This is a genomic window from Psychrobacter sp. P2G3 (assembly GCF_001593285.1).
In the GTDB taxonomy this organism is placed as follows: domain Bacteria; phylum Pseudomonadota; class Gammaproteobacteria; order Pseudomonadales; family Moraxellaceae; genus Psychrobacter.
The window spans coordinates 1843659-1901329 of record NZ_CP012529.1; the positions used below are offsets into that span (position 1 = coordinate 1843659).

Genomic DNA, 57671 nt, shown 5'->3' on the forward strand with positions numbered 1-57671 from the left:
ATCGATGAATCCCGGCATAATCAGCTTATTACGATAGTCGTGAATTTTAACCGGCTCTTGACCATTAGTTTGAGCATAATTCGCTAGTATTGTTTCGCTACTACCATAATCTACAATGTGGCCTGTCACATCATCGACAACCAGCGCACCCTTAGCAATATACTCAGGATAGACGTTCACGCCTGCAATGACTGGTAGTAGTGTTATATTTTTATCAATGGTTGCTGTATTTGGATAATTAGAAGCTGTTGAGCTGGATTTTTCAGCATGCGCACGCTCAGCCCTTTGATTCACATCATCTTCGGTAAGATAGTGCAGGAGCTGCGCTTGATAAATATGTAGAGCCATGGGTAAATCTCCCGTCACTTGGTCATACCGAACGTTTTGGTTAGAATTTAATAGTAGAGGTAGAAATCAGTATTGATGGTCTATCACTTATGGATTATTTTTGATGATAATGCTGCAAAATTTGCGCAGTGATAGATACGGCAACGGCCATAGGTTCTTTACCACCGATTGGTAGTCCTATGGGCATAGTTAGTTGATCGACTATCTGCTTATCATAACCACGTTGCAGCAGACGATTTTTAAAACGTTCTGCTTTAGTTGCTGAGGCAATACAACCAATATAAGGCATCGATACTTTTGAGCGACCATTATCTAGATCCTTATCTGAACCAGTATTATCGAGACTAGTTGCTAAACGGTTTGCCTCTGAAGCAGCATCCAGCGCGGTACGTACAAGCTCAAAATCAAGACTATGATCATGGGTCATAACCAAAATAAAACGCTGCCCACTTTGTTTAAAGGGTTCAACAAACGGGCGAATGAAATCAACAGGATCATCATCAATATGCGGACGGATATGTACAGGAAGATTATAAAGCTTAGGCTGATTTAAGCTTGGCTGGGTTTCTAGTGTTTGAGTTAAGCCTTCTGTTTTAATAGATTTATTTGGCAAATTAGAATTTTCTAATAAATAACGCTCAAACATCTCAGGGCGACTATCTACCCAATCGACTTGGCAAGGTAGCTCTGCCAGTATCGTCATCAACGCTGCTGCCACATGCCCTGCTCCAAATACCAATATCGACATCGGTGGCGTCACGTTGAAACATTCAAACATAACGGTGACACTACCACCGCAGCACTGCGCCAACTTTGCGCCTAGCGGATAATGCTTAGTATAAACAGTATCGCGTCTTACCACTTTAGATGGCGTCGAATCACTGTCGTTATCGTTATCATTGTCATTGTCGATACTCTTATTGACACCTTTATCTCTTTTAGAAGTTTTTGGTATGGTTGTATCTATCTCACCATTTAGCAATTGCCGTGCTGTCGCAACAACATCATGCTCAAGACCGCCGCCACCGAGCGTATCGTAGCAGTAATCCTGTGTGACCACCATTTTCGCCTGTAGCGCTCGGGGCGCAGAACCATTGACCGCAACGACAGTCGCCAACACGTGCGCAGATCCTTGCTGCTGATATTGTGCTAGACCATCATACCAACGTACTGGTATTGGCACTGGTGGCAATAATGAATTATTCACTGTGCGTAGGCTCACTATGTGCAGGGCCTCTTGAACCCGCTACGTTAGGATGCTCTATCGCTTCTGGCTGATCGTCGACTGTCTGACCTTCGACCTCTGGCGGATCGATATCTTCGGCATGCGGCACGAGTTGTGGCTTAACTTTATCATCGTCAATACCGCAGTCGTCCTCCTCATCTTTAGTCAAACTATCAAGCGCATCAAAGTTTACATTCGTGTCAATTTCCCACGCCTCGCCTTGCATGCGCATCAACGCTTTTAATACCGCCTCTGGGGTCGCGGGCATCGTAAGCTCTGGGTTTTTCTTATAATCACTCAAGCTTGCAACTGCATTATTGATCGCACACCAAACGCTAGCTGCCAGCATAAAAGGTGGCTCGCCAACTGCTTTAGAGTTATAAATGGTTTGCTCTTCATTTTTACGATCGTACAGTTTAACTTTAAATTGTTTTGGCAAATCATGTGACGTTGGAATCTTATAATTGGCAGGACTATTAGATGCTAGCGTGCCCTTTTTATCCCAAGTAAGCTCCTCCGTTGTGAGCCAACCCATGCCTTGCACAAAGCCGCCTTCAATCTGTCCAATATCAATAGCAGGATTAATCGACTGCCCTGCATCATGCAGGATATCGCAGCGCAACACTTGATACTCACCAGTTAACGTATCTATTTCAACTTCAGAACACGCAGCACCTAAAGCAAAGTAAAAGAAAGGTCGACCCCACGCTTTAGAACGGTCATAAAATATCTTTGGCGTTTTATAGTAGCCCGTAGAAGATAGACTAACGCGGTGCTGATAAGCCAACTGTACCATTTCAGCAAAAGTGAAGTCTTCCTTATCACCAATATAGACATGATTGCGCTCAAAGCGTATGTCTTCTTGCGCCACTTCAAAATACTCAGCGGCAAACTCCACGATACGTGTCTTAATGGTTAAACAAGCGTTCTGTGCGGCTTTACCGTTGATATCGGTGCCTGATGAGGCCGCAGTCGGTGAGGTATTGGGCACTTTATCGGTACGTGTTGCCGATACTTTTACGGTATCCAAATCCACATCAAACTCATTGGCAACGATTTGAGCAATTTTGACAAATAGCCCTTGCCCCATCTCTGTCCCGCCATGATTAAGGTGGATACTGCCATCAGTATAAATATGTACCAAAGCGCCTGCTTGATTGAGCGTCTGCACGGTAAACGAGATGCCAAACTTCACAGGTGTCAGGGCGATGCCCAGACGTTTGTCGCTGCCTTCAACTTCGGCTTGCTCATTGGCTTTTATCATCTGCTGGCGACGCTGCTCATAATCACAATCTTTTGCCAGTGTCTCCATAATCGTTGCCAAATCAAAATGCTCGATTGGCTGACCATAATGAGTACTTTGGCCATTTTGATAGAGGTTCATCAAACGCACTTGCAGAGGGTCTTTGCCTAAAGTATAGGCGATATGATCCATCATATACTCGGCAGTCATCAGACCTTGAGGCCCGCCAAAACCTCGATAAGCAGTGTTCGACACCGTGTGCGTTTTACAGCGATGTCCTGCCACCTGCGCAGCTGGATAATAGTAAGCGTTGTCACAGTGGAACATCGCTCGATCGACGATAGCATCGGACAAATCTGGCGCATAACCACACAAGCCAGCCAGCTGCATATCGACGCCAAGAATTTGTCCTGACTCGTCAACGCCGACCTCATAACGATTGGCAAATTCGTGGCGTTTACCGGTCACTACCATGTCATCTTGACGATCCAAGCGCATACTGACAGGTACATTGTGACGCTTGGCAACGATACCACAAAAGCATGCCCATGCAGCGGCTTGAGTTTCTTTACCGCCAAAACCGCCACCCATTCTGCGTACTACCGTATTGACCGCATGAAAGGGTAAATCCGTCACCTCAGCGACCAACTGCTGCACCTCACTCGGATGCTGCGATGAGGTATAGACTTCAAGCCCGCCATCATCACAAGGCACGACATACGACACTTGACCTTCCAAATAAAAGTGCTCTTGTCCCAGCATATGAATATGGCCTGCGATACGCATAGGCGCATTTGCAAGCGCTGCTTCGGTATCACCGCGCTGCATAAAGTGGCTAGGACGTACAAACTGCTCCTGCTCTAAAGCCTCATCAATACTCAGTATCGCTGATAATGGCTCATATTCTACAACTGCTTTGAGCACCGCCTTTTTTGCGGCACGATGAGTGGTTGCAACGACCAAAAATAGCGTCTGACCCACGTATTCTGTGATCTCATCCACCATCAACGGCTCACCGTCGAATACAGCGCCGATATCCGTCTGAGCGGGTAAGTCTTTAAAACTTAAAACGTCAATCACCTCGTCAGCTGCTTTAACAGCGCTGAGATCCATACTCGTTACACGAGCATGAGCGTGACTGCTTTTACCGACTGCCAGATGTAAAGTGCCTTGCGGCTTTAGGATATCATCTACATAGGTCGCCGTCCCCATGACGTGACTTATCGCACTATCATGTTTGGCAGAAGTGCCGATTTTGTTTTTAGGCGGACGTACGCGGCGAATACTGTAACTGTCAAATAAGGAAGATTGATGGCTCATGATGATTCTCTCTCAGTTTGCGTCTCTTTTATCAGCTGCTTGCCACACTTCATCAACAAACGTTGTACCACATGCAAGCGATATTCACGACTGGCTCGGACATCCGTTAATGGTGAGACATCCATCGGTAGTGCTTTTGCAGCCTTCTTAAAACTTGCAATCTCGAGGGGCTGGCCTAGGAGTGCTTGCTGGCAATTCTTGGCTAATAATGGTATTGCTGCCATACCGCCCAGACCTATTTTTGCATGGTCAATAGTCATACCCTCTGCCGACAGATCGATTCTTACGGCAACCAAACAAGCAGAAATATCATCTTCATAACGCTTACTAATTTTATGAATAAATAGATGCTGATTATCCTGCATCAGTGGCATATGGATGGCAACAATGTAACTGCCTGCTCGTAGTTTGGTCTTTTTATAATCTAGAAAAAATTCTGATAAAGGTATTATCTCGTCGACATAGGATGTTTTGTTATGTTCATTGCTTTCATCCTTAGCACTGGCATCTTCGCCACCAACATCTATATTATTGGGGCTACAATGACGCAAATGAATGCGCGCTTCTAACGCCAGTAAAATTGGCGGTAAATCTCCAATTGGCGAGGCATTAGCAATATTGCCGCCAAGCGTACCCATATTACGTATTTGCGGTGAAGCGGTTCTTGCGAATAGGGCCGCAAAAGCAGGATAGTTCTGCTCAAGTATCGGTAGCATTTGCTGATAGGTCATGCCAGCCCCAAACGTCAATTCCTGCACTGCTTCTTCATTATCAGTGGACTTATCTAACTCGGACAACGACTTTGCATCAGCCTTTGAGCTAGACTTTGAATGAGAGAGCCACCATGTTCTTAACTCATCAATAGCAGACAGCTGAATAATCACTTCATGATCAACCAAGTGCTGCGTAATGCTTAACCCCAAATCCGTACCACCGGCCCAAATTGTTGCACTTGGATATACGGTTAATAGCTGATTAAGCTCATCCACTGTCTTTGGAATGAATAGCTGCCGCGACCCTTCAGCAAGGGCAGGCTCAATAGTTGACGCTTTATTCGAGGTATCCAATGATGCAGTTTTAGGTAACGACTGACTGTTACTCACCATCGCATTCGTAGCTAAGCTTATGGTTAAATCTTTTGCTACCATTTTATCAGCCGCTCTTTGCTGACCAATTTTACCCATCGTCAGTCCTGCTTCGATAATGGGTCGATAACCGGTACATCGGCATAGATTCCCTGAAATTGAGGCGACAATATCATCATAGCTTAGCTCGTCACTAGCTGGTTTGTCGTTTGTGCTACCCTGCTTGGCATTTTTTTGTTGTTGCATACGATGGTTTTCATACAAATTCGCCAGAGACATCACAAAACCAGGGGTACAAAATCCGCATTGCGAGCCATGACAGTCAACCATCGCCTGCTGTGCAGGATGTAATAGCGCCCGCTCTGGGTGATGTGCTGGATTGTCCGCTAAATAAGAAGCGGTCATTAAATGATGACCATCCATCAGCGACAATAGAGCAATACAGGAGTTGAAGGTATAAAAAGGAGTGCTGTCACTAGAATCGCTTGTCGCATGATTAGGCAAGCGTTGCGCCATAATGGTACAGGCGCCGCAATCCCCACTACCGCAGCCTTCTTTAGTATCAGTTTGATGTTCGTGCAAGCGCAGATACTCAAGTACCGTTGTATTCGGATTGAGGTGGCTTATCTCATGACGCTTTCCGTTCAGATAGAAACTAATCATAGCAATACTCGGCTAAAAAATTGGGCTTTGTGAAATTAGACAGCTTAAATAGATTGTTAATATAACCACTTGCTAGATGGCGCAAACCAATCAGTCTATATTTAATAGATATCACACAATAACGGCATTTAACAACGTTTTTATTGTCTACATTTTGGGCGTTATATAATCAATTTACTTTGACAATATTACGGCATGGCTGATAGGAATTTTTGCAGCATCTGTCTGCGTAGGCACAGCAAGCAAGGAAATTTTTATCAGCCTCACGTGTATATAAAACACATAACACCTTTATTTGATATGGGCTATATATCATCCTCTTGGGTGTCCACTGGCAAAAATAAACTTAATGAAATCGCAGTAATAGCGCCTATTGCTACAGGCGATATCAGCACGTTACGTATCAATTCAGGCAATTGTGATAATACCTCAGGTACCATAGATACACCGATGCCCATCCCCACGGAGGTAGCGATAATCAACATATCACGGCGGTCAAGCTTGGCGCTAGCTAATACTTTAATACCAGCCACCGCTACTGTCCCGAACATCACCAACGTTGCGCCGCCAAGTACCGGCTGAGGCATGGTTTGCAATATAGCGCCAAAGATAGGAAATAATCCGATGATAATCATCAGGGCAGCAATGTAGATACCGACATGACGACTGGCGACGCCAGTCAGTGCAATGACGCCATTGTTTTGGCTAAAGGTGGTCGACGGCATGCTATTTAACGTAGCAGCAATCATAGAATTGACCCCATCTGCCAATACACCGCCTTGGATTCGATTAAGGTAAATAGGGCCTTTGACAGGCTCTTTAGAAACCACAGCGTTGGCTGTTAGATCACCAGTAGTCTCAAGGGCGCTAACACAATATAGAATGGCTATAGGAATGAAAGCGGCAATATCAAACTGGAAACCAAACCTAAATGGGATGGGAACAGTAATAAAACCAACATTGTTCAAGGAAGAAAAATCTAGCCTACCCATAAAAAAGGCGGCTAACATTCCCAAAATTAAAGCAATGACAATGGAGGAAAGTCTTAATAATGGGTTTTTTGAGCGGTTGAATACAATCACTGACACCAGTACAACCATACCTAAAAACAGGTTTTGCAAACTGCCAAAGTCTTCGGCACCAAAGCCACCTGCAATATCAGTCATGGCGACTTCAATCAGCGGAACACCAATAAGAATAATAATAGTGCCAGTAACCACAGGGGTAAATATTCTTTTTAATTTGTGAATAAAGCGGCTAAGAACAACCTCAACAAAGGCAGCGCAAAAACTAACCCCAAAGATGGTAGCCAAAATATCTTCTGGCGAACCACCACGGCCTTTTACAATCAGTCCAGCAGCGATAATAGCAGTCAAAAAAGCAAAGCTAGTACCTTGTAAACTGAGCATGCCAGCGCCTATAGGGCCTATTTTTTTACATTGGATATAAGTGCCAATCCCAGAGGAGATTAGAGCGCAGCTGATTAGATAGGGAACGTAATCACCCAAACCTAAGGTTCCGGCGACAATCAAGGTGGGAGTGACAATAGCGACGATACTAGCTAGTAGATGTTGTAAAGCGGCGAAACTTGCCGGCCAGAAGCTGGGCTTGTCATTGAGTTGATACATCAACTCGGAGTTTTTTTTGGATTCTAACGATTTAGACATTGTTAATCATCCTTGATTAATATGGTCTTAAGTCTACTAACAATCCTTGTTAATAGGTTTAGGTTGCCTCGCTAATTGGTCTGGCTTAAGTACTTTGGTATTAGTGATAGCATTAATTTAAAAGATGACTATTTAGTCAGGTTTTATTTATAGTATCATTACTATTGTTTGCCTACAAGCTATAAAACATAGGTTCATAAGACTTTTACAACATAATTTCATAAGATGTTTAAAGTTCATCTCCTGAAACCTAAGGCACTTTGGAGCTGACCATAAAGAAACGGTTAGCACTTATTTTTCAAGAGTTTTAAAGCCCTTGTAAATAAACACTAACCGTCATTTAAATAACGCTAAGCAATTTCTGAATACTTAGCGAGTAACTGTTTGATTTTTATTACGTTACTTTTTATTATATCCTAGGTTATTATGTCCCAAGCTCAAGCAAGCTTGCATTACCACCGATAGCAGTCGTATTGATGGTTAGCACACGTTCAGTGACAAAGCGGTACAAATAATCTGGCGTGAGCATATCGGATAAGCCCTCCATATCTGTCACTGCAATCACTTGCGTCAAGATACCGTCAGTATTAGCCAATGTCTGACTAATCTCTTGTACTTCAGCATGACTGCCTGCAACTGCGACTTGTGCGAGACGATCAATGTGTAGCAAGGTAATCGTTTGTGAGTCATTCGCGACACTTAACACATCATCACTGATACCCGTATCATAGAGAACTTTCGCCGCTTCCGCACACATCTCTTCTTGGCTTGGACAATGCAATATTACCTCATTACCCGTTAGCAATGCTGCGATAAGCTGCCCCAGTACCGCCATCGTTTTGGCTGATTCGCCACCAACAACCATCGTCTTACCGCGAGCCGTCACATACAAGTCGTTGGACTCGCCAGTAGCGCCTGTCATGCGGTGCACTTCGTCAAGACTTGGTGCAGCGCTCAATAGATGATTGAACAAGCGACGCGCTTTATTGGCATCACCGGTGAACAATGCCAGCTTGGAAATAGCAGCTTCAAGATAAGTAGCACGCTGCACTGCGCCAAGTAGTCGCCAAGCTTCACAAACTTGGGCATGATTTTTTTTGAATTCAGTCGCCATGTTGCTACTCCTTATGCGAGTTCTGTTTGAGTGGATGATGTGGATGATATAGTATTGTTTGTTGTATTTGATGTTTTAGAGCCTATTTGTTCAGAACTTAGTTTCATCAAACGTGCGACATAATGTGGGCCACCTGCTTTTGGACCAGTGCCTGATAGGCCACAACCACCGAAAGGTTGGACGTTGACCACAGCACCAATCTGATTACGGTTAATGTAAGTATTACCTACGACAGTACGGCGCTCAATATGCTCGACGATATTTTCAATACGGCTATGAATACCTAAGGTTAAACCAAAGCCTGTCGCATTAATGGCATCGATAAGCTGGTCTAAGTCACGCGCGTTGTAACGTAGTACATGCAATATCGGGCCAAAGTGCTCGCCACCGATAACGTCGATGGTTTGTACCTCAATCGCTGTTGGCAATACAAAGGTAGATTGCTCTTCACTGACCACTGAACTGGCACTCATAGGCGTTTGCGCCAAGATAGTCGCTGTCGGTTCAGACTTCATACGCTCAATATGACTCTCAAGTCCTTGCTTGGCATCTGCGTCAATCACTGGACCGACATCTGTAGCGACGTAAGTTGGATTTCCTACGACCAGCTCTGCCATATGACCTTGGAGCAACTCAATCAAGCCATCTGCCACGTCTTCTTGTACGCATAGAATACGACATGCTGAACAGCGCTGTCCTGCCGAGCCAAATGCTGACAATACTGCATCCCTAACCACTTGTTCAGGCAATGCCGTAGAATCGACGATCATGGCATTTTGACCACCAGTTTCAGCGATCAAAATTGGTAGCTCGCCACTCGTTTGCGCATGATCATTTAGGCTTTGGTTAATACGCTGCGCTGTTTGCGTTGAGCCAGTAAAGATCACGCCAGATATATTATCCGCTGCTGTCAGTGCCCCGCCTACTTCGCCAGCACCAGTGACAAACTGCAACGCTTCTGCTGGTACGCCAGCTTGATACATCAGCTGTGCACCAAAATGAGCGATTAAGCTGGTTTGTTCAGCAGGCTTTGCCACGACAGTATTACCAGCTGCTAATGCAGCAACGATCTGACCTGTGTAAATCGCGAGTGGGAAGTTCCACGGACTGATACAGACAAATGTGCCACGTGCCTTATAAACTTGGCGTGATTGCTTGCCAGCTAAGTCTGTAAACTCGTGAGTGACATCATTTAAGCGCTCAGCCTCATCAGCATAAAAACGGCAAAAATCAACCGCCTCTTTAATCTCATCAATGCTGTCTTGCGTGGTTTTACCCGCTTCAATTTGACATAGCGCCATTAACTCAGCGTAGTTCTCTTCATATAAATCGGCAGTTTTGCGTAAGATAGCTGCACGCTCAGATGCAGATACTGCTTGCCACTTCACTTGCCCAGCCACAGCAACGTCGATTGCTTGACGAGCTAATTCAGCATTGGCATATTGTACTTCACCAGCAACAACTTCATGGTTCCAAGGCGCACGTACTGTATGGCTATCAAGCTGATGCGCTGCACCATCCACTTCATATGCGCTAACTGCTTGACCATTGATGATAGGTGCCGCTGACCATGTTTTGTGCAAATGACTATCGATAGCTGTTTTGAGCGGATACCACTGCGACTCTATAAATATATTAGGCCCAAAGCTAGCACGGCGCGTGCCATAGATATCCAATGGTAACGGAATCTCTGGATTATGCAGATTGTCATTGGCCAGTAGCTTGTCGTACGGGTGCACCGTTAGCTTATCAATCGGATAAGATTTATCTAATAACTGATGTACAAATGAGCTATTCGCACCATTTTCAAGCAAGCGGCGTACTAGATATGGCAGTAAGTCTTCATGCGCGCCAACGGGTGCATAGATACGTACAGGAATATTGTAAGATTGCAAGATATGGTCATAGAGTGCATCCCCCATACCATGTAGACGCTGGAACTCAAAGTCTCTATGCGTACTCATGGTCATCACTGATGCCAAAGTATGGGCGTTATGAGTAGCAAACTGCGGCCAAATTAGACCACGTAGATGATCTGATAGTAAGAAGCGAGCACAAGCAAGATATGCGGTATCCGTGCCTTCTTTACGTGTCCAGACTGGATAGCCTGACAAGCCTTTTTGCTGCGCAAGCTTAATTTCTGTATCCCAATAAGCGCCTTTGACTAGACGTAGTGGGATACGGTCACCAACTTCTGTAGCCAAGCGCGCAAGCCATGCAAATATCGCAATAGCCCGCTTTGAGTAACCTTGAACGACTAGCCCTAGGCCATCCCAGCCAGCGGTTAATGAATCACGATACAGCGATTCAAATAATTTGAGAGAAATCTCTAAACGATCCGCTTCTTCGGCATCAATACTGATATCGACATTGACTTCACGAGCGGCTTCAATGAGTAATAAGCAGCGCTGACGTAATAGCCCTAAAACCTGCGCTTCTTGCGTCGCTTCATAGCGTGGATGCAAGGCAGACAGCTTGATAGATACGGACGGCTTAGGCATACCTTCTTTGACTTTAACATCAGCAGTAGATTTAATCGCATGCAGATAGTCATTGAAGTATTTTTCGGCATCCTTATGGGTAATGGCTGCTTCGCCTAACATATCGAACGAATAGGTATAGCCTTTATTACGGTAAGGTTGGCTGTTTTTATTAGCGTCCTCAATAGTCTCGCCCAATACAAACTGATGCCCCATAATGCGCATGGCTTTTTGCATCGCACCGCGAATCATCGGCTCGCCCATCTTTTTAGTCATGCGATCCAAAAACCCAGATGCTGTGGTACTACTATCAATACTTACCACACGACCGGTCATCATCATGCCCCAAGTCGAAGCATTGACCATAAAACCATTGTCATCTTTGAGATGTTTTTTCCAATCCGCCACGCTCATCTTGTCACGGATTAACGCATCAGCCGTATAGTTATCTGGCACCCGAATCAATGCTTCAGCCAAGCTCATTAGCAAGATACCTTCTTGGGTATCAAGGCTATACTCGAGCAACAATGAATCTACCATCTTGATAGCTTTACCGTCATTACGCACATACTCAACCAGCTTGCGCGTCTGCTCGCTAGCATCATCTCGCTCTTTATCACTAGGCTTAGCTAGTGGTAGCAACTTGGTCAACCAGCGGTCTTCATCGACACTATATAACGGTGAAATACGCGCATACAGGTCATCTGCCGACTGAGTAATATACTCAGGTGCAAGCAAATCGATAGGATCAAATAAAATAGGCTCTTTGGGTGTAAACTGGTCTATTGGGTTCATACCAACTCCATAACTATCGTTAAAAAAACCATAATAAATGGTGCGTGTGGACTCTTAATGACTTAAACATTTAGGATAAAGCGATTAAACATTCAGCCAAATAGCGGCAACAAATACCTATCAATGATAGCTATTTATAAGAGACCAAACAACGCCATCACAAAACGAGCAAATCCAGCATAAGCTGGAGAGGGTTAAGTAGGTCGTTCGATTGTTAAAAAATACTACGTTAACAATTCAAAGGCAACAACGAACAGTTAAGCGGCATTAGTGCCTTCTTCTTGTTTGTAGTGAAAGGAGTGCAATCGACAATTAATGGCTTTAATATGAAATTAATGAACCCAAAATTGCGATCTTATATGACGCTAATTCACTGTAAGAAAAACCTCTACGGCGTTGATTGAGGTGATGCGCTTAACTCCGCCATATTATCATGAAATAATTTTTCAAACTAACATTATCGGTCATTTATATTAATAAATATATCATTTAAAAACAAATAGATAGCAGCACAAAGTTCTTGAAGCTATTTAATTTATGGTTTTTTGTTTGCTATTAACTATTAAGCACTATTTCTAACTGTAATAATTACGAATTTCTCGCCAAAAAATACCCTAGGGCTTGTCCTCATTTTGATAACGGTAATAAAAATGAGATAGGTTTTTGTCAATCAAAGGAAATTTTGCAGAGAATATGAACATATTGTCTAGAAATTTTCAAAGAGTGACGGAAATATAGCCATTTTTAGCCCATTAGAGGTTCACTCGTTCAGATTGAGGACAGGCCCTAGCCTCTAACCAAAAAACCCTCTTTATCAAAGAAAGATAAAGAGGGTTTAGGAGTGGGTAATGCTGTCTAGCTGTCTAGCTGTCTAGCTGTCTAGCTGTCTGTAAATACACTTCTTAGAAGCATAGCACTTATTAATAAGAGCTTATAAATAACCTAAAAAACTATAGCCATATAATCTTGGCAAGTAAGATTATCGTTAGCACCCATACTGCGATAGTCACTTCATTAAGTTTGCCAGCTATTAACTTCACCGCAGTAAAGGTAATAAAACCAAGCGCAATACCATCAGCGATAGAGTATGTTAATGGAGTGAACAAAAGAACGACGACAACGGGCGCTGCATCCGTCAAATCGCCCCAGTTGATATCTTTTAGCGTGCCTAGCATCAGCACAGCTACATAAAAGATAGCACCAGCGGTAGCATAAGCTGGAATCATACCAGCCAGCGGTGCAAAGAAAGTACTTAATAAAAACAACACCCCGACCGTCACTGCCATCAGGCCAGTGCGACCACCTGCTGCAATACCCGCGACACTTTCAACATAGCTCGTAGTCGATGAAGTTCCAAGCATCGCACCGGTAACCGTCGCTGTTGAATCCGCTAGCAGTGCTTTGCCCATATTAGGGATTTTACCGTCTTTATCAATTAAGTTGGCTTGACTCGTAGTAGCCACTAGCGTACCGGCGGTATCGAACAAATCAACAAATAGGAAAGCAAAAATGACACTGATCATGCTCACGTCAAACGCACCAGCAATATCAAGCTGCATAAGTGTGGGTGCAATGGATGGTGGCGTGGACATAACACCAGCGAACTCAGTATGACCTGCCAACAGACTAATCAAAGCGACCAGCAAAATACCAATCGTTACCGCTCCAGGGATTTTTTTGTAAGATAGACCGATAATAACGAAAAAGCCTATAGCAGCCATCATTGGTCCAAATGACGTCATATCACCGAGGGTAACCAAGGTTGCATCTTGCCCAACGATGACACCAGAGCTTTGTAGCGCAATAAATGCTAAAAATGCACCGATACCTGCAATAACACCCTGTTTCAGAGCCATTGGAATAGAATTTATAATCCATTCCCGAATCTTAAATAAGCTTAAAAGTATAAATATACAACCCGATAAGAATACAGCACCGAGAGCAGTTTGCCATGCATGGCCCATACCCAAAACCACGCCATAGGTAAAGAAGGCGTTAAGACCCATGCCCGGTGCTAAGGCGACAGGCAGGCGGGCATAGATGCCCATTATAAAACAGCCTATCGCAGCGGCTAGACAGGTAGCAACGAACACTGCCCCCTTATCCATACCGGCTTCTGCCAATATGTTAGGGTTGACAAAGATAATATAAGCCATCGTCAAAAAGGTCGTTATACCAGCAACAATTTCCGTTTTGATCGTGGTATTGTCACCATTAATTCCAAAATAGCGCTCAAGTGCATTCATAAGGGTCAATTCCGACTGGCCAGTGAAAAGAACAGGTTTGATGGTGTTTAAAATATAGTGCCTAAAATAAATATGACGTCAGCAAAGGAATTGCGACGTCATTATCAAAAGGCAGTGGTAACAAAGCGCAACATTCTAGAGAAATTAGCGCACAAATTCAATCATTACCCATGCCTTACGCGTCCAAAACCAAAACTAAATTCTATTTATAAACAATAGTACACGGTAAGAACGTATTATCAAACAATAAATTAAAAATCTGTCTACTGACCATTTAACACATTAATAATGACCTTTTAAGCATTTAGCAGTAAACTAGGGGGTTGAAATATTGTTACGGCAAATATCACACTTTGATTAAGCGGTTATTTTCATATTAAGTTATTGAAATTAATATGAAAATAACCGATATTTAATTGTGCATAATAAGTATTAAATTATCGTTTTTATTGTAGTTCCTTAAGGTTATCTGGCTTCAGCATCATTATTTTAGTCAGTTATTGTTAATTACCAGTGAGTCTGTTACATGCCTGAATCATTAAACATTATAGATCTTATTACTCAAGCCAGCCTGCTCGTGCAGATTGTGATGGGACTATTGCTACTAGCATCTTTGGTTAGTTGGGTCATTATTTTTCGCTTAAGCGCTCGTCTTGGCACGGCCAAAAACTTCGATGAGCAGTTTGAGACTTGGTTTTGGTCGGGCGAAGATTTGGCCAAGCTGTACCAAGGTGTTCAAGGCTCTCCTGAGCGTCAAGGCCTTGAGCAGATTTTTTATGTTGGTTTTTCTGAATACTTAAGAATGCACAAAAAACGCCAACCTAAAGATGACATTATTGATGGCGTTGAGCGTAAGCTGCGGGTTGGACTTGGTCGTCAGCAACAGTTGCTTGAGTCAGGAATCACTACCCTTGCCAGCATTGGTTCGGTAGCGCCTTATGTTGGTTTATTTGGAACGGTCTGGGGTATCATGAATGCCTTTTTAGGTCTCTCACAAACAGAACAAGCCACTCTTGCCTCCGTAGCTCCCGGTATTGCTGAAGCGCTTATTGCTACTGCAATGGGGCTGTTTGCTGCTATTCCAGCCGTGCTAGCGTATAACCATTTCACTGCAAAATCAGGCCAGCTTTATGAGTCGCGTGCACTATTTTGCGATGAGATGACGGGTATGTTACAGCGTGAGACCAGTAGCCAAAATGCACTGCATAAAGAGAATAAAATTACTGATACTATAATTGGCGCAGGTCAGGTGACAGGGCTATGAAACCAAACCCCTATAGCCGCAAGAAAAAAGCGCTCAACGCTGAAATGAATGTCGTACCTTATATCGACGTTATGCTGGTGTTATTGGTGATATTTATGGTGACAACACCGATGCTGACGACAGGGGTCGATGTTGATTTGCCAAAAGAGCAGACCAATGCAATGAGTCAAAATCAGCTACCTGTTATCGTATCGTTAACAAGTAGCGGTGAGATTTTTATCAGTTATGAGAACAATATAGACATGCCTATCAGTGAGCCAGAACTGATTAATACTTTATCCAATTTACAGTCGCAAAATAGCAACGCTGGCGTGCAACCGCTTCAGGTAATGATTAATGCAGATCAAAATAACCAATATGGTTCAATTATGACCTTAATGGCAAACTTGCAGCAGGCAGGTATTCAAAAAGTAGGACTATTAACAGGTGCTCCCCTGCCCACACCTACGTTATAATAGCCTTAACTAAAAAATCTACTGTACTCTGCACACACTTGCCTCTATATACGCTTAGTTTAACGAAGCAGACAATCTGATGAAACACGTCAATGAGTATCAAAACCATGAATAATGCTCCTGCCGTTTATGTCCCAACTCCGCCAGAAGGTAATGGGCTGACACTGCCCATGATATTGAGCTTGTTGGCACATGGCATTGTGCTTGGAATACTGATCTATACCTACCAATCGCCCGAATTAGAAACCGTGGGTAATATTGAAACTACCATGGTCACACCGGGAGAGTTGGCTGAAATGCAAGGGCAGATATTAGCCAATCGTGCAGCGATGCAAGCAGCTAGTAGTAGTGATGGCAGTGCAGTTGCCATTGAACAAATGAATGCAAATAGCAGTAGCAATGCCAGCCAAACAAACGTACCACCAAACACACAAAGAGAGTCTATATTTACTCGCTCTGATGACCCAGCTGATCGTCCAGTATTAATGAGTCAAGAGCAGCATCAGCGACGTACTGAGCAAATGCAAGAGTATGAGCGTAATATAGCTGAATTGGCAGCGCAGCTAGATGAGTCAGCGTTAGCAGAGCTTAATGAAGTTGAACAACAGAAACAAAATGAGCTTGATGCTGAGCGCGCTCGACTGAAATCATTTCGAAATACAGAGAACAATCCACCCAAAATCAAACGCCCTAATAATACACAGTCCAATTTAGAGATAGATACTGGTAACTCAAGCAGTGCTGGCAAGAATTTTAGCTTATCCGATGGACAGTCAACGGTATCTGGAAGTACCACTACCTCAGGGCAATCAGCTGGTAGTAATAGCAATGCGTCAGGTGGGAGTCGCGGTGCGAGCAATAGTGAGATTATTAACTTAATCAGACGCAATTATAACCCACCCATAGCGGCTAAGGGTTCAACCCAACGTGCGACGTTAACGATAACAGTCAATAGCAATGGTGATGTGGTCAATGTCTCTGTTTCAGGCTCTGATCCAGCTGTAAACGAAGCTGCTAAACAAGCAGTACTGAGTACCCGTAATTTACCGATTGATACTGACGACCCTAAATATCCTACCTTTACGGTACAGTTCAAGGGCAGTAATTGATAACATAGCAAACTCCTAGTTTATTGCCAATTTCATCTTAAAAAACTTGCGTCAGTTGTGATATTGTCTTACCGTGGTACTCAATTAAAGTATATAAAAAACGATTACCACCTTATTCTAGGAGCTAAATTCAGTCATGCGTACTCACAAAAAACTTTTGATTACTTTACTTGCCAGTGCCTCAAGCCTACTTGTTGCTCCTAGCTTATACGCTGCCCCTGTCGTACTAGAATTAGATTATGAGATTCCAGTACAACAAAATCAGGTCGCTTTTGTGCCTTTCGCTGGTGATTCTGTGCTATCGCCCATTATCTTAAACGACTTGAGTAGAACTGAGCTCAACGTTACTAGCAAAAATTTACCGCAGCAACCGCGTAGTAGTAGCGAGCTCGCTGGGACATTACCAGTATGGCAAAGCTTAGGTATTCCTTATCTAGTAGTCGGTAGCACCCGTACCAATCGCGGTAAAATCGAGACTAACTATGAAGTGATTGATGTCAAATCTGGTCGCGTGCTTCAAGGTAAGCAAAGCTTAAGTGCGGATAACAATCAAGAAAGTTTGCGTTATGCAGCGCACGTTATCGCGGATAAAGTTTATGAGCTTGTTACTGGCACGCCGGGTGACTTCTCAGGGCGTATTGCTTATATTGAAGAGACTGGACGCGGCAAAGATAAGATATCTCGCTTAAAAGTCATGGACGCCGATGGTGAAAACTCTAGAACCATCACTGAAGTCACAGGCTCAATATTTTCGCCAGCATGGTCACCTGATGCTTCGCGCATTGCCTATACAGTACAGCGCGACAAATCCTATCCATTAATTTATGTACAAAATGTGAGTGGCGGCGCGGCCACTGTTGTTACTCCATATAAAGGCAGTAACCTAAGCCCATCTTTCTCCCCTGACGGTAGTAAAATACTATTCTCCAGCAGTTTTGAAGGTAGTGCTGATATTTATGAGATGAGCGCAGGTGGTGGCAACCTTAAAAAGCTGACAAACTGGCCAAGCAGTGAAGTGCAACCAAATTATGCGCCGGATGGTAAGTCTTTTGTATTTGTTTCTGATAGAGCAGGCTTTAATAAGCCACAAATTTATCGCTATGAGTTTGGCTCAGGTCGGACAACCAAAGTATCTAATAGTGGTTATGCAACCAGTCCGCAGTTTAGTAGTGACGGCACGCAAATTGCCTTTTTGAGTGGGCGCTCAGCTGCAATTATGAACAGTAACGGTGCAGTGACTGCTAATTTGGGTAATACCGGTATTGATGAGGCTCCAAGCTTCTCACCTAATGGTAAGCGTGTGGTATATGCCTCAACTCAAGGCGGGAAAGGCGTATTAACCATTAAGTCATTAAATGGTGGTGAGTCATTCGGTAAGTCTGGTCAAGGCATTATCCGCTCACCGGTATGGTCAGCCAGCCCGCAATAATTTTATTACTTCGTAACGTTTTAAAAAAAAGCATCTGATAACTTATTTATCAGACGCTTTTTTTGTTTATGATAACAAGCTTACTCACTAGGATCCGCACCCGGTGGAAATTCATGGCGTAATTGGGCAACGTTAGCCGCAGTGACCGTATCCGTAAATTTATTCAGATCGCTATGCACGTATTGAGTCACAGCCGCTATTTGCTCATCATTCATCATACTATGAAAGGATGGCATACCGCGCAAACCATTCATCACAACGCTAATGATATAGTATTTTGATTGCATCTTACTATTATTGGCTAGCGGCGGATAGTAGCCTGCCCCTTGCGCACCTTCGCCTTTTTGCATATGACAACCCGCGCAGGAGTCCTCATAGAGCTTTTTACCATTCATCGTAAAAAAGCCTGTTTTACCTTGTGAGCTACCTTCAAATTTTGCGAGCCATTTTTGTAAGTTGGCATCATTCTGCATCTTTGGTATCGAGCTAACATTGACGATATTCATAGGCGGGCGGGCAAGCGCTTCTTTCGACATATACACCCCACCCCACGCACCATTATTGCGGCTAGCCTGATTATCAAATAGCACTGGTGCTGATTGTTGACTGGCAATAGTGACCGCCTTTTCTTTAGTATATGAACTACAGCCTGATAACGCAGCTGCACCTCCGATAACTAAGATGATTGCTGCTTTACACAACTTGAGCGGATGAGATGGTTCAATTGGGTGTAATCTCATCATATCCATGATTGCTCCTAAGTTCATTATAGTCATCCTTGCTTAATCGTCACCCTTATTAGACAAGCTTTTTTGCTTTTTGATGTAACCGCTTAGCTGTATCCATACCGGATAATATTGCGCCTTCTTGCCAAGCTGGAATGTGTGAGCAATGCTCTCCTGCCAGCACGATTCGATGATCAATGCTGCAAAGCGTCTCGTAATACTGCTCACGGCTAGACTCACTCCAAAGCCCATAGCAACCGAGCGACCATGGGATACGATGCCACGCGACCGAAGTACCCGAGCGGAACTCTTTGGTATATTGCGGATGTATATATTTACCATACTCTAATGCCGCATTAATGCGTTCTTTTGGTGTTAGAGAATTAAACTTATAGGATGCCTCTCCAAACCCATAAGCTCCCAGTAGTACGCCTGAACCAGTAGTAAACAAGTCTTGTGAAGGATAAGATATTTGCGAGATAGGCATATCAGTATAAGTGATGCCACCATATATCCATTCATCCTCCTCCCAAAAGCGGCGCTTGAATTCTAAACCTACTTTATAAGAGCTGTCATAAGGGACGGCTGCCATCGCTTGCTTCATTGGTGCTGAGACATTGATATCAATTTGGGTTAATACTGATAGTGGAATATTACAAATACACCAATCTGCACGTACAGTTTTGGTTTCACTATCGATGTTATTACTATCGACATAATCAACGGTTACACCAGTCTCGTCTTGATAAACTTTGGTGACTTTGGCATTGAACTTAATCATATCGCGGCATTCACGCGTGAACGCATCACCGATTTTTCCCATACCGCCAACGGGCTGAAACATCGCTGGTTGATGCACATAAACGGTATAGTTGGCATAGATATCTGACCACATTCCCGAATTTAATAATTTGTCCATTGGTATCGGAGTCGAGGGCTTGGCATCGGGCATCAACCCGCCACCTGGATAAACGCTATAACCGCGGTGCTTGCTAGTTTCATGGCTTTTGACATAGCGATAATTATTATCAAGAACGCCCCAACCTTTTAAACCTTCTAACAGTTTTTCTTTGTCTTCTTTATTAACGGTATTATCAAGGCCACCAGTATTAACCGCTTTGGATAACAACTCTGAGACATAACCGCGAATGTCACTTTGCACCTCCCCTAAACGCTGCGGCGCGCCATTAAAATGATTGGTACGATGCAAATAAGCACGGTCATTGGTTTGAATAAAAGGCTGTAATGCGACTCCGAACTTTTTACAATAATGGAATACGGCATAATGATGTACAGGCAATCGCCACGGGCCGCCATTAAAATAATTGCCTTTTTTAAAGTCGCAAGTGACCTCAGCTCCACCCAGCTCTGTATATTTGTCACCGCTGTTTAATGTCCAACTGCGTCCACCACCGCGATTTTGGTACTCAAGAACAGTCACTTTATAGCCCGCTTTACGTAACTCATAAGCCGCAGTGAGACCACCCAAGCCTGCCCCAAGGATAACGATACTTGCTCCAGCAGGCGCGCCCTTGAGATTCATTTCTTGCTTAAAGCTAGATTCAGACGCAAAGCCCAGCGTGGTCATCGCCTGATACATGGCTGTTGCTCCAGCAGTTTTGCCAATCATTGACAGCAGTTGCCGCCGTGTGGGTGATTGAAGCATATCGTTCATTATATTGTCCTTGTAATAAAGCAGGCGTGCATAGCATTAGATACTGATAAGCGTTTTTGTGATCTGTCTTGATGCTTACACTTACTTCAGTATGCGTTTAACATCAGTGGCGCTAACATCGCTGTTTGGCAGTCCACCGAAACTAACTCGCACATAATTGGCGATACTGGCAATTTGAGCATGAGTTAATTCTTTTGAAAAACCTGGCATCTTCGGCGCTGTATTTAGTGCGCCTTTAGCGCCATAGGCAATGACATTAATCAGCGCATCTGGCTTAGCACGGCGAATGCTGGTTAGTCCTACGATAGAGGCATAACGTGCATCAGGCTGGGCGTAACCATCGACACCATGACAACTGGCGCAAACAGCAAGATACAATGCTTTTGACGAGCTGCTATTAGCGTTGATACTGGTATTGGCTTTTGCTTGCGCTAAATAGTCTTTTTGCTCAAGTAAGTTGTAAGTAATAGAGTCACTGGCTGGACGTGGCAAACGTGAGACATGCACTGGTATTAAGTAATCATCAGTCTTGATGGCCGGTATTACCTTTAGATAATCGGCGATTGCTATCAAGTCTTCATCGGTTAAATAGCGAGTACTGTGCGCGACTGCCTCACCCATTGGCCCACCAGCATACGCACGTTTATCAAGCTTTCCAGTACGTAAATAAATACTAATGTCTTGCTCACTCCAGCGACCAATCCCGCTATCGTTGTCAGGCGTAATGTTTGGTGCATACCATTTACCAAGCAGCGCACCAGATAAATACTTGTCTTTATTAAGACCCTGAGTAAGGTTGCGTGGTGTATGACATGTGCCACAGTGCTCTAAATTATTGACTAGATATTCACCACGTTGCTGCGTTTGGGTAAGACCTTGACGGTTTTCAGTAGAAGGTACGTTGATGACGTTCCAAGCTAACATCAAACTGCGAATATTTAATGGAAATGGTAATTTAGTGGTTTTTTCAGGTGGTTTATCAACGACTGGTACAGTTTGAAAATAAGCAAATAATGCACTGATATCGTCATCAGTCATCCCATGATAGGACGGATATGGCATGGCAGGATAAAGCTGGTAACCCGGTGCACGTCCCTTGCGCAGAGCTTTTGTAAAATCAGCTTCGGTATAATTGCCAATGCCATAACGTTTAGAAGGTGTGATGTTGGTCGAATAAATATTGCCGATAGGCGTTTCAATCGCTACGCCGCCACTATAGTCTTCACGATGACAAGCCATACAGTCAGCGGTACGCGCAACATAAGCACCGCGATTAGCGAGAGGACTATTTGCTGGGCTAACATTGGGTAAAGTTGCACTAGGAATAGGAAAGCTTATCTCTTTAGCCATCAAAGTGCTAGAGGCCATACTAAATGCAAGTGCTGACAACAGCACAGAAAACGGCTTCATAATAAACATCCTTGTATGTCACCTATATAATGTTTAGCAAATAACGTTGAGGCAACTCTACTAAAATAAAACTATTTCACTGAAATTGCTTGCTTAATTATCTATCAAGCACGTTTTTTTACAAAGACTCAGGAATAAAACATCTGAAGGAATAGCTGCATTTTAAGCCGTTTTTAATAGCTATCACCTCTAATATTTAGTCGAATTCTAGTAATAGCCAGCAATAAAATAGCGTCCAATAATATTACTGGACGCTTTTTTGTTGAGCTTTTTATTGATTACTATTGTTAGTTATTACCTAAGTAAGATTAATTATGACAAACTTATTCGCTTGGATCATAACCTGGTGGGTTGGCATGCCTTAGCTGTGCCACATCTTTAGCAGTAACGGTCTGCTTAAAACCATTTAGATCATTGACGACATACTGAGTAACAGCTGCCATTTGCTCATCGTTCATCATCATGTGAAATGACGGCATTCCGCGAAAGCCATTAATTAAGATATCAATAATATAGTGTTTCGACTGCATTTTACTATTATTTGCTAGCGGTGGGTAATAGCCTGCCCCATAAGCGCCCTGACCTTCATGCATATGACAACCTGCACAAGAGTCGTGATATAGTTTGGCGCCATTGGTAGTAATAAAGGCATTTGAACCTTCAAACTTGGTTTCCCACTCTGCAATACTTGGATCGTTTTCCATGCTTGGCAGTGAGCTGTCATCAACGATGTTGATATTGGGCGCTCTTAATTCATCACGAGTCATATACACGCCGCCCCAAGCCCCAGTATTACGACTGGCTTGATTATCAGCCGGTTGCACAGTGTCTTGTTTACTAGCCAGTGTCTCTACATCATCTGCTTGTTGGCTACAGCCTAACAATACTGCAGTGCTTATCCCACTAAGCAACATCATATTGAGCATTCTGGATGTCATGTTTTTTATGCTTATATTGTCCATGATAGCCTCTGAATTTATTATAGTTATCAACATTAACCAAGCATTTTTGCTTTTTGGTGTAAGCGATTGGCTGCATCAATGCCAGATAGAATAGCGCCCTCCTGCCATGCAGGAATGTGTGAGCAGTGCTCACCTGCCAGTACAATACGGTTGTCAATACTACACAACTGATCATAATACTGCTCACGGCTTGACTCACTCCAGATACCATAACAACCTAATGTCCATGGGATACGGTGCCACACCACTGACGTTCCTGCGCGGAACTCTTTTGGATACTGTGGATGAATGTATTTACCATAAGCAAGTGCAACATTGATACGCTCTTTTGGGGTTAGCGTGTTGAACTTATAAGAAGTTGGGCCAAAGCCATATGCACCTAGTAACACCCCTGTTCCCGTTTTAAACATGTCTTCTGAAGGGTAAGCGATTTGCGTGATAGGCATATCAGTATAGGTCAAGCCGCCAAAGATCCACTCGTCTTCTTCCCAAAAACGGCGGTTGAACTCTAGGCCAACTTTATAAGAGGTGTCATAAGGTACGGCAGCCATTGCCTTTTTCATAGGCTTTGAGACGTTGATATCAATTTGAGTCAATACGGTCAACGGAATATTACAAACACACCAATCAGCACGTATAGTCTTGGTTGCCCCATCTGGACTGTTACTATCGACATAATTGACAGTGACGCCACTTTCATCTTGATGAATCTTGGTGACTTTGGCATTAAACTCAATCATATCGCGGCACTCGCGGGTGAACGCATCGCCGATTTTACCCATACCGCCTACTGGCTGGAACATTGTTGGTTGATGGCCATAAGTCATATGATTGCTATAGATATCTGACCACATGCCAGAATCTAATATCTCACTGATAGGTAGAGGCTTTGAGGGTTTTTCGTTTGGCATCAAACCACCACCAGGGAAAACGCTAAAACCACGATGTTTAGTAGTCTCATTACTGGCTCTATAGCGATAGTCTTTGTCTAGCACACCCCAGCCTTTTAGGCCTTCAAGTAACTTCTCTTTATCCTCAGTATTCACCGAACGATCAAGACCTCCGACGTTAACGGCCTTTGATAGCAGCTCGGCTACGTTACCTTGTATATCGTTTTTTACATCGCCTAAGCGCTGCGGCACACCGCCAAAGTGAGTAGAGCGATGCAAATAAGCACGGTCATTGGTTTGAACAAAGGGTTGCATCTCAACGCCAAACTTTTTGCAATAGTGAAATACTGCATAATGGTGACTTGGCAAACGCCATGGTCCGCCGTTAAAGTAGTTACCCTCTTCAAAATCACAGGTAACCTCTTCACCGCCAAGCTCAGTATATTTATCGCCGCTATTAAGCGTCCAGCTGCGTCCACCACCACGGTTTTGGAACTCGAGTACCTTGACATCATAACCTGCTTTACGCAACTCATAGGCAGCAGTAAGGCCGCCAAGACCTGCGCCAAGGATGACGATGCTAGCACCGGGAGGCGCCCCTTTAAGATCCATAGATTCTTTAAAACTAGATTCAGAAGCGAATCCTAAAGTGGTCATTGCTTGATACATCGCAGTTGCGCCCGCTGTTTTACCGATCATCGAGAGCAGTTGGCGCCGCGTTGGTGATTGAGGCATGTCATTCATAATAATGTCCTTAAGTAGACTGTCGTGCGTGACGGTGTGGCAGTAGGCACTTCTCTTATTATTAGTTTGGCTTATATGCTCTGTATCTTATGCCAAGCTCTATTCCTCTGCCGTCTTGCACTTAATCTATGTCTTGTAATAAGCGTCTCATACGCATTTATAAGATTACTTGCTTGGTTGTCTGAACAAATCAATTCCAATTATCTGTGGCGCCTAGAACGTATAATCGTCCGAATAATAAATATAATAATGACGATAGCTACGATGATGCCTATTATCGCAAGCAGGCCTGCATACTTAATTAAAAAAGGTTGCTCAGGTTCTGATGCTATTACTTTATCGACATCAGCGGCACTTACATTACTGCTAGCAAGACTGCCAAAGTTCACGCGTACATAATTGGTAATACCAGCAATTTGCTGACTGCTTAACTCTTCTGAAAATCCAGGCATTTTAGGACTGGTATTGGTTGCGCCATTAATACCATGAAGAATAACGTTGATTAGACCATCTGGATTATTACGTCGGATACTACTTAGACCGATAATAGGTGCATAACGGGCATCGGGCTGACCATAACCATCGACCCCATGACAGCTACCACAAGCAGCAAGGTATAACGCTTCGGGCGAATTACTACCGCCACTAACATCCGCTTTAGCCTGTGCCAAATAATCTTTTTGAGCAAGAAGATCATGAGTGATTGATTCATTAATCGGGGTTGGTAAACGTGATGCATCGACCGGATGAATTTTGTCATCTGTTCGGACAGCGGGTACGGCTTTAAGATAAGAGGCAATTGCATTCAAATCTGCATCTTTTAGATAGCGAGTGCTGTGCGCAACCACTTCACCCATCGGACCGCCAGCAAAGACCCGTTGATCCAGCTCACCTGTACGCAAATAGGTGATGATATCTTGCTCACTCCAATTACCTATCCCACTCGATTTATCAGGGGTGATATTTGGTGCGTACCAAGTGCCAAGTTGTGCACCTGACAGATAATTATCTTTATCAAAACCCATGGTACTGTTACGCGGCGTATGACAAGTGCCACAATGAGCAAGGTTATTTACTAAGTACTCGCCGCGTTGCTGCGTTTGCGTTAGCCCCTCACGATTTTCTGTAGAAGGTATGTTAATCGCGTTCCAACCTAACATTAAGGTACGAAAGTTAAACGGAAAAGGTAAATCTGTTTTGTACTCAGGAGCTTCATCAACGACTGGTACGGTCTGCAGATAAGCAAATAACGCACTGACATCTTCATCTTTCATGCCGTTATAAGATGGATATGGCATGGCAGGATAAATCATGTGGTCGAGAGCACGGCCTTGCTGGAGCGCTTTTTTTAGATCCGCTTCGGTATAGTTGCCGATACCATAGCGTTTTGACGGGGTAATATTGGTCGCGTAAATATCACCCATTGGAGTTTCAATTGCGACACCCCCCGTATAGTCCTCGCCATGGCAAGCCATACAGTCAGCAGCACGTGCAATATAAGCACCGCGGTTGACTAAATCGCTATTGGCAGGGCTTACATTAGGCAAGCTTGCACTTGGAGTGTTAACTCCTTCAGCCATCACGGTGCTGGAAGTGAAACCAATAATAAGCATCGATAACATTATAGAAAGTGGCTTCATAATATCCTCATATAGCTGGCATATAGTGGCTGGAAAAATTAAGGCTGCTTAATAAAAAAGAAGTAGAAAAAGGTAGTCAACAGTTTTCAAAACTAACAGTCCGGTTCTATTCTGCCTTATTATTGTGATTAGTCCTGTATAGACTTTCAGTGTTGGTATTGGTGTTGGTTACTCGTTTATGAATAGATATTTCCATTAATTATTACACTTATATGTCAAGTAATTTATATTTACCCTCTTAAGGTAAAACTATTTCGCTATTATTGCTTAAATATTAACCTATTTAACTCATTTTTTTACAAAAATTAAAATTTACCATTGACACATCAACCGTGACAAAATTTTCAAAATAATTAATCATATAATATTTAATAATTATCTAATAAAGCCTTTAAAAACATCTACTAAGCTTAAATATAGTTCATTATTTTATTAAAACGATATTTAATAGTTGCATGAAAACTCACTACTTTATTCGCTTAGGCTAATTTATACAGAGAGTATTGTATACATAACATATACAAATGCTGAGACAGATTTTTTAATGTAAATATATAACTCACAAATAAATAATTTATACAACATAAAAAATCAGCTGTTTTCTGTTGAAGTAAATTTGATATTTTTGAAAATAAACGACACTAAGCAAAAGTATACTATTGCTTAATAATAGGTTTTGGTTATTATGTAAGCTATTTGAGTACTACAAAAGGTATGCTGAGAATTACTATGAAATCGTTCAATTTTTCCTGCGTGCTTTTAATCATGACGCTACTTACTGGCTGCCAAGCCATTCAGTTTTTTGATAGTCCTATTCCTGTCACTTCTAACCCTAACTTAGTCAATGTTAATTCGGTTGATAATCCGTTCAATCAATAGCAATCAATATAAACAGCGCCCATTAAAAAAGCAGACATCAATATTGACGTCTGCTTTTTTATCATTATTTAATATTCACTACTTTATACGTAATGAGTATTAACTTACTATATTTTAATCACTTAACATGCTGGCTGATGCTTAATTATGGTCTTTGCCAAATGATCACCAAACCAAATAGCAGTATCAATATCACCTTTGCCTGGAGTTTCCTCAGGTGGTCCATCAAGCGACTGAGTCATCAAACCTAAGAAGCTTGATAATCGGTTTAAATCATTTTCACCATGACCTGTCGGCATAAGTGGTAGCCCAATCCAGTTCATGCCATGCTGCATAGCATATAATGAAATCTGCTGTAATACTGCCAATTTGTCACCACTTAGACCACCTGAGTTAGCAAAAGCGGCTGCCCACTTACCTTCCCATTTTCGATGGTACCAACGCTTGGAGGTCTCATCCATAAAAGTTTTGAATTCAGCCGTGACACTGCCCATATATACCGCACTACCAAAAACGAGCAAATCTGCCTGATCCAAAAAATTCCAGTCAACGTCATGAACATCGACAGCTTTAGCTTGCGCCTCTGGTAATTGTTGGCGTGCACCCTCGACTATCGCTTCAGCTACGCGCTTGGTATGACCATAATTACTATGATAAATAACCGCTATTGATACAGTACGCAGGTTATCAGTATTGGAAGATTGCAAAGACGGTGCTACAGATGTATTCATACGAACTCTAATAATGGGTAATAAGTAATTAATTGAATAGTTAAAAGTTAATACTTTAAAACTTCATGAAATATGATTAATAACAATTTGAGCGGCTCACGATAATCAGTGCCATTTGGCTCATTGCTGCACTTTGCATTGTTTAGCAGCAGTAAAGGCCACCCTCATGATCTATATGTTGATAAAGCACACTAAATAATATGCGCCAAGCTTCAGTAAATTCAAGCATATCAATATTAGACGCGTCTTGGTTAGCGCTTAATTTATTAGTGCACACTTTTTTTATTAGTGCATACTCTAGCGAGATTTGACAGATTATCAACCAATCTTATGTAAGTAATCAATATTAGTCTGCATAAGCTACGAGCCAGCTCCTGCCAATTATAGTGAAAACCGATAATAACAAACGAGCTGATTCAAATATATGTTATTCCATATTATTATATGCTAATTCTTATTCTTCTAGTGCCTTCATGTTTACTTTCATTCCAATAAGACTATGATGTAGCGCTGATTCGTTACTCATTGTAGAACTTCAACAAGTTCTATAAATCGACATAGAATCCACACTTCTACATCCAATATTCTAAAAAACTCTTATAAAAATAACATCCGATCAAATGCATCGGAGAAGGAAGCTATTACTTTGAATACTATCACTAGAGTTCAACCGGTAAACGACACAAAAGATCCTGTTGTGAGAGAGAATCTTGCTTTAAATGCACCGCAGAAAGCGTTAATAGCGGGAGGCGCAGTTGCAGGTCTGCTGCTGCTTATTCATTTACTTGATACCCAACACATATCCCAATCATTGCTCCTTGGCATTGGTCTTTTGCTAGGTTATACCCTCTTTCATGCTCGCTTTGGTTTTACCTCCGCGTTCAGACGTATGATGGCAGTAGGCAATGGGCAGGCAATGCGCTCCCATATGCTGATGTTGGCGGTCGCTGTGACGTTGTTTGCGCCAATACTTGCCTATGGCACCACCATTTTTGGTGGGCCAGTCGCAGGCTATGTCGCACCGTTGGGTGTCAGCTTAGTCGTGGGGGCTTTCGTGTTCGGCATTGGCATGCAACTTGGTGGCGGCTGTGCTTCTGGCACGCTCTACGCGATAGGAGGTGGACGTTCTGTCATGTTCATAACTTTTATCTTCTTCATAGTCGGAGCCACGATTGGCGCTTATCATCTCCCATTTTGGACAGAAGAGATGCCAGCTTATGCACCCTATTCGTTAGCCACTTCTACAGGCCTCGGTTATACAGGCGCGTGGCTAGTATCGCTTGCACTATTCGGTTTAATCGCATGGGTAACGTTAATCATTGAGAGAAAAAGAAACGCACCAAAGATGGCACCCGTGCCTTCTGAATCTGGTTGGAAACGGATTTTTCGAGGCTCTTGGCCACTGTTTGCGGCAGCAATTATTCTAGCCCTACTTAATGCATTGACCTTACTAACGCGTGGTCAGCCTTGGGGCATTACTTCAGCCTTTACATTATGGGGTTCTAAAATTGCTAGCGGTTTGGGCGTTGATGTTGCCAGCTGGGGCTATTGGCAAGGGGCTAATGCTGCCGCTCTTGATGCTTCTATCTTTGCAGATTCAACGACTGTACTAAATATCGGTATCATCATTGGCGCATTTATCGCTTCGGCAGCGGGTGGTTTGTTCAAATTTACCCAGATTACTGCAGGTAATTTTGCTGCTTCTGTGATTGGTGGTCTGATGATGGGATACGGTGCGCGTCTTGCATTTGGCTGTAATATCGGTGCTTACTTCGGTGGTATCGCTTCTTTTAGTTTGCACGGTTATATTTGGGGCATACTCGCAATGGCAGGGACTTTCTTAGCATTATACTTGCGTCCGCTATTTGGACTGTCAGTACCGAAGTCCAATGATTCTGTGTGCTAATAATAAGTAATCAGATTGAATCGACAATAAAAAATAGCAGGTTTTAGGCTGCTATTTTTTATTTCTATATACCCCAATATTTTTTTCAAGCATTGTACCTAAATGGCTAAACTGCGCACGACAATCAATGCCATTCGCCCTGTAGCTGGCTGCTGCAAATGCGTCTGCCGCCGATAAGAATAATAACGAGGATCAGCATAGCTACAGTCAATATCTGAATCGTTAGAAACACGGATACCTAACGTTTCTAATTGATAGGCAGCAAGCTTCGGTAAATCTAGCTTTATCTTATCGCTGCCATCAGTAGAATTGGCTGGTATAGAAAATAGCGCGGCAAAATTATCCAGATGCTCGGTTGATAATGAGTTACTTTCTATACAACCTGCTAATAACTTATCTCGAACTTGGCTACCTACTTCATAGTGCGCTTGGCTAATACTAACGCCAATCCAAGCTATAATCTGCCCTGCCGACTCAAAACGCTCAGCAGTAGTCTTAATAATGCCACACGCCAGCCCTTGCCAGCCAGCATGAATAGCTGCTATCTGTCCACTTGCTGGTTGATATAAGACAATAGGTACGCAATCTGCGGTCATGATAGCTAGACCCAGTTCAGCTTGCTGACTGACTAGCGCATCAGCATCTACCGGACGCATACTCAGCGGACTGACATCAACATCATGAATCTGCTTGCCATGAACCTGATTGACCCAGTGTAAGCGTTTGATAGAGGCACGCTGCTGCGTTGCTAATTGCTGGTTGATAGCAGCTAATAGACGCATACGATTATCTAATACTTGTGCAGGGTTATCAGCGACATGCAATCCAAGGTTCAACTCACCATAGCTTGCTTGCTCTGTTTGCAGCATTTTTTGAGATTTCTGATTATACGTCTCAGACTCTGTACTTTTAAAATCAGCACCTTCAAGACCTGGATTTTTAAAATCAGTATCCTCAAAATCAGCCGTTTGCAAGGCTGCTGTCTGAAACACAGTCACATCATCAAGCTGTGCCAGCATCGTCAGGGGAAGTTTGTCTGTCATATCTTATTCGTCATCATAGCCATCACTTAACACTGCCATCAACTTCTGCATATCTTCAGGAATAGGTGTCGTCACTTCGATGTCCTCACCCGTCGTCGGATGAACAAAGCCTAGGGTATAGGCATGTAATGCTTGACGCGGGAAATTACTAATCGCATTGCGCTGAGCCTCTGTCAAGCCTGCTCGTAATTGACGACGACCACCATAGACGCGATCACCCACAATTGGATAGGTAATATGACTTAAATGCACACGAATCTGATGGGTACGTCCAGTCTCAAGCCCTACATCTAATAGACAATAATTATCATTAAGGGCAGTGACGTTTAACAAGTGCGTGACCGCTTCACGCCCAGCTGTCATAACAGTCATCTTGGTACGCTGATTACGATGACGGCCAATCGGTGCATCAATACGACGATGGCGCATCAGGCTTGCTTGATCGCCAGCTACTACACATTGATAATGACGATAAACAGATTTGTCTTTCAACTGTTCCATTAAAGCCATTTGAGCGGGTTTGGTTTTGCCAATAAGCAATAACCCAGAAGTATCTTTATCAATACGATGTACCAGACCTGCACGCGGCAAATGATGCTGCTGCGGATAGTGATACAGTAGCGCGTTGACCAAAGTGCCAGTCTGATTACCAGCGCCAGGATGCACCACCATACCCACAGGCTTATTGATGACCAATACGGCGTCATCTTCATAAACCACTTCAATATCGATATTTTCTGGCTGATCTTCGCTGTGCTGCTGCAGTGTCGTCGAGAGATGTATAACGTCTCCCGCTTTGACGCGTTGCTTAGGCTTTTGCACGCTGCCATTATATAACAAGCTGCCGTCGCTAACCCAGCCCTGGAGCTGCGCACGCGAGAAGTCAGTGAAAACTTGTGAAGCAAGCTTGTCTATACGTAAACCCGCTTCATTTTCAGTAACGGTATAGGTCATATCAATAACTTGCGGTATAGCTTGTCCAGCTATAGAATTATCGTCACCTTGCTCTTCATCATGACTTTCATCATCGTCGTCATCGATTTCTTCATAATCTAGAGCCGACTCATCGTCAAGTAAGTCGCCATCGTTTAACAATTCATCCTGTACGGATGGTTGTTGCGCTGATAGTTCAGTATCAGGTATCTGTTTCGGTGTTATATTTGTGGTCATAGCATTATTATTCGTAGCAGATTTATAGGTGACAATTTCCATAAATGAAAAAGTCATAAGGAGTAACTTTATAAAGCTATAAAGCCGCAATTCATAGGGTATTAAAATTAGAACCCTAAAAAATCACAATAAAAAGTCGGTTAAATATCGCTATAGTGTAACATGCCAAGAGCCTTTAGCCCTACAGTTGCGAGTACTTATCTATCATCTTCTATCGAGACATATGCCACTAGACGTTCTAACATATAACTCTCTATAATATAACGTTGCCGTAATTTACTGTATATTCGGGAATAATAGCAATATTTGTCGTCGCCCATCAAAGTCGCTCATGCTAAACTATTCAAAATTTATCATATGACGCTTTACTGATAAGCATAGCCATCAAACTTTGCAACAATAAAAAGGATAACTGTCTATAAATATAGTGCTGATTAATTGTAATTTGACTACAAAATAGCGCACGAAAAAATAGACGAAGGAAACGTTATTCTATAAAGTAATCGTGGTTTTGCTGTATGCTATGCCGCAGCTATGTTCAATTATGAGCAGTTATTTACTTGATACCTTGCTGTTTTATACCTTTGTTGTTTTGCACGTTGTTATCTTATAGCTTGATAGTCAGCTTTTTATCATTAACTTTGTTCTTAGTATGATAGCGCCACCGCTATTATGCGCCTTGTGTCGGAGAAGAAGTATGCGCCCTATTGGCAACACATTTATCAAAATCTCATCAATAACCTTGCTTGCCATAAGTGTAAACTTGGTAGGCTGTCAGACTTTTAAAAACCTGACTAGTAAAGACAGCGATGCGGTCGAAACTGCTGAAAAGTCAGAGCAAGGTTACTATAGTGATGCTATTGCTCAAATCGATAAGGGACGCTATATACAGGCTATCGAAGACCTGACTAATTTACGTACTTTTTATCCTACAGGGCAATATGCTGAGCAAGCACTGCTTGACACAATGTATGCTCAATATGCAAGTGGCAGCTTTGAAACAGCAGCGGCAAGTGCTGATCGATTTATTAGCCTCTACCCTGCTAACCCGCAAGTCAGTTACGCATATTACGTACGCGGTGTGGCCAATATGCAAGGCTCATCTGAAGGTATTAAACTGTTTAAGCTTAATCAGTCTGAACGTGATACTGCCTATTTTCGTATCGCCTTTGCTAACTTCCAAGAGCTTATCAATAAATACCCCAACAGTCCTTATGCGCCCGATGCAGCGCAACGTATGACTTTTATCTATAATCAATTTGCTCATAGTGAGTTGACCGCTGCTAACTGGTATATCGAACGTAAAGCGCATGTAGCCGCTGTAAATCGTGCCAAATGGGTATTCCAGTATTATCCACTGAGCGAAGCCGTACCAGAAGCGATCGCTATCCTTGCTTACAGCCATCAGCAGTTAGGATTGACGGACTTAGCGAAAGAATATAAAACCCTACTCCAGATCAACTATCCAGAATGGCTTACTAGCGATGGGCGTGTCAGGTTGTCTACCAAGGCTGACCGTTCATGGTTGAATAAACTAACCTTTGGACAGCTTGGTCGTGCCAGCTTAAAAGATACACCGCTTAGCAATGGTGAATATACTGGAGCAACCAAAACTCAAATAGTTCGAGCGGCTACTCAGCTTAGATTGCCAGCTACTAATGCTGCTTCTCCAGTTGCTAGTGGTGCGCCAACTCGTCGCAATACTGGTGTTAATATAGGTTTGGGTTTACCTGAAAATGTGACTGAGCAAGTATCTAGTCAAGGTAGTCCAAGTGCTGCGGCAACAGAAGCCACCGTGAATCCACAAAACATGAATCCAACTCGCAGTACTATGTCACCTACTGATGATACTGTAGATATGGACGATGACAATTAAATTATCTAGGTAATTGTTATACCTTTAAAATAGACTACAACTTACGATAAACCATAGGGCCAACTGTATAGTTGGCCTTATTTTCCTATTGATTTTTTACAAATTCTGCATCTTATATAATGATAGATGAAACGCTAATATTTTGAATTTAGTTATCTATTCATTGCTTAGGCTATTTTATTATTGCTTTAAATCCTTATCACTTCTCTCAGCTTTGCTATGGATTTGATTTAACGGTTTAGAATAATACAAAAATAAAAGTGCTAAAATAACGCTTGTCTTATCCTATGGTAAATTATTTTTTCTCATGAGCATTCCTAATCATATTCTTGAACAACTGAACAGCCAAGCTGACTTGATTAGTATTATTGGTCGTCATACGACGCTTAAACGTGCTGGTAGTGAATATAAAGGATGTTGTCCGTTTCATGGTGAAAAGTCACCTTCGTTTTATGTTAATCCACAAAAGAACATTTACCACTGTTTTGGCTGTAGTGTCGGTGGCAATGCCATTAGCTTTTTACGCGACTATGAAAGTCTAACTTTTATTGAAGCGGTGAATGAGTTATCAAAGCAAACTGGCATCGAAGTGCCAAAAGATGACCAGCAAAATGTCAGCTATCAGCGCAACAAACCTAATAGTAAGCCAACAGCCAAGCCAGCATCTAGACCAAATGCCAGGTCAATACAGCAAACACCCTCTACTTCATCACCTACCTCATCGGATACACAATCAACAGCGCTATCTAATGGGCAGTCGTCAGCTGATATCCCGTCTATTTCTTCTGACTCATATGAGTATCAGCAGACTAACGACTATGCAAGTCCGCCCAATTATGACGATGCAAGCTATAGTAGCTCGCTCACAGACAGTCCCTATGATGGCACAAGTTATGACAGTTCAGGGTACAGTGACTACCCGCCTACATGGCCTGCGGATGGTTCAGCATCATTTGATTCCGTAGCATTCCATCCAGTAGATCTGAATGATAATAATGTAAGCGACCAAGACGGTAATCTGTATGAATTACTGGAGCAGATTCAAAAGTTTTATCAGCACAATCTAACCACGCACCCTCATGCCAAACATTATTTTATGACGCGCGGTATTACTGAAGATATCTTTGAGACCTTCGGGCTTGGTTACGCGCCGTTTGGTTGGCAACATCTTGAGCATCAGTTCCCGCAAGACATTGAGGGACTCAAAGCCTTAGGTCTGGTACGCCAATCAGAGTCAGGACGTGATTATGACTTGCTCCGTGATCGAGTCATCTTTCCAATCCGAGATAATCAAGGACGCACTATTGGTTTTGGCGGTCGAGCGTTAGATGATGAAGTTAAGCCCAAATATATTAACTCTTCAGACTCGCCCGTCTTTCATAAGCAGCATGTACTGTATGGCTATTATGAATCAAGACAACAGCGTGCAGACCGCTGGCTAGTGGTCGAAGGCTATATGGATGTGATTGCCCTTTACCAAGCTGGTATTTATGGTGCGGTGGCATCCATGGGCACGGCTATTAATGAAAGCCAAATCTCGCGTCTATTGACCCTTAATCCCACTCTAACATTGAGTTTTGATGGAGATAGCGCTGGGCAAAAAGCCGCTTGGCGCACCCTTGAAGTTGCTCTACCTGTCCTAAGCGACGATAAAGAACTGCGATTTCTATCATTGCCTAATAACCATGATCCTGATACGTTTATCAAGGCTAATGGCGCGGAAGCTATGCGTGAGCAAATCATCAATGCTATGCCGCTATCGCAATACATTTTTGCCTATTTAAGTGAGCGTTATGATTTAGCATTGGCAGAAGGTAAAGCCAAGCTCATGTCACAAGTGCGCACTTTGACTACCTCACTACCTAAAGGCAGTAGTTTTCGTTATCTATTAAATAATGACATTTATCAAAAACTGGGTGGCAAACGTAGCCAAAACGTTGAGGCCAAAGACGCGTTGCTAGATTTTGATGGCGATATGACCATCAGCCAGCAGTTGCAGCTATGTTTTTTATTTCAGCCGCGTATATTCCAAGAAGACCCTATCGAGGCGATTTGGCGACAAGCTGGTATTGATAGTTTAGACTTCCCTGCTCATATCAAACAAAAAGCGCCTGCTGATGCTTTTAGATCATTAGCTTGGGAAGACTTGCAAGATACCGCATTACTCGATGTGGTCAATACCATTAAGCGTTGTTTGGCATATCTACCAACAGATGCCAATGCCGCCGCACACTTTATTATGTCGAATGTACAACCTGTTACTCAAGAGATGTTAAGCCGCAGTTGGGGCGCTTTTTATAAGACACTAACGACTAGAAATATTTTGAGTGTTGATGAGCTGGTCGAAAACTTAGTCATGCAGCTGCTTAAACTTCATATGCAAAAAAAGATGCAGGATCTAATCAAAAATCCAGATCATGTCAGACTTGCCATCGTACGCAAGCAGACACAACTATTAAATGACTGGTTACGTGCGCAGCAAGCAGAACAGTCAGCGCAAATGGCCACTGTTAAATCTTGATTTATTAGCTATTAAGCAGATAGTAGATAGCTAATAAAGAACCAACCCTTTAAAACATTGTACATTGCCCCCATCATTTATGATTATGGCTAGCACACATTTATAATAAGATATAAGTAGCAACTAATTGACTGTACCGTGCTCGATAGCGGTGGTCTGTGTTAAACTATGCGGCTGTGAATATTGACTGTCATTTTAGATACGGTCATATCGCCTTATTTTTTGAGTAGTATTTTTAGTAAGTTTTATTGAGCAATTTTATTGTAGTTTTTTGAGCCTTTATTCATATCAACTCATTTTCGTTATTATTGACATCCCCTACGCCTTTTTGTGATCAATCTATTGATTAGATCCACGCACCCAGCAAGCGATGGCACGTCATATCACGGAAATGTCCGACGCAAGCAAGTGAGTATTTATGAACGATAAGTCAGTTTCTAAGTCCACGTCTCAACTGGCCACCTTAATTCAAATGGGCAAAGAGCAAGGGTATCTTACCTATGCTGAGGTGAATGACCAACTGCCCGACTCCATTACAGAAAGCGATCAGATCGAAGACATTGTCCAGATGCTAACTGACGTCGGTATCAAAATCTTTGAGTCCGCGCCTGATGCTGATGACATCTTGATGAACGATGACTCAAGCGATGACGATATGGCAGCTGACGAAGCAGCGGCAGTATTAGCCTCTGTTGAGACTGAGCCTGGTCGTACTACCGATCCTGTCCGTATGTATATGCGTGAGATGGGTACGGTCGATTTGTTAACGCGTGAGGGCGAAATTGCCATTGCTAAGCGTATCGAAGAAGGTATTCGTGATGTGCAGCATGCCATGGCTTATTGGCCTGGTACAGTACAATTCGTTCTTGATGAATATCAGCGCGTAGTGGATGGTGATAAAAAGCTATCTGACGTCATCACAGGTTTTTTAGACCCTGAAACAGACGAAGATATAGCAGCAGCAAAAGAAGAAAAAGAAAGAGAGAAAGAGAAAATTTTAGTGATGAAGTCAAAAGCTATCGCTAAAGCCGAAAAAGATGACGATGATGATAGCGACGATGTAGATGACGCTGATGCAGATGATGTCGAAGAAGAAACTGGTGGTATCGATCCAGAAGAAGTGCGTCTTCGTCTAGAAGAGATCGAACATCTATTTATTAAAGCCAAACAAGCCTTGCTCGATTATGGTCGTGGCAGTACGCAAGCTGACGAAGCTTATGAGCAACTTGCCAGCCGCTTTATGATGTTGAAGCTTAACAACCGCATGTCAGATCAAGTCATGGCTATCATGCATGACGTCTATGATGACGTACGTAAGCAAGAACGCCAGATTATGCGCTTGGTTATTCGCCGTGGTCGTATGCCGCGTTCTGAATTCCGTAAAACTTTCCCAAGTAATGAAACCAACGTTGATTGGCTCACTGAGCGTCTTAAAGGCAAGCCTGCTTTTGCTGAGACCTTAGAAAAAGTCATTGATGATGTCATTTTATTACAACGTAAAATCCGTGATTACGAGCAAAAGCTCGACATGGAAATCCACGACATGAAAGATGTGGCACGTGGTATGGCGATTGGTGAAGCCAAAGCTCGCCGTGCGAAGAAGGAAATGGTTGAGGCCAACTTACGCTTAGTAATCTCTATTGCTAAAAAATATACTAACCGTGGTTTACAGTTCTTGGATTTGATTCAGGAAGGTAATATCGGTTTAATGAAAGCGGTTGATAAATTTGAATATCGCCGTGGTTATAAGTTCTCGACTTATGCAACATGGTGGATTCGTCAGGCTATCACCCGCTCTATCGCTGACCAAGCACGTACCATTCGTATTCCGGTACACATGATTGAGACCATTAACAAGATAAACCGTGTCTCACGTCAGTTGCTACAAGAGATGGGACGTGAGCCAACGCCTGAGGAATTAGGCGAACGCTTAGAGATGGACGAAGTTAAAGTTCGTAAAGTACTGAAGATTGCCAAAGAGCCTATCTCAATGGAGACTCCTATCGGTGATGATGAAGATTCGCACTTAGGCGACTTTATTGAAGACTCAACGATTTCAAGTCCTGTTGATGATGCAACATCTGCTGGTCTACGTGAAGCCACTCGTGACGTATTAGGTAACCTAACTGAGCGTGAAGCGCGTGTACTAAAAATGCGTTTCGGTATTGATATGCCAACCGATCATACTTTGGAAGAAGTCGGTAAGCAGTTCGATGTGACTCGTGAGCGTATTCGTCAAATTGAAGCAAAAGCGCTACGTAAGTTACGTCATCCTTCACGTTCTGAGCATTTACGCTCTTTCCTTGAAAACGACTAATTTATATAGGAATTGCTGAACTTATATAAACGTTCTGAAAAGAAAATCAAAAAAGCTGAGCATGTCTCAGCTTTTTTGTGCCTGTTAGATACCATGTGATAACGCTATAGTCCTTTCACTACAAGAGACTCAAGTTAAAAAATCTATCAAAAGTGCACAAGGCCAAAAGCGTGTTTATCACACCATTCGCGGCTATACTGGCTTACGTTTACGCATACGTAGTGAGAATGTCGAATTCCAACACCTTTACACACATCCAGCAACTATTAAATGCAAGGAAATGACACTAGGACTTTACCTAGCCTTAACGTTTGAACTTGCACGGCAAGCATATAATGATAATCTTAGCTTGTTAGCGCAAGGCATAGATCCGATAGCTCACCGTGATAATAAACGCATAGAACAAACCAATTCTTTAAACACTACCTTCCAAGATGTTGCTCATTACTGGCTTTGACCTATGCTGTCAATCCCCTAGACACTAACTTGGAAGATTTTAATCAGATAGCTTTATGATAATAATCTATGCTATCGATTTCATAGTCACTAAAGTTATATCTAACATTCGCAGTTCAATGTTTGTATAGCGCATCGAACGTATTCGAGTGATTATGGTAAATAGATTAAGAGATTAGTGTCTCAATCGCTTTCGATGCATTTACTCATTTAATAGAATGGTTATCTTAGGGCATACTTTAAAGAAAAAGGATTTGCACTGAGAATGTGATTTTGTATTTTGTATTTTGTATTTTGTATTTTGTATTTTGTATTTTGCTATATATGATAAAGAACAATATACATTTAATACAAAATGATTTTTTATCAGTGCACAACCGGTGTACCTTCTGTACTAAAAGCAAAGCTTTTATTACTGAAGTTACCAATCATAACTGCCTCAATGACTGGTCTCACGGTCTCATCTACACCTTCAACTTCAATTATGAAGTTAGCGCCCGAACCGCCTTTATCTTCTTCTCTTTCGACAATATAGTTCAAGGTTGCCATGGCTGGTAGCTCAATGGTTTCTGTTAAGTATGATTTAACAAGCTCGCCATGTGTCCCGTAATAATCTATTTTATTAATATATAGTGAGTTCTTTAAGGTTGTGTTGCGCACGCTCAAGGTCGCTGACAGTAAAACCTTACGATTGTCTCTATCGGTATAAATGTCTGAATAAATCGGTACATAAAAGGTTTGTTTATAGCCAAACTTGCTGTGATCAACTTTTTTTGAGCTGTTCTCAAGCTCTTTAATAGGATCTTGATGTTCTTCTGAAAACATGACATTTGGGTCTTGTTTAGACGCATCACAGCCGCTCAACAGTAGCAAGCCAGTAATACATAAGACGGATATGCGACATTTATTCATAACGTTACCTTCTATCGATTAGTGTACCTTAACCCCAACACTACGTAAAAACTGATGGATATGTTTGTTCGCCCCGTAGACCACCAGCACATCATCATTCTGTAATATCTGCTCGGGCGTTGCTAGACCTTCGATACTAGGTTTACTTTGGTGACGACCAAAGCTGTCTTCATAGTGCTCATAGCGCATGGTGCTCAGCAGTTTAAGATTAAATTTATGTTCCATTTGTAAAGCCGCAATCGTTTTTCCAATTAAAATATCTGGGATACTAATCTCAACGATACTAAAGTGATCCGTTAAGCTAAACGAGTCGACGAAATAACGTAGCGATAGCCGTTTTGCCCAGCGCATCGCTGATTCTTTTTCGGGATGAAAAATATCATCAACCCCAATCGCTTGGAGGACTTTTTCGTGGAGCGGATTGATACTGCGACTGATTAAATGCTTGGCTTTCAAGGTTTTAAACAGTGCCGTCGCCATCACATTTGCCCCTTGGTCTTCACCAATTGCCACCACGACAATATCAGTATCCATAATCGGTAGACCGTTGACCGTATACTCATCGGTTGCATCCATGCAGATGGTATGGGTGATAACCTCCTTATAAGCTTCAACCTTTTGCATGCTGCTATCGATAGCAATGACCTCATGACCTTGGCTGGTCAGCGCCATACCGAGCGAGGAGCCAAAACTTCCTAAACCTGCAATGATATATTTCATGATACTCCTTGTCATTTATGCCATCGTAAATACAGCAATGGGGCATGATTAGTTAATAGTAATCTCTTCGGTTGGATAACGATAGTTACGTTGATGCCTGTTTTTAAGTAGTGCAACAAAAATAGTTAACATGCCGACGCGCCCAACAAACATAATCACTGAGACCACAAGCTTGCTGAAGGTTGATAAATCAGCGGTTAGGTTTAAGCTGAGACCTACAGTGCTATATGCCGAAAAACATTCAAAAACGACTTTAATCAAATCAAGCTCGGGCTGCTCATAACTAATGAGCGTCACGCCCAGTCCAATGACCAATAATGACAACCACATAATTGAAAATGCACGACGAATAGAGATGTCAGCAATCTCACGTTGGAATACTTCAACTTTGGTCTGACCGCGCGCTAAGCTCAAGGTATTTAAGACTGCAATAGCAAAGGTGCTGGTCTTGATACCACCGCCCGTTGAGTTTGGCGAGGCTCCAATCCACATCAAAAAAATGGTCAGCATAATGGTCGGGAATGCCAGCGCATCCATATCAGCAATATTAAATCCTGCCGTACGCGGAGTCGCTGCCGTAAATAACCCCGTAATGACCTTGCCGTAAACACTGCTATGCTCAGCAAGTATGCCGTTGTATTCAAACATCAACACTCCAATCAGCCCGATCAGTAATAAGGCACCAGAAGTAATCAACGTAATACGACTATTAATACTGAGCAGCCATGGCTGATAACCATAACGCGGATCATGAGCATGGAGCGCCCTTTGGGTACGGTGACGTAGATAACGCAGTAAATTGGCAACAATCAAAAACCCCATACCACCAAATAAGAAGGTGGTACTAATGATCAGCTGTAAAGAATAGTTAAATCGTAGCGACTCATCATATAAGCCAGCACTGAATGTTGAGAATCCAGCATTACAGAAAGCAGAGATGGCATGAAAAACAGAAAAAAACATCCGTTCAGAGAAGTTCATACCAGGTAAATCATAAATACTGATATAAATTAGCATAGCAGCGAGTGCTTCAATGCCAAAGGTGATATATAGAATAGACTTTAAGGTTGACACCATGTCGCCTAAACGCCGTGAAAAGTTCATCTCACTGATACTGAGTTGGGTCTCATAACTGACGCCACCTTTAAAAAAGTAGCTGAAGTAAGTCACAAAGGTCAAGATTCCCAAGCCGCCAATTTGAATCAGCCCTATAATAATCACTTGCCCAAAAGTAGTAAAACGCGTTGCCGTATCTACCACAATCAGCCCTGTGACGCAGACTGCGCTGGTAGCAGTAAATAAGGCATCAATAAAGGATATAGGCTCAGTGGTAGCGTTAGGCATCATCAATAGTAACGATCCAACCAATACCACTGATAAAAAACTTAAGATGAAAAATTGACCAGGGTTTAAAAAGGCACGATTCAGATTAAAGTTATTGTCGGATATTTCACGAATAAAAGTGACAAACACGGCAATCTTAATCGCAATAAATCCATCAACTGGCATCGATAGCCCTGAACGAGCTAATTCAGTGAAATGTACCGCCAGTAAAACAAAAATAGCCACACTGGCTAGTAAGTCAAAAATCGCTACTTTATTTACAGAGAGGCGCGTCTTTGCGCGTACATAGCGCCAAACCGTTGCGACGAATCCGAGTAAAATGATAATTAAGTAAAAAAGATGAAAAATATGTTGTAGCCAAGATGATAGGGTAAATCCACTATCGACCAATGCAAATCCTATTCCAATAACACTGATAATGACGGCAAAATTATTTAATAAGCGATATGGTAGGGCTGGGTGCATAGCCTAATTCCAGACGAGGAGTAAATAGTATATTTATACTCCTTTTTTCTATTATTAACTAAGATTGGTTTTTAATAATCGTAACTAGCTATAATTTCTATGACAAACCCCTATAAATAAAGTTTGCCTTTATTTATAGGGGTTTGTCATATATTCGATATCAAATGAAATAGATGAGTTTTTTTGGCTTGCTGTGTGTGCCTATGTATGACAATGGTGGTCAGATTTAACGACTAAATAGGCAAATCACCATAGCAACAATCAAAATAGATATTAAAGTTAAAAACTTATAAAAAATGTACAAGAGTATTTGCTATGAGATAAACTGCAAAAAATAGTAATCTTACTGGCTATTAAATCTAGCATGTTTAATACCTACTATATCTACCAGACTGGACGAGTAATTGCACAATGAAAAAATCAGTTCAAACCATTTTAAATCAAGTGGGACTTACCGCTTTAATTGCAGCATCATTGATATCTGCAACAGTACAAGCAGCAGACAGTAATGATCGTCTAAAAATTACTATTGATAAGCAAGCCAAATTACTAATGAAGGAGCATAATATTCCAGGGATGGCTTTCAGCGTTATTATTGATGGCAAATCACATTTTTATTATTATGGTTTGGCTGATAAAAAAGCTGGCAAACCTGTGTCAGAAAACACCATTTTTGAGCTAGGATCTATCAGTAAGACCTTTGCAGCTACCTTAGCCAGTTACTCTGAACTAAATGGCACACTGGCATTAGAAGATACGGCTTACAAATATATTCCTTACCTAAAAAACAGCGCCATTGGCAATACTAGGCTTATAAACTTGGCCACTTATTCGGCTGGTGGTCTACCCCTACAAGTTCCTGATGAGGTTAAAAACTATAAGGAGTTACTGCGTTATTATAAGTCTTGGCAGCCTGTCTTTCCTGTCAACTCAAAGCGTCTATATTCCAATACCAGTATAGGACTGTTTGGTTATATATCAGCACTGAGTATGGACTCTAATTACACACAGCTGATGGAAGGAAAAATACTGCCGTCACTCAATATGCCAAATACCTTTGTCAATGTTCCTAATGACAAAATGGCGGATTATGCGTTTGGTTATAATGCTGCTGGAGAGCCGATAAGAGTTAATCCTGGCATGTTAGACGCCGAAGCTTATGGTATTAAATCCACCATTTCAGATATGACGCATTTCATGGCTGCGAATATGGGTCTTGTGCCATTGGATAAAGATATCCAGCAAGCGTTAGACAATAATAGAAAGGGTTACTATCAGGCGAGCACTTTTACACAAGGTTTAGGATGGGAGATGTATCCTTACCCTACTAAGCTGGATACCTTGCTTGAAGGTAATTCAATGGAGGTGGTGCTAAAGCCTCAAACCATTACGACAAACAATCATCCAACGCCTGTTTTAAACAACGTATGGGTTAATAAGACGGGCGCTACCAATGGGTTTGGCGGCTATATCGCTTATATTCCTGCTAAAAAATCAGGCATTGTCATTCTGGCAAATAAAAACTATCCAAATGCAGATAGGGTCAAAGCTGCATATAAGATTTTAGAGAGTGCGATGACTCATTGATTGAGCATGAGTCACAAAGCAACCTTATGCAAAATAGCTTTATAAGTTATTAAGAACCCAGCTAAATGCTGGGTTCTTTTACATCTAACTTTTAAGAGCAGCCTTCGACCAGATAAATCGCTTCTGGTATACCAATATCAATACTCTCTACCTGACCTTTTAATAGGTTTTTATTGTCTGCTGTCCATTCAGTCGCTTTAATTTGATAGTCATTAAGCTTTTGACCGCCCTTGATATGATATTCAATCTGTATAGGCATCTTGTGCCCTTTATTATCAAGCTTAACGTCTTCGTCTTTTAACCACTCTCCTTGTTCATTTTCTTTGATAACTTCAAAATTCACATTAGCAATCAGATTATAGTAATAGCCATCAACTGCATATTTATCAACTTCGTAAATAAGGTCATTATTATGTGCTTTCATAACCTCTTTGACTGAATCACCGACGTTAATACCTGTATAAAGCGACATGGTTGGATCCTGAATAGTAATTAGTGCAACCTTGTCATTTATAATCTGATATAGCACAGAGGCACGTTTACCGTACTTTTCATCTACATAATTTAGTTTTTCATTACTCACGTAATAGCATTGTTCGTTATTGCCACCCTCTCTCGTAAGTCCTAAATCACTGAGTATTTTAGGAGTAATAACTTGCCCAAAGCTTAACTTCTGATAACCTGATAGGCCTACCACTTTCTCATCAGGTAAATTTGTTCCTTTAGTACTTTGCTCTTCGCTTACCATTGAAGCATTTGTCGGTGTTATGTTTTTGGGCGATACAACATCTATCTCAACAATATCTTTATCTGTATCACTAGTCTGTGAATTCACATCGTTAGAAGCCATATGGTTATCAGATGATAAACTCTGTGAGTCACAGCCAGTTATCAGCTGCATACTACCGACAATAACAGTAAAGAGTAATATGAATTTGGTCATTAAAAAAAGTGACTTTTGATGAAAATTTGACATCGCTACTCTCCTAATATGAGTCTGTTGATACATAATCTCTACTCTATCAGAAGTTCAACTTAACTATTGTAATAAGCTTTTGACAGCACAGTATTTAAAATGTCGAATACCTATCTATTCTAGATAACCGTTTTTGGGAGCGATATCAGGCGGAAGATCGGTCTCTCCCAGTGCTTCTAGTAAGTTGATTTCGATAGTGCGTGACAAAGCAGTCAGTGGCAATTGATTGGCAGCCAAGCCAAAAGGCTCTTCCAACTCTTCACTAAGGACATCTAGACCGAAAAAAGTATAGGCAATTACCGCACAAATTAAAGGGGTCGCCCAGCCTAGTGAGGATACCAAGCCAAAAGGCAACATAAAGCAATACAGGTAGGTAGTACGATGCACTAAGAGCATATAAGCAAATGGCAGCGGCGTGTTATGAATACGCTCACAGGCGGCCAAGACAATCGTCATAGAAGTAAGACGCTCGTCCATGTTTTGTATCATCTGCTCCGATGATAAGCACTGACGCCGACTGTCTCCGAGTTTTTTCCCCATCAGGCGCATCAGATAATCGGGCAAGTTCTGCGTCTGGCGCATGCTCGCATGATGTATTGGTTCGACAAAACGCTCGACATCCTCCCAAGGCGAAGTACCACGAAGCCGGTGGCGTACAGCATGAGTAAAAGCAATAGTCAGGTGAATCATTGAACGCTGGGTGTCTCGCCCAGTCTCATCATCTTCATCTATAAAAGAAAGCAGCTGGCGAGTTAGGCTGCGGGCATCATAAACTAGCTGACCCCATAAACCGCGAGCTTCCCACCAACGCTGATAGCTTGCATTGTTACGGAAGCCAAGAAACAGCGATAAGGCGACCCCAAGCAAGGTAAAAGGAGCCGTACTATAAGATGGGAATGACAAAGGAAACTCGTGCTGAACAATCGTTATGAGTGTACTAAGCAAGGTGACTAGCAAAATCTGCGGATAGATCTTCGGGATGATTGAGCCGCGAAGGGTAAAGAATATCTTGAGGGCATTGGGTGTTTGCCGGACAATCATGTTAGCTTCCTAGCGAGATGGTCTGTAAGCGCAGTATTAATTATAGGCTGTGTTTCGAGTACAGAGTTGCAAACTATACATTGGCATCATAGTATAGGTAATAATTGATTAAAAGCTCTTAAATAAATGTTTATTAATCGCATCCATTAAAAGTAGTCCAACTGCTCAACATTGTAAAAAATAGCGACAAATCATTGACTACCTGTTTGACTATTCCTATCTCCTCAAAAAAATTGATAGAACAGCGCGCGCGTAAACGCCAACACTTCTGCTACATTAATAATGTATTACCCTAGCCCTCCCAGCACTTGAATAATATCCAAATGCCACTATAAATAGTGAATACAGCTACCGCACATAACAAATGTACTAATCCAAAAATTACATCAACCAAAGAACTGAGCGAGTCTCAGCTTTTTTGATTTTGCGGAAACCAATATTAAAACCAATATTTTCATAAAAAATAAGGATACCATCATGACTGATGACCCAAAAGACACCAGTAATCAAAACCAAGCGCCCAAAAAAGATGTCAAAGTCACTGAGCTAGTCGCCAACGACGGTATCTTAAAAGGCAAAAAAACTGACGTGCAAAACCCTGAGCTTTGGGAGTTCCCGATGGACTACCCAATGAGCATCATCGGTCATGAAGGCGAGCATGAGACCTTACTCAATGAAGTCAAGCTTATCCTTGGTAGCCAGTTCCCAGAGTTCGATTTGGCATCTATGGAAGTAAAACCTTCAAAAACAGGTCGTTTTCATTCGGTACGGGTCAATTTATATTTAACTACCGTTGAGCAAGTGAACATCTTATATGCCTCACTTGATGAAGCAAAAACCGTACGCATGGTGGTATAAACTCGTACGCTAAAGTTAAAAAACAAATTTAACGTTTCAATACCGCAATCGTCACTCATATGGGTGGCGATTTTTTGTAGTCTCAGGTACAATCACCACCGCTATTATTATCGTGATTACGGCTATTATTAGTAGTTAGTTTGTCGAGTAATAAAAATAAAATGACAACTACTTTTTTACAAAAAATTTTATTATTTGAGTCAATCGCGTCTAACCCTTATCCCATCGTCCTTTGCTAAATTTTGGACACGCTACAACCTCACAGCAACATAGTTTCACTCTAAAATCAATATAGCATTTTCAAAATTTTCCCGCTATATTGTGCCTACTTACTAACAAACACGCTATATCTAGTGCTCAGTGGTTTTATTCATCACTATGAGCAGCGGTATGCTTTTGTCTAAAAAAACTTCAGCGATCGTAACACCTTGTTATAGCGTAATAAAAAACTTTGCTAGATTTAATCTACGCAGGGTAAATATCAGCAATCAATAATAGAGGGTAACATGACACATATCGATAAGATTCAAGTGACCAAACGCGACGGACGTTTAGAGCCTATTGATTTAGATAAAATTCATAAGGTTATCGCGTGGGCAGCTCATGATTTAGATAATGTGTCTGTATCACAAGTTGAGCTAAAGTCGCACATTCAGTTTTATGAAGGTATCAAAACTCGTGACATTCACGAGACCATCATCAAATCTGCTGCTGACCTAATCTCTGAAGATACCCCTGACTATCAATATTTAGCCGCGCGTTTGGCTATCTTCCACCTACGCAAAATCGCTTACAACAGATTTACCCCGCCGCACCTATTTGATCATGTAACCACCCTGACCAATGCCGGCAAATATGACGAGCATATCCTAGCTGATTATAGCCGTGCTGAGTTTGATGAGTTAGAAGAGTATATGGATCACTGGCGCGATATGAACTTGGCTTATGCTGCGGTTGAGCAGATGGCTGGCAAATACCTCGTGCAAGATCGCGTCACCAAGACGGTCTATGAGAGCCCGCAGTTCTTATATATGCTCGTCGGCATGTGTCTGTTTAGCCGTTATGATAAATCAGAGCGTCTCGACTACGTTAAACGCTTCTATGATGCGACTTCACAATTCAAAATCTCTCTGCCAACGCCAATCATGTCTGGTGTGCGTACGCCATCGCGTCAGTTTAGCTCGTGCGTCTTGATCGAATGTGGTGATAGCCTAGATTCTATTAATGCTACCACCAGCGCCATCGTACGTTATGTCTCACAGCGTGCTGGTATCGGCATCAACGCTGGTCGTATTCGTGCCCTTGGTAGCCCTATCCGTGGCGGCGAAGCGCAGCATACGGGTTGTATCCCATTCTACAAATTGTTCCAAACTGCGGTGAAATGCTGCTCACAAGGTGGCGTGCGTGGCGGTGCTGCGACATTATTTTACCCAATATGGCATCTAGAAGTTGAGTCGTTATTGGTACTCAAAAACAACCGCGGCGTTGAAGACAACCGTGTCCGTCATATGGATTACGGCGTACAGCTAAACAAAACCATGTATACCCGCCTAATCAAAGGGCAAGACATCTCGCTATTCTCACCAGGTGATACCCCTGGCTTGTATGATGCGTTCTTTGAAGATCAAGACAAGTTCGAAGAGCTATACACCAAGTACGAGAATAACCCAAGCATTCGTAGCCGTCAAATCCCAGCGGCAGACTTGTTTAGCCTGATGATGCAAGAGCGCGCCAGCACTGGTCGTATCTATATCCAAAACGTCGATCATTGCAACACTCATAGCCCATTTGACCCGACGGTCGCGCCGATTCGTCAGTCAAACCTATGTATGGAAATTGCGCTACCGACTAAGCCACTTGATAACATCAATGACGAAGAAGGCGAAATCGCCCTTTGTACGCTATCAGCAGTTAATTTGGGTAAAGTTGAAAACGTCAGCGATATCGAAGAACCGGCCGAGCTCATCGTGCGTGCGCTTGATGCCCTACTCGATTATCAAGACTATCCGGTAAAAGCTGCGCAAAACGGCAGTATGCGTCGTCGTACATTGGGTGTTGGCGTGATTAACTATGCTTATTACCTTGCCAAAAATGGCGTACGCTATTCAGACGACAGCGCCTTAGGCCTGACCCATCAAACGTTTGAAGCGCTACAGTTTTATCTCTTAAAAGCGTCAAACAAATTGGCAAAAGAGCAAGGCGCGTGCCCTGCCTTTAATGAAACGACTTACTCGCAAGGTATCTTGCCGATTGATACCTATAAAAAAGACTTGGATAAAATCTGCCAAGAGCCGCTACATCTCGATTGGGAAACGCTACGCACTGAAATTACCACTCACGGTCTGCGCAACTCTACCCTAACCGCCTTGATGCCTTCTGAGACTTCTAGTCAGATTGCCAACGCTACTAATGGTATCGAGCCACCACGCGGTCTAGTCTCTATCAAAGCATCAAAAGATGGCATCTTAAAGCAAGTCGTTCCTGATATCGGTACGCTTAGACATCAGTACGAGCTGCTATGGCAAATGCCAAACAATGACGGTTACCTAAAGCTGGTCGCTGTTATGCAGAAGTTCGTTGATCAAAGTATCTCTGCCAATACCAACTACGATCCAGTTCGTTATGAAGGTGGCCGTGTACCAATGAAGATATTGCTAAAAGACTTGCTAAACGCATATAAGATGGGTGTGAAGACGTTGTACTACCATAATACTCGTGATGGTGCGAACGATGCGCAAGCAGATATGGAAGATGATTGTGCTGGTGGGGCTTGTAAGATTTAGATTCAAGCTCGAAATAAATGATGCAGATGAAACCCTAGTTTAATCTGCATCTCTATTTCTAAGACTCGTAGTGACCTTATCATCTAATAAAGCGAGGTAACTTTTGAATTTATACAAATATAGAGAGTTGAATGAGTTTACACGTGAATCTTTGAAAGAAAACTATTTTTGGGCACCTTCAAAAGAAACATTGAACGACCCATGTGAATGCTACTATTCTACTGAATCTTATGACAAGATCATGTCTTTTACTGCTCTGTTAAATATAAGTGAAAGTAGAAGCGCTCTTAATAATAGTTTCGATAATGTTCAAGAGATGGTTAAAGCCTTAGGTATTTTTTCGCTCAGCAAATCTTACAATATCTCTTCTTTATGGGCTAGCTATGCAAAAAACCATACAGGAATTTGTATTGAATATTACTTAGAAGATTTAATTAGTAAAAATAATGGTCTTTATCAATGTTTTGATGTGGTGTACTCAGATACTCCCCCTGATATCGGAGTTGAAGATATTAACAGCGATACTCTATTACAAAAAATGATTGGCACTAAACATTTTGACTGGGATAAAGAACAAGAATTTAGAATCGTTTGTGATAATCAGGGCAAAAATCATTATCGTTCTGATGCTGTTTGCGGCATAATTTTTGGGTTAAAAACACCTGATGAAAGCAAAAATGAGCTTATGAAGCTACTACGTAATAGAGATATTAAGTTCAAACAAATAGTAAACGATGGTAAAAGCTATGGTTTACATACACAAGATGTTGTTAATCCATATGATGGAGAAGTAAATTTAATTAATCATGAGAAAATAGATTTCGGAGATATAGTTCCAGATGAAGCTTATATAAGAGAAGATCACAGGGTATTTATTCCTTATCTATATAAGGTAGCTACGCTAATGAGATCTTACCCAGATTGTATCGAGATATTTAATATGGACTTCTCAGAAACTTCGACAGTCAAAGATCCTATAATTTATGTGAATTTCAAAGAAAAAGAATCAGTTTATCCTTACAGTAAGAAAATTTTTCATATCAATAATATGATATAGCTCTTGTAACTAAAACAAGCGTAGGGTGGATTAGCATAAGCGTAACCCACCGGATGATTAAAAAAATAAATTGGTAAGCTACTTATTGTCTCAATCCTCTATGAGGATCAAGCAAGCGTAGGTTGGGTGGAGCTTGCGACACCCAAAGATTTTAATTGATAATAGAAAATCCTATTTAAAGGATTTTCCTTGCGAGCCTAATGAAGCAATGCTTCATTTTTACGGCTCTCAGGTCTCGTCCCTCGACACCAACTTACCTTTAGATCGTAGCGGTTGTTGTAGGCTGGGTTTTTAACCCAGCATTGTAACTTTGCAAGAGTAAGATGCTGGGTTAAAAACCCAGCCTACGCAAAAATATATTCAACTTTAAAGTTAATTTTGGCTCGTGATGTAGGGTGCGTTCCACGCACCAATAATTTGAAAATTGAGTTTAACGGTGCTTAAAAAGCACCCTACAAAATAAGCATGAATAGCAATATTTATAAGAAAGGCAAGCTAAGCCCTAACAAGGTCGTTTAGCCGCGACTATAGCGGTATCCTGCCAACGACGATGGCTCTCAGAAAATCACAGATTTTCTCTTGCGTTGGGGCAAAGCAGTGCTTTGCTTTTTCCCTCCTCAAGACTGTGGCTGGGAGTGGTCGCTCGAACGTTGGAACACTGCCAGACATAATAGACTGCACGTCAGCGGCTAGGCAGATACAAGCGGTAGGCGGGATTGGCTACTTAAATAGTTAAATTTAATACAATAACAAATAAGACTTAATTTTCGTGCTAAAATTGGCCCTATATTTAGAGCTTAATATTAGTGGAGAATGAATCATGCAACCGATATTTGCGACACAGACAGCTAGCATCTCAGAACTAAAGGCCAACCCTTCGGCACTAATTAAACAGTCGGATGGTGAATCCATTGCTATTTTAAATCATAACAAACCTGTGGCTTATTTAGTTTCAACAGATATGTATGAGCGCATGATGGAAGCGATGGACGATATGGCATTAAGCCAAACCGTTAGCGCACGAATGAATGACGGGCAAGTACCTGTAAAGGTAACGTTGGATGACTTATAATCTTGAGTTTCATCCTTTAGCATTAAAAGAATGGAAAAAGTTAGCGCCCAGTATTCAGCAGCAGTTTAAGAAAAAATTACAGCAGCGCTTATTAAACCCTCGTGTTCCTGCTTCAAAACTCTCGGGACATACAGACGCCTATAAAATCAAACTACGCACCATAGGCTATCGTCTGGTTTATACCGTAAAAGATGATGTAGTGGTGGTTTATGTGCTAGCCGTAGGCAAAAGAGAAAACAATAAGGTATATGAAAGCCTTGTGTCACGCCAACCATAATTTATAAAAACGACGGAGGTCATGTGCAATATACCGCAATCATCAAAGACGGTGGTTTGTTTATCCCAAATGTATTTTCAGACCTAAACGATGGTGGCTCGCATATCGTACAAGTCGAGGTTGATATTGCAGAGGTGCGTCAGCAGTTAGGTGTGGATGAAGCATCAAAGACAGCCATCACCAAAAAAAGCGTGGCAAAAGCAGCTAAAAAGCCAGTATCGAGAACGGCTAAAAAGGACACAAAAATAGCAGCGGAAGATATGGATGTGAGTACCCTACGCAAAAGCGCACTTGATGAACTAGAAGCACTCGATGATAGTGAACTGAGCGAAATTTTTAAAGCCTATATGAACGACGGACAAGAGTCGTCACAGATATCACTAGAGAACCTCTAAGCTAAAAAGCTATAATCCGAAAACGTGTAATAACATCAAATCAAAGCCAGTCAAACCCATATAAATTAATAACCGTATCAATTATAAAGGCAGTCCCATGACTTACTCGATTTTTTCCCAAACGCCAAACAATGCTATGAAAGAGCCGATGTTCTTTGGTCAGCCGGTCAATATTGCCCGCTACGACCAACAAAAGCATCCTATCTTTGAGCAGCTGATCGAAAAGCAGCTATCGTTCTTTTGGCGTCCAGAAGAAGTTGATGTGTCAAAAGACCGCATGGACTTTGGCAATCTGTCCTCGCATGAGCAGCATATATTTTTGAGTAACCTCAAGTACCAGACCCTACTCGACTCTATCCAAGGTCGTAGCCCAAACGTGGTGCTATTGCCGTTGGTATCGATTCCAGAGCTAGAGACTTGGATTGAGACATGGTCGTTTTCAGAAACCATTCATTCACGCAGCTATACTCATATCATTCGTAACATCGTCAACGATCCAAGCATTATCTTTGACGACATTATGCAAAATGAGCACATTTTAGAGCGTGCCTCTGACATCGCCAAATACTATGACGACTTGTACCGCAATTCGCAGCTCTATAGCTTGTATGGTCCGGGTATCCACAATATCAACGGTAAAGAAATCACCGTCGATTTAAAGTCGCTTAAAAAGCAGATGTATCTATGCATTATGGCGGTCAACGTTTTAGAAGCTATTCGCTTTTATGTGTCGTTCGCGTGCTCGTTTGCGTTTGCTGAGCGTAAATTGATGGAAGGTAATGCCAAGATTATTAAGCTTATTGCCCGTGATGAGGCGCTGCATTTGACTGGTACGCAGCATATGCTTAACCTTATGCGTAACGGCAAGGACGATCCAGAGATGGTAGAGATTGCCCATGAGTGCTATGAGGCAAGTATTGAGATCTTCGTTAAAGCGGCAGAGCAAGAAAAAGAATGGGCCAGCTATCTGTTTAAAGATGGCTCGATGATTGGTCTGAATAAAGACATACTTTGCCAGTATATTGAATATATTACTAACTTACGTATGGAAGCGGTCGGCTTGCCATCAGCATTCCCGAACTCTAAGTCAAATCCGATTCCATGGATTAATACATGGCTATCGTCTGATAACGTCCAAGTCGCCCCACAAGAGACGGAAATCAGCTCGTACTTGGTCGGTCAGATTGACTCGGATCTATCAAATAGTGATTTTGATGACTTTGAGCTTTAAAGGCTGGTATTTTAAAGGCTAATGCTCTAAGACTAATATTTTGAAGCTAACTTTTAATAGTTTAACTTTGCAACGCTTAACCTTAATAGTTATGGCTTAATCTTAATCCTTTAAGCTTAAGCCATTTTAGTTTTAGTAAGGACTTATTAGGCTGCGTTCGACGCGCTCTAAATGAACACGCCCTAAATGAATAAGGTAACACTCAAAAGAAGCTGGAACTATAGCACCAGTTAAAATAGGATCAACTATGACTTGGGTAATGACCAGTAAAAAACAGTTTTATCTGCATGATGATGAAAGTCTGCTCGATGGGCTGCTACGTACAGGACACGATGTCAACTATCAATGCCGCGAGGGCTATTGTGGTAGCTGCCGAGTAAAGCGCATTGCCAGCTCACACTTGGTGGACTATCCATTTGAACCATTAGCCATGATTGAGGATGATGAGATATTGCCTTGCTGTTGCCGTGTGCAAGGCGTGATTTATATCAACCATGAACCTATTGTGAAATAAAATCTCATTTATTAAAAGTTAAAATCAATAAAAAGCGCGCTATCTAAATAAGATAGCGCGCTTTTTTATACATGACTGCTTGCTATATATATCTGTCTTGACTATTGGGCAGCAGCATCTTGTTCAAACAACTTTAATAGCTCTTCACGCATACGATTACGCTCTTCTTCCGACATCATAGGCGCATTTGGATCATCGTAATATTGCTGCTCGCCTTGACTATCTGGACTACCTTGACCATTCAACCTGTCATCATGCAAGATTCTTGGCTCTTCAACCTCCACGACTTCTTGGGCAGGACGTTCTTCAAGCAATATCTTAACCTGCTTGTTTTGACCATTGCGCAATACTTGTGCATTTAGCTCAGTCGTTGGTGCTTTACGTGCTACGTATTGAATAAGCTTGTTTGCATCAGTCATCTCGATACCATCAATCGTCAAGATCACATCACCGACTTTTAAACCACTTTTGGCAGCAGGGCCTTGAGCGACGACATTCAGGACTTCTACCCCTGTTGAAGTTTCAAGGCGCGTTGGGTCACGTAGTTGCGATTGGATTTCGATACCTAGCCAGCCGCGACTAACTCTACCGTCTTTAATGAGCGCATTCATAACCTGCTCAACGATAGCGGTTGGAATGGCAAAACCAATACCCATCGAACCGCCAGAGCGAGAGAAGATAACGGTGTTGATACCGACTAGCTCACCACGGGCATCGACGAGCGCGCCACCTGAGTTACCCGGATTAATAGCCGCATCCGTCTGAATAAAATCTTCAAACTTATTAACGCCAAGACCAGTACGACCAGTCGCTGAAATAATCCCTTGAGTGACCGTTTGACCGACCCCAAATGGATTACCAATCGCTAAAGCTAAGTCACCAACACGACTAGGCGCTTCACGAAAACCTAATGGCGTCAGTCCGGTCATATCAACCTTGATAACTGCTAGATCACTATCTGGGTCAGTACCAATAACTTTGGCGCGGCTTTTACGGCCGTCATTGAAGGCAACGGTAATCTCATCCGCTTTTTCAATGACATGAGCATTGGTGACGATATAGCCATCCTCTGACACGATGACACCCGAACCTAGGTTAGTCGGCCCTTGACCTTGCGGTCCGCCATGGAACTCAAAGAAGCGGCGTAAGACTGGATCATCCATATAAGGATGCTCAGCCATCGTTTGGGTAGTATAGATATTTACCACTGACTGCGAGGCTCGCGCCACCGCATTGTGATAAGAAGCGATGGGTGCTGGCTTATCAGAAGTAGGTGCTAACGCTTCCTGCTCAGCAGCCGTCGTCCTTGGTGGCTCCCACGTTGTCTCAGATGGTGCCTTCATACTCATAAACAACCAGATAAACGCTGCGATTATTATCAGCAGTAATATCCAAGGCAACCACTTCCACAGAGTTGCCTTATTGTTGGTGTTTGGGGATGACGACATATATAAACCTCTATAAATTTGATACGGACAGACAGTGATAAATGTGGTGAGACGATTGCGATTAAATTGTTATTAAGTAGGTGCTGTTAACCGGTTATTAATCGGTTGATAAGCTGCTGTAAATCAGCTATTAATAAGTCAGACACTATCTATTAGACAGGCTCACGTAGGTAAATTATAACTGGCAACACCATAAAATAGTAACGTATCGTGTACCATTTCAGTTATGGGGTTTATCTCCTCATTTACAACATCATGCTAGAATGATTGCCATAAAAACCTGTTTATCAATGATGCTCGCTTGACTAACTGAAATCATTATATCAATTGAAATGATAAGGACACACAATGACCGCGAAAGCTATTTCAACTGAACCATCAAATACAGCAATTACCGCACAAGCCTTGACCCAATTTTGCGATGACTATCTATCTGCGAGTGCCTTTAAAGACTATGCACCTAATGGGTTGCAAGTAGATGGCGGACAGCCTATCAGACGCATTGTTACAGGCGTTACTGCCTGTGAAGCCTTAATCGATGCTGCAATTGAGGCAAAAGCTGATGCCATCATGGTACATCATGGCTACTTTTGGAAAGGTGAACCTGAGCCGATCACTGGCATGAAAGGTCGACGCATTCGTAAATTGATGCAACACGGTATCTCTATGATTGGCTATCACCTACCTCTTGATGCGCACCCTACCATTGGTAATAATGCCAAGCTCGCTGAGATGCTAGGATTAACCATTACCGAAGCGCTTTATCCTCATGAATCGCACCCTGTCGGCAATATCGCCATTTGTACTCCGCAAAGTACTGAAACATTAATCCAAACGATTACTCAAGCATTGGGACGCGTGCCTCTACATATTTCAGGTAACTATCACTATTCTGCGAATGACCAATCAGATCAAACCAATGTTACAGCACCAAAACTGATTGAACGTGTGGGTCTCTGCACAGGCGGTGCACAAGATATGATTGAGCAAGCGGCAGCGATGGGCTGTGATGCCTATATCTCTGGTGAAATATCTGAGCGCACTACTCATAGTGCTAGAGAGCTTGGGATTGACTATTTTGCCTGTGGTCATCATGCGACAGAACGAGGCGGCATTCAGGCGTTAGGTAAACTGGTTACTGAGCATTTTGGACTGCCAGTCACATTTATAGACATCGACAATCCCGCATAGCTCTACATGACCAGCATTCTAGATAACCAGCTTTTATCAGTGCGAGATATTGACGAGCTCATAATCTTTAACCAGCTCATGCCCTTTAACCTTTGAGAAAATAGACTTTATTCACTTATACGAATATAATGGCTATTTTTGACCGTCTATTCCTTAATTGTTAAGTTTTATCACTCTTTTATTAACTTTACTTGAATAATGGTGTTATAAACCGCATAAAGTTAACTTGCGAAAGAACGTTTTGTCATGAAACTTCCCATTTACTATGGCCTCCGGTTATAACGTTGAGCTAATGAGCGATTATCCGTATATCTATGACAGATTACGGATAATTAGTATTCTCTCAGCTTAACGTTGCAATGATTGTGTACATTAACTTTAAGAAATGACGTGTCATTTGCGCTAAAAACAT

General features: G+C 42.2%; 41 protein-coding genes (1 of these 41 only partly in view). 18 read left to right on the plus strand and 23 right to left on the minus strand.

The genetic code is table 11. The features are described from left to right. The 8 genes from guaD to AK823_RS07595 all read right to left on the minus strand — a co-directional run. Positions 1-348 carry the start of a guanine deaminase gene (gene guaD, locus AK823_RS07560; protein ID WP_068327922.1) on the minus strand. The gene continues 1083 nt to the left of window position 1, outside the view, so the window shows 348 of its 1431 coding nt (coding positions 1-348); the start codon lies at positions 346-348; the stop codon falls past the left edge of the window. Positions 349-442: 94 nt separating this feature from the next. Beyond that, the gene (locus tag AK823_RS07565; protein ID WP_068327923.1) at positions 443-1555 is read right to left on the minus strand and encodes an XdhC family protein; all 1113 of its coding nucleotides are present in this window, start codon (positions 1553-1555) and stop codon (positions 443-445) included. Then, positions 1548-4136 carry a xanthine dehydrogenase molybdopterin binding subunit gene (gene xdhB, locus AK823_RS07570; protein ID WP_068327927.1) on the minus strand — a complete coding sequence of 863 codons (2589 nt, stop codon included), beginning with the start codon at positions 4134-4136 and terminating at the stop codon, positions 1548-1550. Before xdhB ends, AK823_RS07565 begins: the two co-directional genes overlap by 8 nt. Further along, entirely contained in the window at positions 4133-5884 is a 1752-nt protein-coding gene (locus AK823_RS07575) for an FAD binding domain-containing protein (RefSeq protein ID WP_068327930.1), read from the minus strand. The genes xdhB and AK823_RS07575 overlap by 4 nt, the downstream gene beginning before the upstream one ends. A gap of 305 nt (positions 5885-6189) precedes the next feature. Continuing rightward, complete coding sequence (locus AK823_RS07580; protein WP_068327933.1) at positions 6190-7551, minus strand: nucleobase:cation symporter-2 family protein; 1362 nt, start codon at positions 7549-7551, stop codon at positions 6190-6192. A 424-nt stretch (positions 7552-7975) separates the two neighbouring features. Further along, a complete protein-coding gene (locus AK823_RS07585; protein WP_068327936.1) occupies positions 7976-8665 on the minus strand; it encodes a 1-pyrroline-5-carboxylate dehydrogenase in 690 nt (229 codons plus the stop codon). Between the two features lie 11 nt (positions 8666-8676). Continuing rightward, positions 8677-11940: a bifunctional proline dehydrogenase/L-glutamate gamma-semialdehyde dehydrogenase PutA gene (gene putA / locus AK823_RS07590; protein WP_068327939.1), complete on the minus strand. Its 3264-nt coding sequence runs from the start codon at positions 11938-11940 to the stop codon at positions 8677-8679. A gap of 950 nt (positions 11941-12890) precedes the next feature. Continuing rightward, positions 12891-14186, minus strand: a complete 1296-nt coding sequence (locus AK823_RS07595) for an NCS2 family permease (protein WP_068327942.1) — start codon at positions 14184-14186, stop codon at positions 12891-12893. 526 nt (positions 14187-14712) lie between these two features. On the opposite strand from AK823_RS07595, the gene tolQ reads away from it, so the two are divergent. From tolQ to AK823_RS07615, 4 genes are all read left to right on the plus strand, one after another. Then, complete coding sequence (gene tolQ / locus AK823_RS07600; protein ID WP_068327944.1) at positions 14713-15450, plus strand: protein TolQ; 738 nt, start codon at positions 14713-14715, stop codon at positions 15448-15450. Then, positions 15447-15905 carry a protein TolR gene (gene tolR, locus AK823_RS07605; RefSeq protein WP_068036002.1) on the plus strand — a complete coding sequence of 153 codons (459 nt, stop codon included), beginning with the start codon at positions 15447-15449 and terminating at the stop codon, positions 15903-15905. The genes tolQ and tolR overlap by 4 nt, the downstream gene beginning before the upstream one ends. A 92-nt stretch (positions 15906-15997) precedes the next feature. Next, positions 15998-17014: a cell envelope integrity protein TolA gene (locus AK823_RS07610; RefSeq protein WP_228138828.1), complete on the plus strand. Its 1017-nt coding sequence runs from the start codon at positions 15998-16000 to the stop codon at positions 17012-17014. Positions 17015-17150: 136 nt separating this feature from the next. After that, complete coding sequence (locus AK823_RS07615) at positions 17151-18443, plus strand: PD40 domain-containing protein (RefSeq protein ID WP_068327950.1); 1293 nt, start codon at positions 17151-17153, stop codon at positions 18441-18443. 80 nt (positions 18444-18523) lie between these two features. On the opposite strand, the gene AK823_RS07620 is transcribed toward AK823_RS07615, so the two are convergent. From AK823_RS07620 to AK823_RS07650, 7 genes are all read right to left on the minus strand, one after another. Continuing rightward, positions 18524-19183 carry a cytochrome c gene (locus AK823_RS07620; RefSeq protein WP_149031897.1) on the minus strand — a complete coding sequence of 220 codons (660 nt, stop codon included), beginning with the start codon at positions 19181-19183 and terminating at the stop codon, positions 18524-18526. 58 nt (positions 19184-19241) lie between these two features. Continuing rightward, a complete protein-coding gene (locus tag AK823_RS07625; RefSeq protein WP_068327953.1) occupies positions 19242-20843 on the minus strand; it encodes a flavin monoamine oxidase family protein in 1602 nt (533 codons plus the stop codon). 81 nt (positions 20844-20924) lie between these two features. Beyond that, the gene (locus AK823_RS07630) at positions 20925-22253 is read right to left on the minus strand and encodes a cytochrome c (protein WP_068327956.1); all 1329 of its coding nucleotides are present in this window, start codon (positions 22251-22253) and stop codon (positions 20925-20927) included. Positions 22254-22576: 323 nt separating this feature from the next. Further along, complete coding sequence (locus AK823_RS07635) at positions 22577-23191, minus strand: cytochrome c (protein ID WP_228138829.1); 615 nt, start codon at positions 23189-23191, stop codon at positions 22577-22579. A 56-nt stretch (positions 23192-23247) separates the two neighbouring features. Continuing rightward, positions 23248-24849: a flavin monoamine oxidase family protein gene (locus AK823_RS07640; RefSeq protein ID WP_068327958.1), complete on the minus strand. Its 1602-nt coding sequence runs from the start codon at positions 24847-24849 to the stop codon at positions 23248-23250. A gap of 200 nt (positions 24850-25049) precedes the next feature. Then, entirely contained in the window at positions 25050-26489 is a 1440-nt protein-coding gene (locus AK823_RS07645; RefSeq protein ID WP_068327961.1) for a cytochrome c, read from the minus strand. Between the two features lie 1001 nt (positions 26490-27490). Then, positions 27491-28099, minus strand: a complete 609-nt coding sequence (locus tag AK823_RS07650; protein WP_068327963.1) for a flavodoxin family protein — start codon at positions 28097-28099, stop codon at positions 27491-27493. Between the two features lie 646 nt (positions 28100-28745). Here AK823_RS07650 and AK823_RS07655 point away from each other — a divergent pair. Continuing rightward, positions 28746-30005: a YeeE/YedE family protein gene (locus AK823_RS07655; protein ID WP_068327965.1), complete on the plus strand. Its 1260-nt coding sequence runs from the start codon at positions 28746-28748 to the stop codon at positions 30003-30005. A 98-nt stretch (positions 30006-30103) separates the two neighbouring features. Here the strand turns inward: AK823_RS07655 and pgeF are convergent, their stop codons facing one another. Then, positions 30104-31048, minus strand: coding sequence for a peptidoglycan editing factor PgeF (gene pgeF, locus AK823_RS07660; RefSeq protein WP_068327967.1), 945 nt, complete (start codon positions 31046-31048; stop codon positions 30104-30106). A 3-nt stretch (positions 31049-31051) separates the two neighbouring features. Continuing rightward, entirely contained in the window at positions 31052-32218 is a 1167-nt protein-coding gene (locus tag AK823_RS07665; protein ID WP_068330220.1) for an RluA family pseudouridine synthase, read from the minus strand. A gap of 697 nt (positions 32219-32915) precedes the next feature. Between AK823_RS07665 and AK823_RS07670 the strand changes: the two genes are divergently transcribed. From AK823_RS07670 to rpoD, 3 genes are all read left to right on the plus strand, one after another. After that, the gene (locus tag AK823_RS07670) at positions 32916-34094 is read left to right on the plus strand and encodes an outer membrane protein assembly factor BamD (RefSeq protein WP_068036023.1); all 1179 of its coding nucleotides are present in this window, start codon (positions 32916-32918) and stop codon (positions 34092-34094) included. 307 nt (positions 34095-34401) lie between these two features. Continuing rightward, positions 34402-36615: a CHC2 zinc finger domain-containing protein gene (locus tag AK823_RS07675; protein WP_068327969.1), complete on the plus strand. Its 2214-nt coding sequence runs from the start codon at positions 34402-34404 to the stop codon at positions 36613-36615. A 418-nt stretch (positions 36616-37033) separates the two neighbouring features. Further along, a complete protein-coding gene (gene rpoD, locus AK823_RS07680) occupies positions 37034-38932 on the plus strand; it encodes an RNA polymerase sigma factor RpoD (protein ID WP_068036027.1) in 1899 nt (632 codons plus the stop codon). An 822-nt stretch (positions 38933-39754) separates the two neighbouring features. Here rpoD and AK823_RS07685 read toward each other — a convergent pair. From AK823_RS07685 to AK823_RS07695, 3 genes are read right to left on the minus strand one after another with little or no spacing between them, the layout of a single operon-like run. Further along, positions 39755-40300: a DUF3124 domain-containing protein gene (locus tag AK823_RS07685; RefSeq protein ID WP_068327971.1), complete on the minus strand. Its 546-nt coding sequence runs from the start codon at positions 40298-40300 to the stop codon at positions 39755-39757. 18 nt (positions 40301-40318) lie between these two features. Beyond that, the gene (locus AK823_RS07690; protein ID WP_068036030.1) at positions 40319-41020 is read right to left on the minus strand and encodes a TrkA family potassium uptake protein; all 702 of its coding nucleotides are present in this window, start codon (positions 41018-41020) and stop codon (positions 40319-40321) included. Between the two features lie 48 nt (positions 41021-41068). Beyond that, positions 41069-42829 (minus strand): potassium transporter TrkG, encoded by a 1761-nt coding sequence (locus tag AK823_RS07695; protein ID WP_068327977.1) that lies wholly within the window; start codon positions 42827-42829, stop codon positions 41069-41071. A gap of 411 nt (positions 42830-43240) precedes the next feature. On the opposite strand from AK823_RS07695, the gene ampC reads away from it, so the two are divergent. Beyond that, positions 43241-44416 carry a class C beta-lactamase gene (ampC, locus tag AK823_RS07700; RefSeq protein WP_068327980.1) on the plus strand — a complete coding sequence of 392 codons (1176 nt, stop codon included), beginning with the start codon at positions 43241-43243 and terminating at the stop codon, positions 44414-44416. Between the two features lie 91 nt (positions 44417-44507). Here ampC and AK823_RS07705 read toward each other — a convergent pair whose 3' ends face one another. After that, positions 44508-45392, minus strand: a complete 885-nt coding sequence (locus AK823_RS07705) for a hypothetical protein (protein WP_068327982.1) — start codon at positions 45390-45392, stop codon at positions 44508-44510. Positions 45393-45506: 114 nt separating this feature from the next. Then, a complete protein-coding gene (locus AK823_RS07710) occupies positions 45507-46433 on the minus strand; it encodes a bestrophin family ion channel (protein ID WP_068327984.1) in 927 nt (308 codons plus the stop codon). Positions 46434-46910: 477 nt separating this feature from the next. Between AK823_RS07710 and AK823_RS07715 the strand changes: the two genes are divergently transcribed. The 8 genes from AK823_RS07715 to yfaE all read left to right on the plus strand — a co-directional run bounded on the left by AK823_RS07715 (position 46911) and on the right by yfaE (position 54620). Further along, a complete protein-coding gene (locus tag AK823_RS07715) occupies positions 46911-47291 on the plus strand; it encodes a DUF493 domain-containing protein (RefSeq protein WP_082785672.1) in 381 nt (126 codons plus the stop codon). Between the two features lie 506 nt (positions 47292-47797). Further along, complete coding sequence (gene nrdA / locus AK823_RS07720; RefSeq protein ID WP_068327986.1) at positions 47798-50074, plus strand: class 1a ribonucleoside-diphosphate reductase subunit alpha; 2277 nt, start codon at positions 47798-47800, stop codon at positions 50072-50074. A 103-nt stretch (positions 50075-50177) separates the two neighbouring features. Beyond that, positions 50178-51131 carry a DUF2971 domain-containing protein gene (locus tag AK823_RS07725; protein ID WP_149031851.1) on the plus strand — a complete coding sequence of 318 codons (954 nt, stop codon included), beginning with the start codon at positions 50178-50180 and terminating at the stop codon, positions 51129-51131. 820 nt (positions 51132-51951) lie between these two features. Beyond that, positions 51952-52203: a type II toxin-antitoxin system Phd/YefM family antitoxin gene (locus tag AK823_RS07730; RefSeq protein WP_068327990.1), complete on the plus strand. Its 252-nt coding sequence runs from the start codon at positions 51952-51954 to the stop codon at positions 52201-52203. Continuing rightward, positions 52193-52480: a type II toxin-antitoxin system mRNA interferase toxin, RelE/StbE family gene (locus AK823_RS07735; RefSeq protein ID WP_068327992.1), complete on the plus strand. Its 288-nt coding sequence runs from the start codon at positions 52193-52195 to the stop codon at positions 52478-52480. Before AK823_RS07730 ends, AK823_RS07735 begins: the two co-directional genes overlap by 11 nt. Positions 52481-52503: 23 nt before the next feature. Next, positions 52504-52875 (plus strand): hypothetical protein, encoded by a 372-nt coding sequence (locus AK823_RS07740; protein ID WP_068327995.1) that lies wholly within the window; start codon positions 52504-52506, stop codon positions 52873-52875. Between the two features lie 97 nt (positions 52876-52972). Continuing rightward, positions 52973-54106 (plus strand): class Ia ribonucleoside-diphosphate reductase subunit beta, encoded by a 1134-nt coding sequence (nrdB, locus tag AK823_RS07745; RefSeq protein ID WP_068327998.1) that lies wholly within the window; start codon positions 52973-52975, stop codon positions 54104-54106. A gap of 247 nt (positions 54107-54353) precedes the next feature. After that, a complete protein-coding gene (gene yfaE, locus AK823_RS07750; RefSeq protein ID WP_068036052.1) occupies positions 54354-54620 on the plus strand; it encodes a class I ribonucleotide reductase maintenance protein YfaE in 267 nt (88 codons plus the stop codon). Positions 54621-54721: 101 nt separating this feature from the next. On the opposite strand, the gene AK823_RS07755 is transcribed toward yfaE, so the two are convergent. Then, positions 54722-56068 (minus strand): trypsin-like peptidase domain-containing protein, encoded by a 1347-nt coding sequence (locus AK823_RS07755; RefSeq protein WP_068328001.1) that lies wholly within the window; start codon positions 56066-56068, stop codon positions 54722-54724. A gap of 348 nt (positions 56069-56416) precedes the next feature. On the opposite strand from AK823_RS07755, the gene AK823_RS07760 reads away from it, so the two are divergent. After that, positions 56417-57259 (plus strand): Nif3-like dinuclear metal center hexameric protein, encoded by an 843-nt coding sequence (locus tag AK823_RS07760; RefSeq protein ID WP_068328003.1) that lies wholly within the window; start codon positions 56417-56419, stop codon positions 57257-57259. Positions 57260-57671 lie beyond the last annotated feature (412 nt).

What these genes read in the sequence shown, in the direction of transcription:
- xdhB (WP_068327927.1), bottom strand. Translation starts at nt 4,136, where the DNA reads ATGAGCCATCAATCTTCCTTATTTGACAGTTACAGTATTCGCCGCGTA.
- AK823_RS07575 (WP_068327930.1), bottom strand. Translation starts at nt 5,884, where the DNA reads ATGATTAGTTTCTATCTGAACGGAAAGCGTCATGAGATAAGCCACCTC.
- AK823_RS07580 (WP_068327933.1), bottom strand. Translation starts at nt 7,551, where the DNA reads ATGTCTAAATCGTTAGAATCCAAAAAAAACTCCGAGTTGATGTATCAA.
- AK823_RS07585 (WP_068327936.1), bottom strand. Translation starts at nt 8,665, where the DNA reads ATGGCGACTGAATTCAAAAAAAATCATGCCCAAGTTTGTGAAGCTTGG.
- putA (WP_068327939.1), bottom strand. Translation starts at nt 11,940, where the DNA reads ATGAACCCAATAGACCAGTTTACACCCAAAGAGCCTATTTTATTTGAT.
- AK823_RS07595 (WP_068327942.1), bottom strand. Translation starts at nt 14,186, where the DNA reads ATGAATGCACTTGAGCGCTATTTTGGAATTAATGGTGACAATACCACG.
- tolQ (WP_068327944.1), top strand. Translation starts at nt 14,713, where the DNA reads ATGCCTGAATCATTAAACATTATAGATCTTATTACTCAAGCCAGCCTG.
- tolR (WP_068036002.1), top strand. Translation starts at nt 15,447, where the DNA reads ATGAAACCAAACCCCTATAGCCGCAAGAAAAAAGCGCTCAACGCTGAA.
- AK823_RS07610 (WP_228138828.1), top strand. Translation starts at nt 15,998, where the DNA reads ATGAGTATCAAAACCATGAATAATGCTCCTGCCGTTTATGTCCCAACT.
- AK823_RS07615 (WP_068327950.1), top strand. Translation starts at nt 17,151, where the DNA reads ATGCGTACTCACAAAAAACTTTTGATTACTTTACTTGCCAGTGCCTCA.
- AK823_RS07620 (WP_149031897.1), bottom strand. Translation starts at nt 19,183, where the DNA reads ATGAGATTACACCCAATTGAACCATCTCATCCGCTCAAGTTGTGTAAA.
- AK823_RS07625 (WP_068327953.1), bottom strand. Translation starts at nt 20,843, where the DNA reads ATGAACGATATGCTTCAATCACCCACACGGCGGCAACTGCTGTCAATG.
- AK823_RS07630 (WP_068327956.1), bottom strand. Translation starts at nt 22,253, where the DNA reads ATGAAGCCGTTTTCTGTGCTGTTGTCAGCACTTGCATTTAGTATGGCC.
- AK823_RS07635 (WP_228138829.1), bottom strand. Translation starts at nt 23,191, where the DNA reads ATGACATCCAGAATGCTCAATATGATGTTGCTTAGTGGGATAAGCACT.
- AK823_RS07640 (WP_068327958.1), bottom strand. Translation starts at nt 24,849, where the DNA reads ATGAATGACATGCCTCAATCACCAACGCGGCGCCAACTGCTCTCGATG.
- AK823_RS07645 (WP_068327961.1), bottom strand. Translation starts at nt 26,489, where the DNA reads ATGAAGCCACTTTCTATAATGTTATCGATGCTTATTATTGGTTTCACT.
- AK823_RS07650 (WP_068327963.1), bottom strand. Translation starts at nt 28,099, where the DNA reads ATGAATACATCTGTAGCACCGTCTTTGCAATCTTCCAATACTGATAAC.
- pgeF (WP_068327967.1), bottom strand. Translation starts at nt 31,048, where the DNA reads ATGACAGACAAACTTCCCCTGACGATGCTGGCACAGCTTGATGATGTG.
- AK823_RS07665 (WP_068330220.1), bottom strand. Translation starts at nt 32,218, where the DNA reads ATGACCACAAATATAACACCGAAACAGATACCTGATACTGAACTATCA.
- AK823_RS07670 (WP_068036023.1), top strand. Translation starts at nt 32,916, where the DNA reads ATGCGCCCTATTGGCAACACATTTATCAAAATCTCATCAATAACCTTG.
- AK823_RS07675 (WP_068327969.1), top strand. Translation starts at nt 34,402, where the DNA reads ATGAGCATTCCTAATCATATTCTTGAACAACTGAACAGCCAAGCTGAC.
- rpoD (WP_068036027.1), top strand. Translation starts at nt 37,034, where the DNA reads ATGAACGATAAGTCAGTTTCTAAGTCCACGTCTCAACTGGCCACCTTA.
- AK823_RS07685 (WP_068327971.1), bottom strand. Translation starts at nt 40,300, where the DNA reads ATGAATAAATGTCGCATATCCGTCTTATGTATTACTGGCTTGCTACTG.
- AK823_RS07690 (WP_068036030.1), bottom strand. Translation starts at nt 41,020, where the DNA reads ATGAAATATATCATTGCAGGTTTAGGAAGTTTTGGCTCCTCGCTCGGT.
- AK823_RS07695 (WP_068327977.1), bottom strand. Translation starts at nt 42,829, where the DNA reads ATGCACCCAGCCCTACCATATCGCTTATTAAATAATTTTGCCGTCATT.
- ampC (WP_068327980.1), top strand. Translation starts at nt 43,241, where the DNA reads ATGAAAAAATCAGTTCAAACCATTTTAAATCAAGTGGGACTTACCGCT.
- AK823_RS07705 (WP_068327982.1), bottom strand. Translation starts at nt 45,392, where the DNA reads ATGTCAAATTTTCATCAAAAGTCACTTTTTTTAATGACCAAATTCATA.
- AK823_RS07710 (WP_068327984.1), bottom strand. Translation starts at nt 46,433, where the DNA reads ATGATTGTCCGGCAAACACCCAATGCCCTCAAGATATTCTTTACCCTT.
- AK823_RS07715 (WP_082785672.1), top strand. Translation starts at nt 46,911, where the DNA reads ATGACTGATGACCCAAAAGACACCAGTAATCAAAACCAAGCGCCCAAA.
- nrdA (WP_068327986.1), top strand. Translation starts at nt 47,798, where the DNA reads ATGACACATATCGATAAGATTCAAGTGACCAAACGCGACGGACGTTTA.
- AK823_RS07730 (WP_068327990.1), top strand. Translation starts at nt 51,952, where the DNA reads ATGCAACCGATATTTGCGACACAGACAGCTAGCATCTCAGAACTAAAG.
- AK823_RS07735 (WP_068327992.1), top strand. Translation starts at nt 52,193, where the DNA reads ATGACTTATAATCTTGAGTTTCATCCTTTAGCATTAAAAGAATGGAAA.
- nrdB (WP_068327998.1), top strand. Translation starts at nt 52,973, where the DNA reads ATGACTTACTCGATTTTTTCCCAAACGCCAAACAATGCTATGAAAGAG.
- yfaE (WP_068036052.1), top strand. Translation starts at nt 54,354, where the DNA reads ATGACTTGGGTAATGACCAGTAAAAAACAGTTTTATCTGCATGATGAT.
- AK823_RS07755 (WP_068328001.1), bottom strand. Translation starts at nt 56,068, where the DNA reads ATGTCGTCATCCCCAAACACCAACAATAAGGCAACTCTGTGGAAGTGG.
- AK823_RS07760 (WP_068328003.1), top strand. Translation starts at nt 56,417, where the DNA reads ATGACCGCGAAAGCTATTTCAACTGAACCATCAAATACAGCAATTACC.